The sequence below is a fragment of the Streptomyces sp. ISL-11 genome (assembly GCF_018614525.1).
Taxonomy (GTDB): Bacteria; Actinomycetota; Actinomycetes; order Streptomycetales; family Streptomycetaceae; genus Streptomyces.
This window is the reverse complement of record NZ_JAGGOL010000041.1, coordinates 1-41,067: the sequence shown is the minus strand read 5'-3', so window position 1 is coordinate 41,067 and position 41,067 is coordinate 1. Positions and strand designations below refer to the sequence as shown.

Sequence of the window (41,067 nt, the reverse complement as noted above, 5' to 3'; positions counted from 1 at the left end):
CAATGCCGGTGACTTAGGCGGTTGTGCTTCGTTGTCGTCGGTGTGGCGAGGGTGGGGCAGGTCAGGGCGCCTGCGGGTGAGCGGTTGTCGGACCGGATCGCGATCGGGGTGCTGACGCAGGCGTTTCCGCCGGAACTGATCGATGAGGTGGTCACGGAGACCGGGCGGGGCGAGCAGCGCAGCCGTCTGCTGCCGGCCCGGGTGGTCGTGTACTTCGTGCTGGCGATGTGTCTGTTCTTCGGGCATCCGTATGAGGAGGTCGCGCGGCTGCTGGGCGATGGGCTGGGGAGCCGGGGGCGGTCGTGGCGGGTGCCGACGACTGCCGCGATCGGGCGGGCGCGTCGGCGCCTGGGCTCTGAGCCGTTGAGGATGCTGTTCGCGCGGGTGTGCCGTCCGGTGGCGGTGCCGGAGACGACGGGTGCCTGGTATCAGCGGTGGCGTCTGGTGGGGGTGGACGGCACGACTTTGGACCTGGCGGACACAGCGGAGAACGACAGCTTCTTCAGCCGCCCGGGGTCCGGGCGGGGGACGGGCGCATTCCCGCAGGCCAGGGTCGTGGCACTGGTGGAGTGCGGGACGCACGCGGTGTTCGGTGCGGCGGTCGGGCCGCTATCGGTAAGTGAGCCGGTGCTGTCCCGGCAGCTGTTCACCCGCCTGCGGGCTGGGATGCTGCTGCTGGCCGACCGGGGCTTTTACGGGTTCGAGTTGTGGCAGGCCGCCCGGGCAACTGGCGCGGACCTGCTGTGGCGGATGCGTAAGACCGCGGCTCTGCCCGTGGCGCAGGTTCTGGCCGACGGCTCCTACCTCAGCACGGTCCATGCCGAGCCGGACCGCAAGAGCCGCCGCAACCCGGTGGTGGTCCGCGTGATCGAGTACACCCTTGCCCGCACCGGCGATGCCACCGTCTACCGTCTGCTGACCACCCTGCTCGATCCTGAGCAGGCGCCGGCGAAGGAGCTGGCCGCGCTCTACGCCCAGCGGTGGGAGATCGAGACCACGCTGGACGAGATCAAGACCCACCAGCGCGGCCCGAGGCTCGTCCTGCGCTCGAGATACCCGTGGGGCGTGGAGCAGGAGATCTACGGCTTCCTCTTGGTGCACCACGCCATCCGGCGGCTGATGCACCAGGCCGCCACCGGCCAGGGCCTTGATCCCAACCGGCTCTCCTTCACCCGGTCCCTGCGGATCGTGCGCCGCCAGGTCCCGGCCCAGGCGGCGTTTTCCCCCCGGCCGACTCACCCGGGCACTGACCCGCACCCTGGCTGAGATCACCGAACGCCTGCTGCCCCCACGCCGCCGCCGAACCTGCCCCCGAGTGATCAAACGCAAGATGTCCAACTGGCCACTCAAACGGGCCGAGCACCGCAACTGGACACCACCCGCACCGGACACCGTGACCATCACCCGGCAAGGCACAACCTAAGTCACCGGCATTGGGCCTAGGCCGGGTCCGGGGGATCACGTGAGCGGGCGGCTGCGGGGCCGTATCGTCCGCACCACCGCTGCGCGGTGGTGTCCTCAATCTCCCCCAGCTACCGCTGGGGGTGCCCCCAACGGGCTGAAAGCGGTTGAGCCCAGCCGAATCAAGCCCGTCTGGGGGCACCTCCCAGCGGTAGCTGGGGGAGCTTGAGGACGCGCCCGCAGGGCGCCCGCCGCCGTAGGCGGCAAAGACGGCCCGCAGCCGAACGACCCGCCGGACGCGGCGCCTAGGAATCGTCCGGCGAGTCATGAGGTACAGCGATCTGTCGCAGCCCGTCGGCCGGCGACAGCGAGCCCGCCGCGGCCAATGGACCGTGGGTGAGGAGGAGAGTGGTCGTGGGGACGCCGGATGACGGAACGTATGGCCGATGGCGGGAGGACGTCGAGGCCGGTCACCCGGCGGCTGCCCGGCCTGCCGAAGGGCCTGCCTCAGGCGTCCTCTCCCCTCCGTACCGCGACCAGCAGACCCCAGGACGCATTCACGCTCCGGACCCCGAGTCTGATCCAGCTCCCGGGAAGTCCGGCGGAGGCCGCGCCTCCAGCCTCTTGAGGTCCAGCGCCGTGATGGCGGCGGGCACACTGGTCTCCCGGCTCACCGGTTTCGTACGCAGCCTCGTGATCACCGCGGCGCTGGGCACCGCGATACTCGGTGATGCCTACACCGTGGCCTACACCCTCCCGACGATGATGTACATCCTCACCGTCGGCGGCGGCCTCAACTCCGTTTTCGTACCGCAGCTCGTGCGAGCCATGAAGAGCGACGAGGACGGTGGCGAGGCGTATGCCAACCGCCTGCTCACCCTCGTGATGGTGACGCTCGGCGTCATTGTCGCCATCGCGGTGCTCGCGGCACCTTTGCTGGTGCGGCTGATGTCGGGCACCATCGCCGGTGACGAGCCGGCCAACAGCGTCGCCGTCGCCTTCGCCCGCTATTGCCTGCCCACCATCTTCTTCATGGGCCTGCATGTCGTGCTGGGCCAGATCCTCAACGCCCGCGGCAAGTTCGGCGCGATGATGTGGACCCCGGTCCTCAACAACATCGTCATGATCGCTACGTTCGGATCGTTCGTCTGGGTCTACGGCACCGCCGGCGAGTCCCGCATGCGAGTGGAAACCATCCCGCCGGAGGGCATGAGGCTGCTCGGTATCGGTACCCTGCTCGGCCTCGTGGTGCAGGCCCTGGCGATGATCCCGTACCTGCGCGAGACCGGCTTCCGATTCCGCCCCCGCTTCGACTGGAAGGGCCACGGTCTCGGTAGAACGGTCAAACTCGCCAAATGGACCGTGCTGTTCGTCCTCGCCAACCAAGCCGGCGCTGTCGTCGTCACCCAGCTGGCCACCGCCGCCGGCAAGGCATCCGGCAGGGAAGGCACCGGCTTCACCGCCTACAGCAACGCCCAACTGATCTGGGGCATGCCGCAGGCCATCATCACCGTGTCGGTCATGGCCGCCGTGCTGCCCCGTATCTCCCGCTCCGCCCAGGACAACGACCCGGGCGCGGTACGCGACGAGATCTCCCGAGGGCTGCGCACATCGGCCGTCGCGATCGTCCCCGTGGCGTTCGCGTTCCTCGCGCTCGGCCTTCCGATATCGACCCTGCTCTTCGCCGGCGCCGACGTCGACGCCGCCCGTGGCATGGGCTTCATCCTCATGGCGTTCGGCCTCGGGCTCATTCCCTACTCGGTGCAGTACGTCGTGCTGCGCGGCTTCCACGCGTACGAGGACACCCGGACGCCCTTCTGCAACACGGTCGTCGTCGCCGCTGTCAACGGCGCCGCGTCCGCCCTCTGCTACTACCTGCTCCCCTCCCACTGGGCGGTCGTCGGCATGGCGGCCTCCTACGGTCTCGCCTACGCCGTCGGCCTGGGCTTCGCGTGGAGCCGGCTGCGCGACCGACTCGGCGGCGACCTCGACGGCCCCCGCGTCCTGCGTACGTACGCCCGGCTCTGCCTCGCGTCGGCGCCGGCGGCGATCGCCGCCGGCGCGGCGGCCTATGCCCTCACCCAAAGCCTGGGCGACAGCGCCCTCGGCTCACTCAGGGCGCTGGCCGGCGGCGGTGCCGTACTGCTCGGTGTCTTCACCGTCGCGGCGAAGTGCCTTCGCGTCGAGGAACTGAACGCCATGGTCGCCGTGGTCAAAGGCCGCCTCGGCTGAACGCCCACCGTCGCCGTACAGGGGTGTTTCCCCACGCCGGGGAACGATCACCGCCAGGTGGGGGAGCGATCGCGAAGCCGACCCTCGTGCTATTCAGGAACGGTGACCCCTTCGCCGAGGCGCCGTTCCAGGCGATGAAGTAGTCGTTTCCATGCTTCGCCGCATCGAGGCCGCAGTCGAGCTGGGGATGACCGGCGTGCATTACCGGGAGCCTGCGGATCTCCAGAAGGTGTTGGGCTTCCTGCTCGACGGCTGAGAGCGCACGCGCGCAGCAGCGCGGTGAGCATAGCTCGGTCATCGCTCCCCAGGCCCCTGGCCCGCCCCCAGCCCCGCCACCGTCTCCCAGGCCTGGTTCATGACGCGTTGCACCAGTTCCGCGCACGTCGGCAGGTCGTCGATGAGGCCGGTCACCTGGCCCGCGGCCATCACGCCGCCGTCCGTCCGGCCGTCCACCATCGCCGCCTTCAGGAGCATCGGGGTGTTCGCGGCGAGCAGTACCTGGCTCCACGACAGGTCGCGCCCGTGCCGCATGGCCAGGCCGTCGCGGAGCAGGGACGTCCAGCCGAGGCCGGAAAGGGTGCGGAAGGCCGCGGCGTGCCGCAGGGCCCGTACGAGGGTGGCGGTGCGGCCGGAGTGCTCCAGGGCGGTGACGAACGGGGTGCGCAGCATGCGGTGCGGCAGGCCGTCGACCTTCGTGGTGACGGTGACGTCCGTGACCGTCGCGGCCAGATAGGCGGCCTTCACCGCCGCCGGGACCGTGCTGTCGGCGGTCAGCAGGAACCGGGTGCCCATCGCCACCCCGGCGGCCCCGAACGCGAGGGCTGCCACCAGGCCCCGGCCGTCGTGGAAGCCGCCCGCTGCGACGACCGGGATGTCCACCGCGTCCACGACCTGCGGCAGCAGCACCGACGTCGCCACCCCGCCCGTGTGCCCGCCGCCCTCGCCGCCCTGCACCACGACCGCGTCCGCGCCCCACGCCGCGACCTTCTCCGCGTGCCGCCGCGCGCCGACGGAGGGAATGACGACGACACCCGCGTCCTTCAGCCGGGCGATCAGGTCCCGGGAGGGTGCCAGCGCGAAGGAGGCGACCCGTACGCCCTCCTCGACGATGATGCCCACGCGCACGGCCACGTCACCGGCGTCGGCGCGCAGGTTGACGCCGAACGGCCGGTCCGTGCGCGACCGCACCTCGCGGACGGCCGACCGGAGCTGACCGGGCGTCATGGTCGCGGCGCCCAGTACGCCGAGCGCGCCCGCGTTCGCCACCGCCGAGACCAGGCGGGGGCCGGCCACCCAGCCCATGCCGGTCTGTACGAGCGGGTACCGGACGCCGGTCAGCTCGGTGAGGGGCGTCCTCACGCCCGTACCTCCCTCGCGCGCAGCCCGTCCGGATCGATCACCTCGCGGATCAGCCGCAGTTCCCCGGCCGTCGGCATGCGGGTGCGCGGCACGTCGGCGGGCACGTCGAGCGGGAAGCCCGTCGCGGCCCGTACCTCCTCGGCGGTGACGCCGGGGTGCAGCGAGCGGACCCGCATCGTGCGGTCGGGCCTCTCGAAGTCCAGGACCGCCAGGTCGGTGACCACGCACCGGATGCCGTGGAAGCGTGTCGCGGACGGTCCGGCGGCCGCCGCCCGGTCGTAGCCGACGCCGCAGACCATGTCGACCCGCTCGACCAGCACGCGCGGCGTGTGCCGGGGTATCCAGTAACTGGTCGGGTGGTTGAGGGTGTTGACCGTCGCCCCGCGCACGCCCAGCAGCTGCCGGGCGGGCCGCTCCGGGCCGCCGATGCGGGAGATGTTCTGGTTGCCGTGCCGGTCGAGCTGGCTCGCGCCCATCATCACGTGCCGCTTGCCGCCGGCGGCCAGCGCGAGGTGGCGGCGGAACGGCAGCCAGCCCTCGGCCACCCGCGCGGGCGCGCCCAGCGCCGGCACATCGGCGACGAGCGTCGCCTCGCCGTCCGTCAGCAGCAGCTCCGGCGAGAAGGTCAGCTTCGCCAGCCGCGCCCCGGCCGTCGGCACCAGCCCCATCGGGCTCGCCAGGATCTCCCCGTCGCCCCGCCACGCCTCCGCGCAGGCCACGACGCACACCTCGGCCCTGCCCGCCCCGCTCACGCGGCCTCCCCGGTGAAGTCCGCGACGGCGGCGCGGTACGCCCCCTCGTCCCCCGACAGGAACCGGCCGGTGAACTCCCGCCACGCGGCCGGGTCGGCGGCCGCCTCGGCGTACGCGGCCTGGAACGCCTCGTCCCGCCCGTAGTCCGGCACACAGGACGTGAAGTGCGCCCCGCCATGCGCCTCGACGACACCGCTGACGCAGTGCCGCCGCACCAGCAGCGTCTGCGGCCCGCCGGCCGGGGCGAACTCGGCGGTCGCGACGACGCGTTCGCACGAGACGTACGCCTCCCGCGCGGCCTCGCAGAACAGGTCGTCGAAGTAGGGGTCCGGGCCCAGGTACTGGGCGTTGCCCCGCGCGTCCGCCCGGTTGAGGTGCACCAGCGCGACGTCGAGCGTGAGCGCGGGCACGGCGGCGAACTCCTCGCCGTCCTCGTACGGCGAGGTGACCGTGCGCAGGCCGCCGGCCGTCATCAGATCGGAGCCCAGGCCCGCACGGACGGGCAGGAACGGCAGCCGGTGCGCGGCGGCCGTCAGGCCCCACAGGATCATCGCCTCGTCCAGCTCCATGAGTTCGAGCTCGCCGCGTTGCCGGGCGGCCCGGAAGTGCGGTTCGAGCGGGATGGAGTCGAGCGTGGTGAAGGCCGCGACGAGCTTGCGTATGCGCCCGGCGGCCGCCAGCAGACCCACGTCCGGGCCGCCGCAGGAGACGACGGTCAGGTCGCGGACGTCCGAGCGCAGCAGGGCCCGGACGAGTGCCATCGGCTTGCGGCGCGAGCCCCAGCCGCCGATGCCGACGGTCATGCCGCTCTCCAGGCGGGACACGGCCTCGTCGGCGGTCATGGTCTTGTCGGTGCTCACGGCCGCTCCTTCCCGGCGCCGAACGCCGCACGGAGGTGGTCGGCGACACCGCTGAGGTTCGCCTCGAAGGTGAAGCCCTGCTCGTAGCGGTAGCCGCGGTGGACATCGACGGGGTCGATGCCGTTGAGCGCGGCCTTGGCCAGCCGCAGCAGCGAACCGTCCTTGGCGGCGATCTCACGGGCCAGTTCCAGTGCGGCGGCGGGGAGTTCCGGGGCCGGCACGACCCGCCACACCGACCCGTGCCGGTGCAGCTCGCGCGCGCTCACCGTCCGCGAGGTGTAGTAGAGGGTGCGCATCAGGTGCTGCGGTACGAGCCGGGACAGGTGCGTGGCGGCGCCGAGCGCGCCCCGGTCCAGCTCGGGCAGGCCGAAGACGGCGTCGTCGGAGGCGACGACGGCGTCGGCGTTGCCGGCGAGGCCGACGCCTCCGCCCAGGCAGAAGCCGTGCACGGCGGCGACGAGGGGCACCTGGCAGTCGTAGACCGCCGAAAAGGCCGCCGCACAACCGTGGTTGGCGCCGAGCAGGGCCTGGTGTCCGGGTGAGCGCCGGATCTCCTTCAGGTCGACCCCGGCGTTGAAGCCGCGCCCGGCGGCGGCCAGGACCACGCAGCGGACGGCCGGGTCGGCGCCGGCCGCGCGCACGGCGTCGGCGAGCTCGTACCACCCGCGCACGGGAAGCGCGTTGACGGGCGGGAAGTCCACGGTGACGACGGCGACGCCCGGTTCGGGGCGGGAGGTGGAGACACCCATCAGTGGATCAGCTACCTTTCCACCAAACGTTTGTTAGGTCCGACGGTAGCAGCGGATTCACCACCCCGGGAGGTGGCCGGATGGACAGCGCGCAGGACCCGTACGGCCGGGTCGCCGTCGTCACCGGTGGTACGCGCGGCGTCGGCGCGGGCATCGCCCGGGCCTTCCTGCGCACCGGCGCGCACGTCGTGATCTGCGCCCGCAGACCCCCGGAGCGGCCGGTCGCGGCCGGCGGCCTGACCGCCCGCTTCCTGCCCGTGGAACTGCGGGACGCGGACGCCGTACGGGCCTTCCTCGCCCGCGTCGTGGGCGAGTACGGGCGCGTGGACGTGCTGGTCAACAACGCCGGCGGTACGCCGTTCCGGCCGCTCGGCACGGCGGACGCGGCCGGTCACGCCCGGATCATGGACCTGAACCTCACCGCGCCGCTGACCGCCTCCCTCGCCGCCTACCGCCACATGCGCGAACAGCCCTCCGGCGGCTGCGTCCTGATGGTCGGCAGCGTGAGCGGCTCGCGCCCCTCGCCCGGCACCGCCGCCTACGGCGCGGCCAAGGCGGGGCTGGAACACCTCGCCCGCACCATGGCCGTCGAATGGGCCCCCGCGATCCGCGTCAACACCCTCGTCCTCGGCATGGTGCGCACCGAGTCGGCCCGCCTCCACTACGGCGACGCGGACGGCGTCGCCGCCGTCGCCCGCACGGTGCCCGCCGGCCGGCTCGCCGAACCAGACGAGATCGGCGCCGCCGCCGTCTTCCTCGCCTCCGAACGGGCCGCCTACATCACCGGCGCCAGCCTGCTCGTCCACGGCGGCGGGGAGCGCCCGGCCTTCCTCGACGCAGCCTCCGTCAACCACCAGGAGTGAACGGATGACCGGAACCCGCACCGGACGCGTCGCCGTCGTCACCGGCGCCGGCCGCGGCCTCGGCCGGGCCCACGCGCTCGCCCTCGCCGCGGCGGGGGTACGCGTCGTCGTCAACGACCTCGGCACCGGCCCCGGCGGCGAGGGAGGCTCCGCGGACCCGGCCCGGAGCGTGGCCGACGAGATCACCGGGCTGGGCGGCGAGGCCGTCGCCCACCGCGGCGACATCGCCACCACCGGGGGCGCGGCCTCCCTCGTCGCCACCGCGCTGGACGCCTACGGGCGTCTCGACGCCCTCGTCAACAACGCCGGCTTCCTGCGCGACCGGATGCTCGTCAACCTCGACGAGGACGACTGGGACGCCGTCGTCCACGTCCACCTCAAGGGCCACTTCCTGCCCCTGCGGCACGCCGCCGCGCACTGGCGCGCCGAGACGAAGGCGGGCCGTACGCCGGAGGCCCGCGTCGTCAACACCACGTCGGGCGCGGGCCTCCTGGGCAGCGTGGGCCAGGCCAACTACGCCGCTGCCAAGGCCGGCGTCGTCGCCCTGACCCTCGTGGCGGCCGCCGAACTCGCCCGCTACGGCGTCCGGGCGAACGCCGTCGCCCCGGCCGCCCGCACCCGCATGACCGAGCGGACGTTCGCCGCGACGATGACGGCACCGGAGAGCGGCTTCGACGCGATGGCGCCCGAGAACGTCTCCCCGCTGGTGGTATGGCTCGCGTCGGCGGACTCGGCCGGCGTCACGGGCCGCGTCTTCGAGGCGGAGGGCGGCCGCATCACCGTCATGGAGGGCTGGCGGCGCGGACCCACGACGGAGAAGGCGGAGCGCTGGGCACCGGAGGAGGTGGGGGAGGAGGTGCGCGGACTGCTGAGGCGGGCACGGGAGGCGGAACCGGTGTACGGCGCTCCGCGGCCCTCGTGACGCTCCGGCGTCCGGGGGCACGGTGTACGGCGCTCCGCGGCCCTCGTGATGCTGCGGGGGTCACGGTGTAAGGCGCTCCCCGGATCTCGTGACGCTCCGGCGTCCGGGCGCCCGTCACCACCCGCTCAGCCGGCCGTCTCTCCGGTGATCTCGCGGGTGACCCGGTCCGCGGAGTGCGGGGCGCCCTCGATGTAACCGCACCAGCGGGTGGCCGTCTCCGTCCCCGCCCAGTGGATACGGTCCACCGGCCGCCGCAGGGCGGGTCCCAGGCCGGTCCAGGCGCCGGGAGGGAAGAGCGCGGCGTATCCGCCGCGGGTCCACTCCTCGGCCGTCCAGTCCTTCTCCGCGTAGTGCCGCGGCGCGGCGGCGCGGGCGCCGAAGAGACGGGCGGCCTGGGTGGTCACCGCGGCACGGCGGGCGGTGGCGGAGAGGCGGGCGTGGGCCCGGGCGGCGGGTCCCTCGACGAAGCCGGCCAGCACACCGCAGGAGCCGTCCGCGGGACTGCTGTCGAAGACCACCGACATCGGCCCGCGCAGGCTCGTGACCTGCCCGCTTTCCCCCTGTACTTCCTGCGCTCCCTCGCCTACGCGGCCATCCCCGCCGTGCTCGACGTCGGCGTCGCGGCCGTCACCGTCCTGCCGGCCGCTCTGCTGGCCGCGGGCACGCGGCTGGACGCGGGGAACATCACCCCACTGCTGCGCCGGCTCGGCCACCGGCCGTCCGAGGGGCCCGACCGGTCGTGGTGGTCGCGCGTGGCGGCGCGCGTCGCCCGCCGTCCGCTGGCCGTCGCCGCGCCCGTCGCCGTGCTGCTGGTGTTCCTCAGGGCGCTGCTGGACCTCCACCCGCGCTACACGCGGGAACCGGAGGCCGGTCTGCCGTCGCCGCCCGTCGGGGTGCCGCTGCCCGGAGGGGGCGAGGCCGTCGCGGGCGACGCCATGGCGGCCGTCGCGCTGAGCGAGCACCTCGGGCGGAAGGTCAGCCTGTGGCCCCGCTTGCCGGCCGGTGAGCGGACGCACTACCTGCGCGCCTATCCCGAGGACGTCGAGCAGTACCTCAAGGACCTCTTCGGGGTGCCGGACCTGGGTGAGGTGCCCGACCTCTCCACACTGCCACCGGAGGTCGCGGAGTTCCGACCATTCCCGGCACGTACTTCGACGCCTTTCCCGTCCACCTGGTCACCACCGGAGCCCTGGCCGCCCTGGCGGGGGCCGCGGGGACCACGGCCGACACCAGGAGGTTCCGGCCCAACCTCGTGGTGGAGGGCCCCGCCGACCCCGACTGGCTCGGGCGTACGGTGCGCGTCGGCGGAGCCGTCCTGCGGGTGGAGGCGGCCTGCCCGCACTGCGTGATGATCTCGCTGCCCCAGCAGGGCCTGCCCGCCGACCGCGGGCTGCTGCGCACCGTCCACCGCGACTTCGGGCACGCCGTCGGCTTCTACGCGTCGGTGGAGCAGCCGGGCCGGGTGGGCTGTGGTGACCGGGTGGAGCCCTTGGCCGGCTGACGGCGGGTGGCCAGCACCAGGGCGAGGACAGCCGCCGCGCCACCGGCGAGAAGGGTGGCGGCCGCCACGCTCATGGCACTGGTCATCGCTCCCGCGGCGAGCGGCGCCAGCGCGAGTCCGCCGGTGTAGGCGACGTTGTACAGCGCGTACGCCGCACCGTAGGCGGCCGGACGGGTGTGCTCGGCGAAGACGGCGACCAGGACCAGGGTGGGGGCGAGGACGACCTGGGCGCCGAAGCCGACCACCACCAGCCCGACGACGGACAGGACCGTGGAGTCCCGGCCCGTGAGCAGGAATCCCACCGCGGTGACCAGCGCGCCGCAGGCGGCCATCCGGGGCGCGCCGACCCGGTCGGCGAGTGCGCCCGCGAGAGGCGCGGCGGTGCTGCCGCCCAGGGCCGCGGCGGCGAAGGCCAGGCCGATCCCCGCGCGCCCCAGGCCCAGTTGGTCCAGGTGCAGCGGGAGGATGGGCTCGGGGAGCGCGATCGCGGCGGCGCCCATGGCCGTCAGCGCGATCAGCATGCCGGCACCGGGGCCGCGGAGCACCGTCCGGTAGGGCAGCCGCACATCGGTGGTGACCACCGGCTTCACCAGGAGGATCCGGGCGAGGGCGTCACCCGCGGCGAGGACGGCGACGAGGAGGAAGGGGGCGCGCGGCCCGAAGGCGTCGACGAGCGGGCCGCTGAGCGCCGGGCCGAGGAGGACGCCGACGCCGACGGCGGACAGGGCCAGCCCCATCGAGCGCCCGCGCCGGTCCGGGGCGTGCGTGGCGGCGATGAGCGCGAGCCCGGAGGTCCACGACGCCGACGCGGCGATGCCCTGGGCGGCGCGGGCGATCAGCAGTGCGCTCAGGCCCGCGGCCCCGGTGGTGTTGATGGCACCGGCGAACAGGGCGGTGGCGGCGGCGAGTCCGACCAGACCCGCCAGCATCGGGGCACGGGGGCCGTGCCGGTCCACCCACGCGCCGATGAACGGGGTCGCGCCCAGCAGCGCCACCGCGTACACGGCGAAGAGCACGCCCGCCGTCATGGCGGAGCCGTCGACGGCGGGGAGCCGGGGCAGCAGAGGAACGATGCTGCCGTAGAGGAACATGTCGACGCCCAGCGCGATCGCGGTCACGGCGACAGCGGCGCCGGGGCGGGTTGTCGGAGAGGCGGAAGGGGAGGAGGAAGGGTCGGGGGAGCCGGGTGATTTCACGGCAGAACACCTCTGAGTACGGGGGCGACGCCGGCGACGCCGGCCGGCGGGAGGAGGTCCGGATCGGTGGCGGCCAGCAGTGCGGTGCCGCACAGCCAGGCCAGGAGGTGGGCCGCGGCGCCGTCGGCGCCGGCCGCGCGGCGGGGCCGGTCGCGGCCCAGGGCCCGTTGGAGCCGCCCCTGCCAGTCGGCCAGGCCGAACGCCTTGGCCTGCCAGCCCTCGGCGTCGGCGGACCCTTCGGAGGGAGTGCCGGAGGGGCTCGCGGGGGAGGGGGCCTTGCGGTCGGGGCCGTGCGAGGTGTGGAGCGTCAGGGTCAGCAGCGCCCGGAACCGCTCGTCCTCGCGCAACTGCCGCAGCCAGGTGAGGAGAAAGCCGCGCAGCCGCTCTTCCAGCGTGCCGTCGGAGTCCAGGGCGGCCCACACCGGTGCGGTGACGGATTCCCAGGACTCGGCGATGACCGCCGCGTGGAGGTCGGCCTTGTCGGCGAAGTGGTGGTAGACCGCCCCGCGTGTCAGTCCCGCCCGCTGGGCGACGTCGACGAGTTTCGTCGAGGCGACGCCGCGCTCGGCGAAGAGGAAGAGGGCGGCGGTCAGCAGGGCCGCGCGGGTCTGGGCGGCTTCTTCAGCGGTTCTGCGCAGCTGCTATTCATACATGCATGTACGTATGAATAGCAGGTGGCGGGGGCGATGTGGGGCTGTCGCTCCTGCGGCGGTCTCTCAACGCCGGTCAGGCTGAAATACCGCGCCCGGCCACGGAAATCCAGCCCGTTCGGCGATTGAGGACAAGCGGCGCAGCCGCTTCCGGGGCCAGGGGCGGAGCCCCGAAACAGAGGGTGCGACGGAGGGGGCCCGCCCCTCACGCCGCAAGGATGCCGACGACACCTGCCGCACAGGAACGAGACCCTCCTCCACGGGCTCGACATCGCGCGCGGCGCCCGGCTGCCGTGGACGGTCGGGCCGGACGAGGCGCGCCTGGTGATCGGGCAGGTGATGCCGACGATGATGCCGCTGGCCCTGGACACCGCCCGGGCACGGGACGTCGGCATCGCCTTCGACCTCGCCGTCCGGGGAGGTCCACGGCTGGCGGTCGTCATCGAGGACGGGACGGCGACCGTGACCCGCGACGTACCGCCGCGCGCCTACGACTGCCGGATCACGGCCGCGCCGACCGCGTTCCTGCTCGTCTCGTTCCGCCGCACCCCGCTCTGGAAAGCGGTCGCGCGCGGCGGGATACCGGCCGGCGGCCGCAGACCGTGGCTGGCCCCGCGGCTCAGCCGTCTCATCGCCACCCCTTAGGGGTGGTCCGCCGGTCCCGGTGCCACGCCGGGCGGGCCGTGACGGCCGTCCCCTCCGGCCGGCCGGCGACCCGTGCCGGCTAGGACACCACGTCCTTCCCCCGGAAATGCCGGAACGCCAGCGCGACCAGCACCACCCCGTACGCCACGGAAACCGCCGCGCCCTTGACCATCCCGCCCCACTCCGGGTGCGGCTGGAGCACATCCGCCCACGCGTACTGCCAGTGCGCCGGCAGCACGTCCCGCCAGTCCCCGAGCGCCGTCACCGCGTCCAGCACGTTCCCGACGATCGTCAGCCCCACCGCACCGCCGACCGCCCCCAGCGGCGCGTCCGTGACCGTCGAGAGCCAGAACGCCAGCCCCGCCGTCACCAACTGCCCCACGAAGATGTAGCCGACGACGACCGCGAGCCGCCATGTGGCCGTACCGGCCGGCAGCGCACCGCCCGTGGGGATCTGGAGCGGGCCCCAGCCGTACGCGGCCGTGCCCGCCGCCAGCGCGACCAGCGGCAGCAGCACCATCGCGGCCGCGCTGAAGCCCAGCGCCACCGTCAGTTTGCTCAGCAGCAGCCGGGCGCGCGGCACCGGAGCCGCCAGCAGATAACGCAGCGAGGACCAGCTCGCCTCGGACGCCACCGTGTCGCCGCAGAACAGCGCCACCGGCACCACCAGCAGGAAGCCCGCCGAGACGAACAGGCACGTCGCCGCGAAGTTGGCGCCGGAGGCGGTCGCGGTGTCCATCAGGGTGATGCGGCCGTCGCGGCCGCTCGGCTCCCCGCCGATCGCGAAGGCCGCGATCAGCACGAACGGCAGCACCGCCAGCACCGCCGCCACCACCAGCGTGCGGCGCCGCCGCAGCTGCCGCATGGCCTCCACCCGCAACGGCAGTGTGTGCCGCGGGCGGTAGCCCGGCGCGGCGGCGGGCACGGTCTTCTGCGCCGAGCTCATGACGAGCCTCCGATCAGGGTCAGGAACGCGTCCTCCAGGCGGCGGTGCGGACCCACGCGCGCCACCGGGACCTCCAGCCTGACCAGCTCCACCAGCAGTTCCGGCGCCCTCATGCCGTCGAGCCGCACCAGCAGCCCCTCGTCACCGGGGACGGCGGAGGCGATGCCCGGCAGCGCGGCCACCTTCTCCACGAGCGGCTCCGTCAGTTCGCCCTCCACACCCACCAGCAGCGTGTCGCCCGAGCCCACGATGTCCGCGACCGGCCCGGCGGTCACCAGCCGGCCGCGGTCCATCACCACCAGATGCGTACAGGACTGTTCGACCTCGGCGAGGAGATGACTGGAGACGATCACGGTCCGGCCGGCTGCCGCGTAGCGGATCATCACCTCGCGCATCTCGCGGATCTGCGGCGGGTCCAGACCGTTGGTCGGCTCGTCCAGGATCAGCAGATCCGGCAGGCCCAGCATCGCCTGCGCGATCGCCAGCCGCTGCCGCATGCCCTGGGAGTACGTGCGCACCGCGCGCTCCAGCGCGGAGCCCAGCCCGGCGATCTCCAGGGCCTCCTCGACGTGCGCGTCCTCGGCCGGCCGGCCGGTCGCCCGCCAGTACAGGTCGAGGTTGGCCCGCCCGGACAGGTGCGGCAGGAACCCCGCCCCCTCCACGAACGCCCCGACGCGTGAGAGCACCGGCGCGCCCGGCCGGACGGCGTGCCCGAAGACCCGCACCTCCCCGCCGTCGGGCCGGATGAGGCCCATGAGCATGCGCAGCGTGGTCGTCTTGCCCGCGCCGTTCGGCCCGAGCAGCCCCAGCACCTGTCCCCGCTCGACCCGGAACGACAACTCCCGCACGGCGTACCGGTCGGCGGACCTGGCGTACCGCTTGCTCAGCTCCGTGATCTGCAACGGCACGTCCGCGAGCGCCGGATCGGGCGCGGGCGCGGCGGTCCGCCGGCGCCCGGTCAGCAGTACGGCCGCCGCGACGGCCGCGCCGCCCAGCGGCAGGCCCCACGTCCACCAGGGCAGCGCCGCCGACGCCGTCCGCACCCCTGGCGCGGTCGGCACGCTCAGGCCCTCACCGGCCAGGGCGACGGTGTACGTGGCCGGCCGGACCGGCGAGGCGTAGCCGAGGTCGGTGGCGGCGAGCACGAGCCGCATCCGGTGCCCCGACTCGAAGGTGTGGTCGATGGCGGGCAGCCGCACCTCGACCGTCCTGCCGTCCCGGGCGTCGTCGACACGCACCGGGGTGACGAGCTGTCCGGGCAGCACCTGCTGCCCGTCGGGCCCGACGTCGTAGACCTTGGCGAAGAGGACCGCCTCCCCGCTGTCCGAGGCGACCTTCACCTTGACGGTGGGGGAGCCGGTGACGCGGACGCCCTCGGTGAGCCGCGCCGAGTCGAAACGGGCGTACTGGCCGGGGAAGTCCAGGGAGACGCCCACGCCCAGCCCCGACAGCCGGGCGAGGCCGCCCATGCCGGGCACCGCCGAGATCGCCGGGGGCGTCGCGCCCGCAGGGCTGCCGAAGGTCTGCGGGCGGCCGGCCAGGGCGACCGGCCGGGTGTCGTCGCGCAGCCCCGGATAGCGGTCGCCGCTCGCGCCGCGCAACCGCGCCTTGCCGTCGGTGGTGTCGATGCCCCCGGTCCGGCTGACCCGGAACGCCGGGCCGGTGTCCGCGCCGGCGTCGTCCTTGAGGTAATGGTCGAACCACGCGCGCGTGCGCCGCTCCACGCGGCCGTCCTCGCCGATGCCGCCGCTGTCGTGACCGCCGGCGACCCAGTCGACGGCGACGGGCGCGCCGTTGCGGCCGATGGCCCGGGCGGCGGCGTCGGACTGGCCGAGGGGGAAGAGCGAGTCGCTCTGGCCCTGGACGAGGAGCGTGGGCACCTTGATCCGGTCGGCGACCGCCGAGGGGCTGCGGCGCTCCAGCAGCTCACGCGCCGCCGCGTCCGGCTTCCCGGCCACCGCCACCCGCTCGTACATGGCGCACAGCGTCGTCTCGAACCGCCCGCAGCCGCCCTGCCCCGGCGGCGGGACGGGCGCGGCCTTGCCACCGGTGCCCGCGAGCGCGCCGACGCCGGAACCGCCGGTGAAGAAGATCCCGGACCAGAGCTTCTTGAACACACCGTCCGGGAAGAGCGAATCGGCCAGGTTCCAGTACGTGATCTGCGGGGCGATGGCGTCGACGCGCTTGTCGTGACCGGCCGCCAGCAGCGCGACCGCACCACCGTACGAGGCGCCCGCGACGCCCACCCGGGGGTCGCCCGCCGCGTCGAGCCGCACCTCCGGACGCGCGGCCAGCCAGTCGATCAGCCGGCTCACGTCGGCGACCTCGCGGCCGGGGTCGTTCAGACCGATCCGGCCGGAGGACTGCCCGAAGCCCCGCGCGGACCACGTCAGCACGGCGTAGCCGTCCCGCGCCAGCCCCTCCGCCTGCCGGCGCAGATCGTCCTTGCTGCCCCCGAAGCCGTGCGCCAGCAGGACCGCCGGCCTGCGGCCCGTACCGCCGGAGGTGAAGAACGAGGTGTCGACGCGCACCGTGTCCCGGCCGGCCGGTGCCTCGGGCATCGTCAGGAACCGGTCCTCGCGGTGCACGGCCGGCTCGCCCGGACCGGTGGCCGACGCCACGGTCCAGGTGCCCGCCCCGGCGAGCACGGCACCGGCGGCGACGGCCGTGAGCAGCCGCCCGCGCCGTCGGGGGAAACGGAGTTTCATGTCCGCATGCTAAGCGGAGCCGCCGTACACCTGTCCGGGCGGTCAGTCCTCCGCCATCGCGGCGAGCTTGGTGACCGTGTTCCAGTTGCGCGCCGTGCCCACCCTGCCCAGCCGCCGTTCCGTCAGCGTCTTCGCCAGCCTGGAGTCCCGGATGCCGTTCGCGCAGTGGAGGTAGACCTCCCGCTCACCGAGGGCGAACTCCTCGGGCGCGTACGCCGCCGGATCCAGTCCGGAGACGGCCGCCGGGTCGGCGGGCGCGTCCAGGAACGTCACCAGGAAGCGCGCGGGATCGACTTCCCGTCCGGCGAACGGATTGCCGTCAACCACCCGGCGTATGTCACCCGCGCTGCGCACCAGGCAGCGCACGGACAGCCCAAGCTCCCGCGAGATCGCCCGCTCCAGTCCGGCGGCCAGCGACTCCTCGTCGGCGTCCGGGTGCGTGAACACGGCGTTGCCGCTGTTGAGATGGGTACGGACCGCCTCGCAGCCCAGACCCGTCAGCATCTCCCGCAGGGTCTGCATGGGAACCCGCTGCTTACCGCCCACATTGATGCCGCGCAACAGCGCCACGTACGTCGTCACACCCTCACCGTAATATGCGCCGCATCACCGATGTGGAGGGGGTTCGCATGGTGCACAAGGCGTGGTGGGGAAGACGCGGTGGCGGGACGCGGGCCGGGTGGGCCCTGGCCGTCCTCGCGCTGCTGCTGCCGGTGGCGGGGACGCAGCGGGTCGAGGCCGCCGCCCCCGCCGGCAACCCGGCCCACGTGGTCCGGGAAGTGCGGGTCGATGACCGGATGCTCGATCTCGCGGTCGCCTCGCCCGAGATCGACGCCCCGTCGAAATGGGTGCGGCTGCTGCTGCCCCGGGGCTGGTCCAGGGACGCCGAACGGACCTGGCCCACGCTGTGGATGCTCCACGGCAGCGGAGGCGACCACCGTGACTGGACGGACCACACCCACATCGAGGAGCTCGCCGCCCGCCGCGACGTCATCGTCGTCATGCCGGAGACCAGCGGATGCAGCTCGTACAGCGACTGGTACAACGACGGCCGGTGGGGCGCCCCGGCGTGGGAGACCTACCTCCTGGACGAACTGCGGCCCCTGCTGGAGCGCGACTACCGGGCCGGCACCCGGCGGGCCGCCGTCGCGGGCCTGTCGATGGGCGGCCACGGCGCCCTGAAGCTCGCCGCCGCACGACCGGGCGCCTTCAAGGCCGCGGCCTCCTACAGCGGCGCCGTCAGCCCGCTCCACCAGGCGACCGACGGCGGACCCAGCGGCCCCGACGCCGTCAAGCTCGGCGGCCTCATCTGCCTGACGGACTGGAAGCGGGTATGGGGCGAACCCGGTTACCCCTTCGACACCACCGACCCCCGGGACCTGCGCCAGCAGTGGCTGTGGAAGCGGAACAGCCCGGTCGAGCGGGCGGCCTCGCTCGCCGGCACGGCGCTGTACCTCTCCTACGGCAACGGCACCGACGAGGGCCCGCGCTGGAAGTGGGGCGACCCGCCACCGCCCGCCTCCCGCTGCACCGACCCGGCCACACCCGGCATGGAACTGATCGAACGCCTCATCCACGGCGAGAACCGGCAACTGCGCGCGGCACTGACCCGGCACGGCATCCCGGCCACGGTCTGCGCCCACACCGGCGTCCACACCTGGCCGTACTGGGAACGCGAGCTGTCGGCGTCGTTCCCGATGCTGATGGGGGCGATCGGGGGATAGCGCCCTGGAGCGCCGGGCGGGCTTCGTCCTCGGAAGCCATGTCATCGGGAGCCCGCCCCTGGACTGGCTTCGGGGGCGGGGCCATAGTCGAGGCGTGGGGGATGCGGACGGGGTGGCTCGTTGCCTGGAGGCGGCGGTAGGCGAACGTTTCGTACGGGACGAACTGGCCGCGCTGGTTTCCGAGGCTGTCCACCCGTGGGTCGCGCACGACGGGTTGCGTCTGTTCGGGATGAATCCCGTCACCGGCGCCGTCTCGTTCGGTTTCCTGCACGATTTCAGCCCCGATCTCGTACAGGCGCAGTTGTTCGATGCCTATCTGGGTGAGGACCCTTTCAGCCCCGCCGACATCACCCGGCAGCCGAAGCCGGTGGGACTGTTCGACGGCAACCATCGTTCCACTCCAGGACACCGGAGTGTGCTGAGCACTCTGGCTGCATCCGGAGCCGGGTGCGAGGCGCGGCTGCTGCTGCGCAACGGCCAGGGGCTGTGGGGCCTGCTGGCCTTGATACGAGAATCGGGCAGCAGACCCTTCGACCAGGACGACGCCGCCCGGCTGGCCCGGCTCTCCCCGCTGCTGATCGCCCTCCTGCGCGGGTACGCCGCCGCGGGGTCACCTCCGCGTGGCGCACATCTCCCGGCGGGAGTCGCCATCGTCGGTGCCGACCACCGGATACGTTCCCTCACTCCCGAAGCACGCGCATGGATGGGGGAGATCAGTCCGGCACGCGGCCTGGCGCCGGAGTGGATGCCTCATGTGTCGATGCTGGAGATATCCCTGGCCGCGCGGCGTCACCTCATCGACCCGGGCGCACCGCGCCCGGTCGCCTGTAGTCCCACGGCGTTTCTCGGACGGCGGGTCGCCGTTCACGCCCAGCCCCTCGACGAGGACGGCAAGGGCGATGTCGCCGTGGTCTTCCAGGAAGCCACCGGTGCCCTGCTCCTGCCCACGTTCGCGGCCTGGCACGGCCTGACCGCCCGCGAGAGCCTGGTCCTCCAGCACCTGTACTCCGGGTCGGCTCCCAAGCAGATCGCCCGCGGTATCCAGGTCTCCCTGCACACCGTCAACACCCACGTGAAAGCGGTGTTCCGGAAGACCGGTGTCAGCGGCCGCGATGAACTGCTCGCCGCGCTCGACTCCTGATCGCTGCTTTCGCCGGCCGGATCACGCCAGGGCCGTCACTCCGGCCTCCCCAATTCTGGGGATGCCGGAACGACTTCGACCGGGGTCATAGTCGTGCTGACCGAGCACCGAGCAGTCAACGGGAGGGGAACGATCATGGCGCACGCGATGCGCAAGAGGACGGCGGGCACGGTGATGATATTGGGCCTGATGGTGTCCGGCATCGGCGTGGGGACGGCCCAGGCGGCCGGGACGCCCCATGCCGTGCGGACGGCTCAGGCACAGACGCGGGCCGAGGCGACGCTGACGGCGGTCGAGGTGACCTTCTACACCACCTACGACAACAAGGACCACGACACGAAGGTCTTCACGTCGGTGACGGACAACACCAACAAGACCATCGGGACCCTCGGCGAGCACTTCGGCGACGACGAGTTCTCGGACGGGGACGCCGACGGCCCGTACGCCCTGAGTCTGACAGAGCCCGCCACGTGGTCGGCCATGCGCGACGGACGGCTGCGCATCAGAATCGAGCCCGTCGGCAGGGACACCTGGAAGCTCAACGTCCGGTCGACCCTGTTCTTCTCCGACGGTACCCGGCGCCATGCCGACCAGGACAACCTGGCTCCGAGCCAGCGCAACCGCCAGGTCGACGTCCCCATCGCCTGACCGGCGTTGACATGACGGGCGCACTCCTGCCCGCTTCGTGATCGCCGGGCAGGCTCGATCGAGCCTGCCCGGCGAGCGATGGAGGGCGGGCCGTCACGCCCGACGGAGACGCAGCGTGACGATCTCGAACGGCCGGAACGCCAGCGGAACGCCCCCGTCGGACAGTTCCGCCGAGCCCACCGCCCGCTCCAGCAGATCGCACACACTCACCGCCGCCACATCGAAGCCCGCCGCGAGGCGAACCCGCGCCCGCCCGCCCAGCGACTCGTACAGCCGCACCACCACGTCCCCGCTGCCGTCGTCCGCGAGTTTGACGGCCGACACCACGACGGCGTCGCCCGTCACCGACACCAGCGGCTCCACGCCCGTGGACCCCGCCACGCTCCGCTCGGGCAGATTGATCCGGTACCCCTCCCGCACCGCGTCCCCCACGGACGCGCCCGGCACCAGCGCGTACCGGAAGCGGTGCGTGCCCTGGTCGGTGCGCGGGTCCGGGAAGCGCGGGGCCCGCAGCAGGGAGAGCCGGACCGTCGTCGTGGTCCCGGTATTCGCCTCGCGCACGGTGCGCGTCACGTCGTAGCCGTACGTCGAGTCGTTGACCACCGCCACCCCCCAGCCCGGCTCCTCCAGGTGGACGAACCGGTGCGCGCACGCCTCGAACTTCGCCGCCTCCCAGCTGGTGTTGGTGTGCGTGGCGCGGTAGAGGTGGCCGAACTGGGTCTCGGCCGCCGCCCGGTCGGCGTGCAGGTCCAGGGGGAACGCGGCCTTGAGGAATTTCTCCGTCTCGTGCCAGTCGACCCGCGTCTCGACGTCCAGCCGCCCCACACCGGCCGGCAGCGACAGCCACTGCTCCACCCGCGAGGACCCGAAGGCCCGCACCACGCGCACGGCACCCTCGCCGGTCGGCTCCAGCGTCTCGACGTCCGTCAGGTCGGTCACCGCGTTGCGGTAGAAGTGGTCGACGTCCCAGGCGTCCCACATGTTGGGGAAGTCCTGGTGGAGCTGGAGCAGATTGGCGGCCGCCCCGGGGGCGACCGTCTCCCGGTCCGCCCGCCGGTCGTACACGGAGACCACGAGCCCCCGGCCGTCGATCTCCACCCGCAGCAGGCCGTTGTCGAGAACGAAGCCGCCGCCCTCGCGCGGCCCGGCCTGTGCGGGGGCCGGACCGTCGGCGCCCGCCACGGCGGCGCCGTGCGCCTGCGTGCCGCCGCGCGCGTGCGGTGCCGCGTTGAAGACGACCGTGCCACCGTCCGCGCCGGCACCGGCCAGCGCCGCCAGCGCGCCCCCGATGATCTCCTCCAGCTCCGCCGCCACCGCCGCGTACGTCGCCGCCGCCTCCCGGTGCACCCACGCGATCGAGGTGCCGGGCAGGATGTCGTGGAACTGGTGCAGCAGCACCGTCTTCCACAGCCGGTCCAGCGCCTCGTACGGATAGGGCAGTCCCGCCCGTACGGCCGCCGTCGCCGCCCACAGCTCGGCCTCGTGCAGCAGGTGCTCGGAGCGGCGGTTGCCCCGCTTGGTCCGGGCCTGGCTGGTCAGCGTCGCGCGGTGCAGCTCCAGATACAGCTCGCCGACCCACACCGGGGCGTGCCCGTACTCGGCGTGCGCCTTCTCGAAGAACGCCGAGGGTTTCTCGAAGACGACCCGCGCCGACCCCTCCAGGTCCGCCAGCCGCCTCGCCCGTGCCAGCATCTCGCGCGTCGTGCCCCCGCCGCCGTCGCCCCACCCGGTCGGCGCGAGCGACCGCGTCGCGCCGCCCTTCTCCCGGAAGTTGCGGACCGCGTGCGCGACCTCCCGGCCCGACAGCCGGGAGTTGTAGGTGTCGATCGGCGGGAAGTGCGCGAAGACCCGGGTGCCGTCCAGGCCCTCCCACCAGAAGGTGTGGTGCGGGAACTTGTTGGTCCGGCTCCACGAGATCTTCTGCGTCAGGAACCACTTCGAGCCCGACAATTTCACCAGTTGGGGCAGCGCGGCGGAGTAGCCGAACGAGTCCGGCAGCCAGACCTCCTCCGTCTCGATCCCGAACTCCTCCAGGAAGAACCGCTTGCCGTGCACGAACTGCCGCGCCAGCGCCTCCGACCCCGGCATGTTCGTGTCCGACTCCACCCACATGCCGCCGACGGGTACGAACCGCCCGTCGGCGACCGCCTTCTTCACCCGCGCGTACACCTCGGGCCGGTGCTCCTTGATCCAGGCGAACTGCTGTGCCTGCGACATCGCGTAGACGAAGCCCGGTTCGTCCTCCAGCAGGGCGGTCATGTTGGCGGTCGTACGGGCCACCTTGCGCACCGTCTCGCGCAGCGGCCACAGCCAGGCCGAGTCGATGTGCGCGTGGCCCACCGCGCTGATCCGGTGGGCGGAGGCGTGCGCGGGGGCGGACAGCACGTCCGCGAGCCGCTCGCGGGCCCGTGCCGCCGTGCCACCGACGTCCTGGAGATCGACGGCGTCCAGCGCCCGCTCCACGGCCCGCAGGATCTCCCAGCGGCGCGGCGCGTCCACCGACAGCTCGGCCATCAGCTCGCCCAGCACCTCCAGGTCCTGCACCAGCTCCCACACCGTCCGGTCCAGGACGGCCAGGTCCATGCGGGCCAGCCGGTAGCGCGGCGCGGCGTCCGCCGTCTCCCGGTCGCCCAGCTCGGTCGGCCGGAACGGCCGGTAGTCCAGGATCACGGGATTCGACGACGCCTCGATGTGCAGCAGCACCTCCTCGCCGCCCGCCGCCCTCTCGACGATCCGCACCCACTGGTTGCGCGGGTTGAGGCCCTTCACCGGCGAGCCGTCCGGGCGGTAGACGAGGCCCTCGCACTGGAACCCCGGCATGTTCTCGTCGAAGCCCAGGTCGAGCAGCGCCTCCACCGTCCGGCCCGCCCACTCCCGCGGCACCCGCCCGGCCACGGTGAACCAGCTCGTACCCCACGGCGGCCCCCACTCGGCCCCCACCTCGATGGGCGTGCGCCGCGCCGCCAGCCCCTCGGCGACGGGCACGGGCTCGCCCGGCGCGTGCCACACGGAGACGGTCAGCGGCACCGACTCCGGGTACACGGCGGGCCGGATCCGCTCCTCCAGCACGCGCTGCAGTCGGGCTTCGGTGATCGCGCGGTCGTTGTGCATGAATCGGTGTCCTCACGCAGAAGGGCTGTCGACGAAGGGCTACCAGCGGACGCTGACGGACGCGGGTGCCGAGGAGGCGTACAGCTCGTCCACGGCGCGCACCTCGACGCGGGTGGTCGCCTCGCCGGCCGCGCGGCGCAGGGCCGCGACGTAGTAGGCATGCCCACAGGTGCCACCGAGGAAGCGGCGCCCCCCGCCGGGCAGGACCTGGCACAGCTCGTAATGGCGTAAGGGCCCGGGCGACGCGGGCCACGCGAGCCGCAGGGCCGCGGTGCCGTCGGGGTTCGGCCGGGACGCCTTGACGACCAGACCGCCCGGCCGGGCGGGCGCGGCCGGCGCCGCGTCCCGTACGGCGAGACCACCCAGCCGCCACCGCACGACCCCGCCGCCCGGTGAGGTGAGCCGGACCCCCAGCGCGTGGACCGTCCGCCCGGCGCCGGTGCGCGACAGCGCGCCGACCCGCAGCGTCGCCGTCGTCCAGCCCCGCCCGCCCGCCGGAAGCTCTCCGGCGGGCACGTACACGAAGCCGTCACCCTCCTCCGGCGCCACCGCCAGCTCCACGCGCACAGCCGCCGAGCCGGGGTCGGAGCGGTGCGCGAGCTCCACGACCGTCGCGGCCGACAGCGGCAGCCGCGTCCGGTACAGCTCCACCGTGGCCGGTTCGGTGAGCCGGCCGTCGGCGAGCAGGCTGCTGCCGCCGCGCCAGGCGTCGGCGAAGTCGAAGCCCACGGCGGGCCGGGCGCCTTGTGTGTGGATCACCCAGCGGCGGCCGGGCAGCCGGTCCTGGAGCCCCAGGTGGTTCCACGCCGTGTCGGAGGTGACCAGGCCCCGCTCGTACCAGGCCGTGCCGTGACCGGTGTTGAAGCTCGTGGCGAAGGGCAGCGCGGTGACCGTCGACCGGTCCGCGACGGACGCGGCCGGCGGGCGCCACGGGCCGGTGTCCGGGGCGGCCGGGTCGAGGGAGTGCCCGGACCAGAACCGGTCGTCGCGCGCGTGGAAGGCGGCGGGGGAGCGTCCGCCGGCCGGGAGGGACCTCCAGGTCCACTCGGGGCGGTAGAAGCCGTACGAGGTGCGGTGCGGCCCGCCCGCCGGGACGACCGCGTCCCAGTCGACCCGGGTGTCCCAGCCGTTCGCCTCGACGTCGATGCCGGCCCACAGCTCGTACCGGTCCCGTCCGAGGCGCTCCGCGAGCTCCGCCGAGGAGAGCAGACCGGATCGGTCCCAGCCGAAGTTGAGGAACATGGTGCCGGCGGCCCGGAAGAAGGGGGAGTTGTGCTCATTGAGCCGGTTCTGCCAGGCGATGTCGCCGGAGACGGCCATCGCGTCGTACCAGGTGACCCGCAGGCCCTCGCCGCGTTCCCGCAGCCGGGCGACGAAGTCCCGCATGTCCGCGGCCAGCGCGGCGTCGCCGCCACCGGTCTCGGCGTTGACGAACCACCCGTCGAAGCCGTACGCCCGTGCCACCCGCACCAGCTGGTCGGCCAGCGGGAAGCCGCCGTCGGCGCCCCTGCGCAGCAGCTCGCGCGTCCAGCGCAGCTGCCCGCCGTACGCGGCCGGCGGCAGGAACACCGTGCCGAGGACGGGCACGCCGTTGCGGTGCGCGGCGTCGACGACGGGCGCGTTCGGCGCCAGGATCAGCCCCTCGTCCGACGAACCGCCCCAGAAGACCAGTTCGTCGAGGTAGGCCCAGTGCGTCAGCGCGTAGTGGTCGGCGGTGGCGGAACCCTGCGAGGGATTGGCGGAGGTGGTGGCGAAGGCGGCCAGCGCACAGATCCGGGCCTGCCCGGCCCGCGCGCTCGCGTTGGCGGGCGGGGGAGTGAACCGGCCGGCGAGCGGAACGGCGGACCGGTTGAACGCCAGGTCGGAATCGCTCTCGGGCGCCCACTCCCGCAGACTCCGCCACACCACCCCGGGCCGCGGCACCCCGGAGGGCGGGCTGTCGGGAAACCAGTAGGAGGCGTACGGCTGAAGGGAACCGGCGGCGACGACGCGCCCGGGAGCCGCCGACGCGAGGGCGACTCCACCGGCGAGGACGACCGTGCGACGGGTGGGACCGGAGGGCGTGCTCATGAGGCTCCATTCCGTGCGATCAAGTCACGTCGTTGTGGCACCTGAGGCCGTGGGCCCGGTCATCGACTTCGACCGGCGTTCGAGAACCGAGGGCCACCCCATCAAGCCCGTCCGGCGTTTGAGGACACCGTTACCGCGGGGCGGATCGCCATGACGGTCCCCCAGCCCGTCCGGCGCTTGAGGACCGGGCCCGGGGCCGCGCCCCGGTTGAGGGAAGGGGCGGGGCGGGGAAAACCCAACGCACCAACCACCCCGCCTACCCCACATCCCCCACCGCCACCACCTCCCCAATCCCCCGAGCCCGCAAATGCCCCCCATCCCCCGCCAACGAAGCCAGCACCACCGCCGGCCTCCCCCCACCGGAGGCAACCCGCATCCACGCCGAGAAGAACGCACCCCCCGGCCCGCACACCCCCCGCCCGGGCGCCCCCTCTCCGTCCCCCACGTCCAGCACCACCCCCGTCCGCCGCACCGCCGCCGCCCGGTCCTTCTCCCGCCACTCCCGCGCGACGCGGGCGAACGCCTCACCCGCCGGCTTGACCCGCCGGTCATGGGTGAGCAGCCCCAGCCCGTACTCCAGCTCGGGAAAATCCGCGAGCGCGCGGTCCACGTCGTGCGAGCACCACCACGTGACCCCCCACAGGCCGGGGCAGTCCAGCGCGTGGGCGAGCGTCGCCCGCGTGAAGGCCGCCGCCCGCTCGGGCGGTACGTGCGGGGCGGGCGCCCCGACCTCCTGGAGCCACACCGGGCGCCCGGGATCCTCGGCCCACGCCTTGGAGAGCTCCACCAGATACGCGGCATGCCGCTCCGTCGCCGCCCCGTCGCCACCATGCCGCTGTGCGGTGCCGTTGAAGACCCAGGAGTGGACGGCGGTCATGGCGCCGAGCCGCGCGGAGTGCGCGGGCGTGAAGGGATGCGTGCCGTCGTACCAGGCGGCGTCGTACGAGGCGAGCAGGTGCGCGCGGCCGGGGGCGCCCTCCTCGCACGCGTCGAGCATCCGCCGCAGCCACCGCTCCGCCTGGTCGGGCCGGATCCGGTCGGGGTCGGGGTGGGGGTCGCCGGAGAACTGGTTGAACTCGTTGCCGACGGTCACGCCGAGGAAGTGCGGCCGGTCGGCGAGGGCGCCGGCGAGGGCGGACAGGTAGGACGCCTGGGCCTCGACGACATCCGGGTCGGTGAAGAGGTTCCGGCGGTGCCAGGTGGTGGTCCAGGAAGGGACGAAGTCGAAGCTGGAGAGGTGGCCCTGGAGGCCGTCGACGCCGACGTCGAGGCCGCGTTCGCCGGCCGCGTCCACGAGCCGGCCGAGCTGGTCGAGGGCGCGCGGCCTGATCAGGGTGCGGTTGGGCTGGAAGAGCGGCCACAGGGGGAAGACCCGGATGTGGTCCAGGCCGAGTACGGCGAGGGAGTCGAGGTCGGCGCGGATGTCGTCGAGGTCGAAGTCGAGCCAGTGGTGGAACCAGCCGCGGGTGGGCGTGTAGTTGACGCCGAAGCGCATACGGGTCCGTCCCTTCGGGCGGTCGGGGTGGTCAGCCCTTGACGGCGCCTTCGCCGACGCCGCGGAAGAAGTACCGCTGGAGGCAGGCGAACATCACGATCAGCGGTGCGACGGCGATGACGGTGCCGGCGGCGACCAGGCGGGGGTCCTGCTGGAAGGTGCCGTGCAGGAAGTTCAGGCCGACGGTCAGGGTGAAGCGGTCGGCGTCGGAGAGGACGATCAGCGGCCACAGGAAGTCGTCCCACGCGCCCATGAACGCGAAGATCGCGACGACGGCGAGGGTGCCGCGCACCGACGGCAGCGCGATCCGGGTGAACCGCTGCCACACGTTCGCGCCGTCGATGACGGCCGCCTCCTCGACCTCCTGGGGAAGCCCGGCGAAGGCGTTGCGCATCAGCAGCACGTTCAGCGCGCCGACGGCGCCGGGCAGGACGACGGCGATGAGGGTGTTGTTGAGGTGGAGGTCGCGCATCATGGTGAACTGCGCGATGAGGATGGACTCCAGGGGTACCAGCAGGGCCGCCACGAAGGCGAGTCCGGCGATCCTCCGGCCGCGGAAGCGCAGCCGGGCGAGCGCGTATCCGGCCAGGGAGGCGCCGACGAGATTGGTGACCACGCTGGCCGCGGCGACCCGGAGCGAGTTCAGGGCGTAGTCCCAGACGGGGATGATGTCGGCGACGCCGGAGTAGTTCGCGAGGGTGGGGTGCTCGGGGAGGAAGCCGGGCGGATAGGTGTAGATGTCCTCGGTGGTGCTCTTGAGCGAGGTCGACAGCTGCCAGAGGAACGGGCCGACGGTGAGGGCCAGCACGGCGAGCAGCAGCGCGTACCGCAGGGCCCTTTGCCGGCCGGACGTCCCGTTCACGCGTCGGCGTCCTTCCGGCCGGCCCGCAGGACCAGGAGCATCAGCAGCAGGGTGACGGCGAAGACGACCAGCGAGAGGGCGCTGGCGTAGCCGACGCGCCCGTTGAGGCCGGTGCCGGTGCGCTGGACGAGCATGACCAGGGTGGTGTCCTGTCCGGCCGGCCCGCCGGTGGGTCCGGCCAGCAGGTAGACCTCGGAGAACACCTTGAACGCGGCCACCGACGACAGCGCGCCGACCAGGACCATGGTGGAGCGCACGGCGGGCACCGTGACGCTCACGAAGCGGCGTACGGTGCCCGCCCCGTCGACGGCGGCCGCCTCGTACAGCTCGCGGGGGACGTTCGCGAGCGCCGCCAGGTAAATGATCATGTAGTAGCCGAGGCCCTTCCACACCGTCAGCGCCATCGCGCTGAACAGCAGCAGCCACTGGTCGCCGAGGAAGGCCACCGGGCCGGCCCCCAGGACGCGCAGGATGCCGTTGACCAGGCCGCGGTCGTCCAGCATCCACCCCCAGATCAGCGACACCACGACGACGGAGGCCACCACCGGGGTGTAGAACGCCGCCCGGAAGAAGGCGACGCCGGGAAGCCGCTTCCCGACCAGCAGCGCCAGCAGCAGGGGCAGCAGTACGGTGCAGGGCACGACCAGCACGACGTACAGGCCGCTGTTGCGCAGGGCCACCCAGAACTGTTCGTCCTCCAGCATGTCCTGGAAGTTCCGCGGCCCCACCCAGCCGCCCGGGGTGAGCGTGCGCGCGTCGGTGAACGCCTGATGGACGGTGGTGAGGAAGGGGTAGAGGCTGAAGGCGGCGACGACCGCGAGACCGGGCAGCAGGAACAGCCAGGGGCTGGCCGCCCGGTGCGCGCGGACGCCGTGTGCGGGCTGTCCGGCCACCGTCAGCTCCGCCGCAGGAGCTTGTCGCTCTGTGCGGCGGCGTCGTCGAGTGCCTGCCGGGGGGACTTCTTGCCCTGGAGCGCCTTGGCCACCTCGTTCTTGAGGACGACCTTCATCTCCTCGCTCAGCACGACGGGTGTGTAGTTGACCGCGCCCTTGAGCATCTTCGCCGCCGCGACCCGCACCCGGCCCTCGTCGGTGCCGTCGTCCCGGGTCCAGTAGGGGTCGCCGAGCGACCCGGCGGTGCTGGGGAAGACGGCGACCTCGTGGGCGAACGCCTCCTGGTTCCTCCGGTCCGTGACGAAGTGCGCGAAGGCGATGGCGGCGGCCTTGTGCTTGCTCCGCCGACCGACGGCCAGGCCCATCACGTACATGTTCGGCTTGCCGGTGTTGTTCGGGGCGTCGGTGATGCCCAGTTCGCGGTAGAGGCCGGGCGCGCTCTTCTTGAACGTCTCCAGGTCGTGGGCGCTGCCCGGATTCATGGCGACCTTCTGTTCCAGGAATTTCTGGCCGGACTTCTCGGGCGTATTGGTGAGTGCCTGCCCGTCGAGGCCGCCGCGGTCGTAGAGCTCCTTGTACTTGGTCAGCAGCTCGACACCCTTGGGTTCGTTGTAGGTGAAACGGGTGGCGTCGGCGTTCATCAGCCGAACCCCGTACCGGCCGAAGTCCTCGATGGCCGGGGTGCCCGCGAGCGTCGCGATTTTTCCGCCGGACTTCTCCGCCATCGTGGCCGCGGCGGCGAACAGCTCGTCGTAACTCCTCGGCGGCTTCTCGGGATCGAGACCGGCCCGCCGGAAGAGGGCCTTGTTGTAGAAGAGCGGACCGGTGTTGAGATACCAGGGGAAGGCGTACGAACCGTCCAGGCCCGGCAGCGTGTTGCCCTGCCACGCCTCCGGTGTGTACTCGCCCTTGAACCGGGCGGCGGCCCGCTCCTTGTCCAGGTTCATCAACATCCCGGCCTTGGCCAGGGGGTACGACAGATCGGGCGAGACGTTGACGACGTCGGGCAGGGTGCCGGCCGCGGCGTCCGCGCTCAGCTTGTCGGCGTAGTTCTCGGCGGGCTGGTCCCGCCAGGTGACCTCGACGCCGGGGTTCTGTTTCTCGAATTCCCCGATCAGGCCGTCGAAGTAGTCCTTGAACCTGCCGCGCAGATTCCAGGTCTGGAAGGTGATGCCGCCCTCGGCCCGGCCGTCCGCGTTCCCGACTCCGCCGTCCCCGCCGGAACCGCAGGCGGTGAGCAACAGCGCGGAAGCCAGGAGCGGTGCGGTGACGGCGAGAACTCCACGGGACGGTGGCATGGCCGGCGAACTCCTTCGGTCGGACCGGGGGAGACGAGCGAACGGGGAGGCGCGCAACAAAAACTGCACCCGGGCCGCAGTGAAGTCAATACTGCCGCCGCACACTAAAGCGCTTTAGTCTGCGGGGAGTTGGGCAGTGGGTCAGTAGGGCAGTAGGACCGGCGGTCGCCGGGAAGCCGCCGTCGCCTCCGGCACTTCGGCACGGCCCGCCGAGGGGGGGAAGCAGGGGGAGAAGCATGCGCCGCACGCCGGCCCGCCGCCCGACGATGAAGGACATCGCGCGCCGCGCGGGCGTCTCCGAGAGCGCGGTGTCCTTCGCGCTCAACGGCCGCCCGGGGGTCTCCGAGGCGACCCGCGAACGGGTGCGCCGCGTGGCCGAACAGCTCGGCTGGCAGCCCAGCACCGCCGCTCGCGCCCTGTCCGGCGAGGGCGCGGCCACGGTCGGGCTCGTCCTCGCCCGGCCCGCCCGCACCCTGGGCGTCGAGTCGTTCTTCCTGCGGCTGGTCTCCGGCATCCAGGAGGCGCTCGCGGTCCGCCGCCTCGGGTTGCTCCTCCAGGTGGTGGAGGACCTCGACGCCGAGTGCGCGGTCTACCGCCGCTGGTGGGCCGAGCGCCGCGTCGACGGCCTCCTCGTCGTCGACCCCCGCGCGGGGGACCCGCGCCCCGCCCTGCTCGACGAACTCGGCCTGCCCGCCGTGCTCATCGGCGCACCCGACGACGGGGAGGCCGTCCACGGCGCGATCTCCACCCTGTGGGCCGACGACACCGGGGCGATGGCCTCCGTCGTCGGCCACCTCCACGCCCTCGGGCACCGCCGCGTCACCCACATCGCCGGTCTGCCCGAACTCGCCCACACCCGCCGCCGCATGGCCTGCCTGCGGGCCGAGGCCGCCCGGCGCGGACTGTCGGACGTCACCTCGGTGACCACCGACTACTCCGACGCGCAGGGGGCCGAGGCCACCCGCCGGGTGCTGGCGGCCGGGCGCCCGCCCACGGCGATCGTCTACGACAACGACGTCATGGCGGTGGCGGGCCTCGCCGTCGCCGCCGAGCTCGGCGTGCCCGTACCGGACGGCCTGTCCATCATCGCGTGGGACGACTCGGTGCTCTGCCGCAGCACCCACCCGGCGCTGACGGCCCTGTCCCGCGACACCGCCGCCTTCGGCCGGCACGCGGCCGAACGCCTGCTGTCCCTCCTGGACGGCGGTCCGCCGGAACGCGTCCAGGACGCCACCCCCCGCCTCGTGCGCCGCGAATCGACCATGCGGGCCCGCGAGGACGGAGGCCGGTGAGCACGGAGGCCGGTGAGCGCGGTGCCGTCCCCGTCCGTGCCGCCCGGACGACCGTGCGCGCGGCATGCTGGGAACCGAGGACCCTGGGCGTGTGACGGCACCCGGGGCCCTCACGCGCGCGGTGCGCCCTTCCCGGACCGACCCCTGTCGCTGAGCTTAGCGACCGCTTAGTATGCGACCGGAAACGCCGCCCCTTCCCACCGTGGAGGCCCCATGAAGGCATGGCGAGTGCATGAGACCGGCGAGCCCGGCACCGTGATGCGCCTGAGCGACATCCCGGACCCCGAACCCGGCCCCGGCCAACTCCTCCTGCGCGTCCTGGCCGCCGCCGTCAACTTCCCCGACGCCCTGCTCTGCCGCGGCCAGTACCAGGTCCGCCCCCCGCTGCCCTTCACGCCCGGCGTGGAGATCTGCGGCGAGATCCTCGCCCTCGGCGAAGGCGCCCGGGGCACCGTCGGCGCCCGCGTGCTCGCCCAGCCGCCCCTGCCCGCCGGCGGCTTCGCCGAGCGCACGGTCGTCGACGCCCGCACCGTCCTGCCCGCCCCCGAGCCGCTGGACGACGCCCAGGCCGCCGCCCTGCACATCGGCTACCAGACAGGGTGGTTCGGCCTGCACCGCCGCGCCCGCCTCCAGCCCGGCGAGACCCTGCTCGTCCACGCCGCCGCGGGCGGCGTCGGCAGCGCGGCCGTCCAGCTCGGCAAGGCCGCCGGCGCCACGGTCATCGGTGTCACCGGCGGCCCCGAGAAGGCCCGCGCGGCCCGCGCACTCGGCTGCGACCTGGTGCTCGACCGCCACGGCGACGACATCGTCGCGGCCGTCAAGGAAGCCACCGGCGGACGCGGCGCGGACGTCGTCTACGACCCCGTGGGCGGTGACGCCTACACCTGGTCCACCAAGTGCGTGGCCTTCGAAGGCCGCATCGTGGTCGTCGGCTTCGCGAGCGGCACCATCCCCGCCGCCGCCCTCAACCACGCCCTGGTGAAGAACTACTCGATCCTGGGCCTGCACTGGGGCCTGTACAACACCAAGGACCCGGCCGCCGTCCGCGCCTGCCACGACGAGCTGACGAAACTCGCCGCTCAGGGCGCGGTCCGGCCGCTCGTCAGCGAGCGCGTACCGCTGACGGGCGCCGCCGACGCCGTCCAGCGCGTCGCCGACGGCCGGACCACCGGCCGCGTCGTCGTCATCCCCGGCGAGGAGACCACCCGATGAACGCCACCGGTTCCGACGAGCCCACCCGAGCCGCCGAGCTCCGCGACCGCGTCGCCGCGCTCCTCGCCGCCCACGACCCCGCCACCACCGACCGCCTCGACTTCCTGCGGGCCCGCTTCGACGACGGCCTCGCCTGGGTCCACTTCCCCGAAGGACTCGGCGGACTCGGCGCGCCCCGCTCCCTCCAGCCGGTCGTCACCGCCGCCCTGGAAGCGGCCGGCGCACCCGACAACGACCCCCGCCGCATCGGCATCGGCCTCGGCATGGCCGCGCCCACCATCCTCCAGTTCGGCACCGAGGAGCAGAAGCGACGCTTCCTGCGCCCGCTGTGGACCGGTGAGGAGGTGTGGTGCCAGCTCTTCAGCGAACCCGGGGCCGGCTCCGACCTCGCCGCGCTCGCCACCCGCGCGGTCCGCGACGGCGACGGCTGGACCGTCGACGGCCAGAAGGTGTGGACCTCCAGCGCCCACCTCGCCCGCTGGGCGATCCTCCTGGCCCGTACGGACCCCGCGGTGCCCAAACACCGGGGCCTGACCTACTTCCTCTGCGACATGACCGCCCCGGGCGTGGAGGTGCGGCCGCTGCGCCAGATCACCGGCGAGGCCGAGTTCAACGAGGTGTTCCTGACCGGCGTACGGATCCCCGACGCGCACCGCCTGGGCGAGGTCGGCGACGGCTGGCGGGTCGCGCAGACCACCCTGATGAACGAGCGGGTCGCCATCGGCGGCACCGCCGTACCCCGCGAGGGCGGCATGATCGGCGTCGTCGCCGACACCTGGCGCCACCGCCCGGAGCTGCGCACCCACGACCTCCACCAGAGGCTGCTGAGGCTCTGGGTGGACGCGGAGGTCGCCCGGCTCACCGGCGAACGCCTGCGCCAGCAGCTCCGGCTGGGCCGGCCCGGCCCGGAGGGCTCGGGCATGAAGCTGTCCTTCGCCCGCCTCAACCAGGAACTCAGCGGCCTGGAGGTCGAATTGCTGGCCGAGGACGGCCTCACCTACGGCGACTGGACCATGACCCGGCCCGAACTCGTCGACTTCACCGGCCGCGACGCCGGCTACCGCTATCTGCGCGCCAAGGGCAACTCCATCGAGGGCGGCACCTCGGAGGTCCTGCTCAACATCATCGCCGAGCGCGTCCTCGGCCTGCCGCCCGAGCCCCGCACCGACAAGGACCTGCCCTGGAAGGACCTGCCCCGATGACGCCGGACCTGCTGCACTCCGAGGCCGAGGAAGACCTGCGCGCGGCCGTCCGCTCGCTGCTCACCGACCACGCCGCCCCCTCGTCCGTACTCGCCGCCGCCGAGAGCGGCCACCCCTGCGACCCCGGGCTCTGGCAGTCCCTGGCCACCGGCATCGGGGCGGCCGGGCTGCTCGTGCCCGACAAGCTCGGCGGCCAGGGCGGCAGCGCCCGCGAGGCCGCCGTCGTCCTGGAGGAACTGGGCCGCTCCGTCGCCCCCGTGCCCTACCTCACCAGCGCCGTCCTGGCCGTCACCGCCCTGCTGGGCTGCGACACCGCCGCCGCCGAGGTGGCGGCGCCGCTCACCGCGCTCGCCGAGGGCCGCCGCACCGGCGCGCTCGCCGTCCCCCTGCCCACCGCCCCCGGCGCCCACCGGCCCGTGACCGTACGGGCCGAGGCCACCGGCCGGGGCCGGGCCCTGCTCACCGGCCAGGTCACCGCCGTCGCCGGCGCGGCCGGCGCCGACGTGCTGCTCGTCCCCACCGACCACGGCCTCCACGCCGTGGACACCGGCGCGGAGGGCGTCGAGGTCACGCCCCTGACCTCCCTCGACCTCACCCGGCCGGTCGCCCGGCTCACCCTCGCCGGGGCACCCGCCACCCTGCTCGCGGAGCCCGCCCGGGCCCGTACCGCCGTCGACACCGCGCTGCTCACCGGCGCCGGACTGCTCGCCTCGGAGCAACTGGGCATCGCGGACTGGTGCCTGACGGAAACCGTGCGCTATACGGGCGAGCGCCGGCAGTTCGCCCGCCCCGTCGGCTCGTTCCAGGCGCTCAAGCACCGGCTGGCCGCCCTGTGGCTGGACATCGCCTCGGCCAGGGCCGCCGCCCGCAACGCCGCCGACGCGCTCGCCACCGGCGCCCCCGACGCCCCCGACGCCCCCGACACGGAGATCGCGGTCGCCGTCGCGCAGGCGTACTGCTCTGAGGTCGCCGTACGCGCGGCCCACGAGTGCGTCCAGCTGCACGGCGGCATCGGCATGACGTGGGAGCACCCCGCCCACCTCTACCTCAAACGCGCCAAGACCGACGAGATCGCCCTCGGCACCCCCGGCCGCCACCGCGAGACCCTGGCCCGCCTGGTGGATCTGCCCGGCCCGCCCGGCTGACCACCGGTTCCGTAGGCGATCCGGTGCCAACCGCCCCCGGTCGAAGGGTAGGTTGGGCCGGTTGTCGAACGGCGTGGGCCGAGGGTGGGGGAGACGGGAATGAGCGCGGTGGACACGGAGAAGGTGGAGATCCTCCGGGCGGGCGAGACACACCTGGCGGACGTCGTGGCGCTCGCCGGGTCCCGCCGCCTGGACGCGTCCGACCCCGCCGCGGCCGGCCGCGACGGCTTCCTCGTCTCGGACTACACCCTGGACGACTACCGGGGCCGGCTCACCACCGCCGAACACTTCTGGGTCGCGGTCAAGGGCGGCGAGGTGCTCGGCTTCCTCCTCGCCTACAGCGACGAGCGCCTGGAGCCGGAGGAATGGCTCAACCACCGCATCAAGACCACCCTGGGTTCCTTCCTGGTGATCAAGCAGGTCTGTGTCGCGCGGGGCGCCGCCCGCAAGGGCGTCGCCTCCCGGCTCTACCACCACGTCCTGGAGCAGTGGCCGGCCAGTCCGGTGATCGCCGCGGTGGTGAGCGAGCCGTACAACGAGGCGTCCTCGCGGTTCCACCGCAAACTCGGTTTCGAGGAGCTCACCCACCTGACACCGCCCGACGGGCGCCGGCGCACCGTGTGGGTCCGGCGCAAGCCGCGCGAGACCATGCTGACGCGGTCATGGAACTGGAGGAGTACGTGGCCTGGCACGGCGGCCAGCGCATAGTGGGCAGACAGCGGGGCACGGCGGGCAAGGGCTGGCTGCAGTCCTCGCCGACCGGCCTGATCATGGTGGTACTGCCGCTGCTCGTGGCCGTCTGCTGGGTGGCGCTCGCCGGAGTGATCACCTCCATGTGACGGTGCCGCCCGCCCGGCGCGCCCGTCGGTCCCGCGGTTGCGGGCGGGTCCCGGTAGCCCGTACAACCGTTCAATGCCATTGAACTGGAAGCTGGTCGTCGACAGTCAGGACGCGCCCGTACTGGCGGATTTCTGGGCCGCCGCGCTGGAGTACGAGGTGGAGGACCCCGGCGTGCTCATCGGCCGGCTGCTGGCCGCCGGCCACATCGGCGAGGACGCGGTCACCGAGCACCGCGGCCGCCGGACCTTCCGCGGTTACGCGGCGATCCGGCACCCGGAGGACCCGTTCGACGAGATCAGCGGCATCGGCCGCGGCCGCAGGCTGCTCTTCCAGAACGTGCCCGAGGCCAAGACGGCCAAGAACCGCCTGCACATCGACGTCCACAGCGAACCCGGCGGACTGGCGGAGCTGGTGGCCCGGCTGGAGACCCTGGGTGCCACCCGCGTCCACGAGGTGGACCGGGGCCCGGCCGGGCACTGGTGGGTCATGCGGGATCCCGAAGGCAACGAATTCTGCGCCGCATAGGCCGTGTCCGGCGGATCATGTGAGCGGACGGCTGCGGGCCGGTCGTGCGCACCACCGCTGCGCGGTGGTGTCCGCAAGCGCCGGACGGGCTGCTGTGGTGTGTCCGCAAGCGCCGGACAGGCTGCTGTGGTGTGTCCTCAAGCGCCGGACAGGCTGAAGCGGCTGAGCCCAGCCGAATCAAGCCCGTCCGGCGATTGAGGACGCGCCCGCAGGGCGCCCGCCGCCGCAGGCGGCAAAGACGACCGCCCCGCCGCAGGCGGCCAGGCGGCAAAGACGGCCCGCAGCCGAAGATCCGCCGGACGCGGCCCAGGCCCGTTCCCGGACCGGCCGGCCCTACCGGCTGCCCGCACCCGCCGGCACCCGCCCGGCCGATACGGCCGATACGGCCGCCACCCGCTCCGGCGCCGCGGCCCGCCTCCGTACGGACGCGACCCCCACCCCGCCCAGCACCAGCAGCCCGCCCAGCACCGCGGTCGGCGCCGGGACGTTGCCCAGCAGCACCGCGTCCAGCACCAGCGCGGCGACCGGCACCGCGTACAGCACGAGCGACGCCGTGGACGCGGTCGTCGCGCGCAGCGTCCGCGACCAGGTCCAGAAGGCCGTCGCCGTGCAGCCCAGCCCCAGCCAGAGCACCGCCGCCGTCCGGTGCCCGTCGGCCGCCGCCACCTGCCCCACCGCGCCGGGCGCCGCGGCCAGCAGGGGTACGAGCCCGAAGAGGCTGCCGTAGAAGACGCACTCGGCGCCCGAATACCGCTTCAGCAGCGGCTTCTGCAACGCGAAGGAGATGGCCTGCGTGGCCGCGGCGGCCAGCACCGTCAGCGCGCCCGCCGCCGAACCGCTTCCGCCGCCCGAGGTCACGGCGACCAGCAGGGCGCCACCGAGCGCGAGCCCGAGCCCGGTCAGCCCCCGCCCGCCGGGCCGGTCGCCGAGGAACGCCATGCCCAGGACCGTGGTGAAGACCGGCGACGCGGCGATGAGCATGGCCGCGGTCCCCGCGTCGACGCTCCGCTCGCCCGTGCACAGCAGCACCTGATAGGCGGTCATGCCGGTGAGCCCGAAGGCCGCCATCCGCAGGGCGTCGCCCCGCCGCAGCCGGCCGATGCGGCCCAGGGCCAGGCACGGCAGGAGCAGGAGAACGGTGATGGCGATCCGCAGCAGGGCGATCGCGGCCGGGGAGTAGTCCGGCAGCGCGACCTGGATCGCGGTGAACGCCGATCCCCACAGAACCGCTGTCGCGGCCATCGGAAGCCACGGGGTCGCCGTACGCTGTGCCGCCGTCATGAAGAAACACCACCAGCTCGGTCAGGGACTGAGCCGTCAAATTAACAATCACCGATCTATAAGGCAAATAATGAATTCTATCCATTCCTCAAAGGGAAGCTTTTAGGGACCGGTATTCAGCGCCTTCGCACCAGCGGGAACGGCAGCGTCTCGCGGATCGACAGCCCGGTCAGGAACATCACCAGCCGGTCCACCCCGATCCCCAGCCCGCCCGTCGGCGGCATCGCGTACTCCAGGGCCCGCAGGAAGTCCTCGTCCAGCTCCATCGCCTCCGGGTCACCGCCGGCCGCCAGCAGCGACTGCGCCGTCAGCCGGCGGCGCTGCTCGACCGGGTCGATCAGCTCGGAGTACGCGGTGCCCAGCTCCGTGCCGAAGGCGACCAGGTCCCAGCGCTCGGCCAGCCGCGGATCGGCCCGGTGCGGGCGGGTGAGCGGCGAGACGTCGGTGGGAAAGTCCTTGTAGAACACCGGGGTCCCGGTCCGCTCCTCGACCAGCCGCTCGTACATCTCCAGCACGATGTCCCCGCGCCCCTGCTCCGGCCGGTGCGGCACGCCCGCCGCGTCGCACAGCCGGCGCAGCGCCGCGCTGGGCGTATCGGCGTCGACCTCCTCGCCCAGCGCCTCCGAGAGGGCGCCGTGCACGGTTCTGACCGGCCACGGCCCCGAGATGTCGTGCTCGACGAACCGCCCCTCGCGATCCGCCCGCAGTGCGACCGGCGCACCGTGGGCGGCGACGGCCGCGCCCTGGATCAGTTCGCGGGTCAGGTCCAGCATCACGTCGTAATCCGCGAATGCCTGATAGGCCTCCAGCATCGTGAATTCGGGATTGTGCTTGTACGAGACACCCTCGTTGCGGAAGGTCCGGCCCATTTCGAAGACCTTTTCCATGCCGCCCACGCACAGCCGTTTCAGATACAGCTCGGGTGCGATCCGCAAATACAGATCGAGGTCGTAGGCGTTGATGTGGGTGGTGAACGGCCGGGCGTTCGCACCGCCGTGGATCTGCTGGAGCATCGGCGTCTCGACCTCCAGGTACCCGCGCTCCAGCAGCCCCTGCCGCAGCGCCTGCACGGCCGCGCTGCGCGCCCGTACGGTCTGCCGCGCCTCCGGCGAGACCGCGAGGTCGACATAGCGCATCCGCACCCGCGCCTCCGGGTCGCTCAGACCGTGGCGCTTGTCGGGCAACGGCCGCAGACACTTGGCGGTCATCCGGCTGGCGGTGACGAAGACGGTCGGCTCGCCGTGGTCGGTGGTGCCCACCTCGCCCGTCGCCTCGATGTGGTCGCCGAGGTCGACCTGGGTGGCGAAGCGCCGCAGGCACGCGTCGCCCGAGTCCTGCCGGGTGAAGGTCAGCTGGAGATCGCCGGACCAGTCCCGGAGCACCGCGAAGGCCACCCCGCCGTGGTGGCGGACCAGCAGCACCCGGCCGGCGACGGTCACCCGCTCACCGGTGCGGGACCCGGGTGGCAGGTCCGGGTGCGCGGCCCGCACGGCGGCGAGGGTGTGGGTGCGGCGCGCGTCGACGGGGTAGGGGTCGACGCCCGCCGCCCGCAGCCGCTCCAGCTTCCGCCGCCGCACCCGCACCTGCTCCGGCAGGCCCGCGAGCTCGTCCCGCCCGGCCTCCTCCGCGGCGGCGCCGAGGCCCAGTTCCGAGAGTGGGGGCAGCCCCGCCGTCGACGCCGGGCTCGCGATGCCCTGCGGCCGCCCCCGGCGCCACAGCTGTCCCAGGCTCGGCACCGCGACGAAGCCCTCCGCGATGCCGGCGGCCAGCCCGATCCGGGCGAGCGCACCGGCGTCGGCGTAGCAAAGGAACCGCGGGTGCCACTCGGGGTTGTACTTCACGTTCGAGCGGTAGAGCGCCTCCAGCTGCCACCACTTGGAGAGGAACAGCAGCAGCCGGCGCCACAGCCGCAGCACCGGCCCCGCGCCGATCCTCGCCCCCTCCTCGAACGCCGAGCGGAAGACGGCGAAGTTCAGCGAGATCCGCTTGACGCCGAACCGGCCCGCCTGCGCGCACAGCTGGGCCACCATGAACTCCATGACGCCGTTGGGCGCGGCCCGGTCGCGGCGCATCACGTCCAGCGACACCCCGTCGCGCCCCCAGGGCACGAACGACAGCAGCGCGATCATCCGGCCCTCGCTGTCGAACGCCTCGACCAGCAGGCAGTCGCCGTCGGCGGGGTCGCCCAGCCGCCCCAGCGCCATCGAGAAGCCCCGCTCGGTCTCCGTGTCCCGCCAGGCGTCCGCGCGGTGGATGACCTCGCCCATCTCCTCGTCGGAGAGCGCCGAGTGGCGCCGGATCCGGGTGGTCGCGCCCGTACGCTCCACCCGGTTGACCGCCTGCCGGGTCACCCGCATCTCGCGGCCGTCGAGATCGAAGGCCGCGACCTGGAGGATCGCCTCGTCGCCCAGTTGCAGCGCGCCCAGGCCGGAACGGGCGTACGCCGTGGCGCCCGCCTCGCTGGCGCCCATGACGGCGGGCTGCCAGCCGTAGCGGCCCGCGACCTCCAGCCAGGCGTCGATCGCGGGCGTCCAGGCCTCGGGATCCCCGAGCGGATCGCCCGAGGCCAGGCAGACACCGGCCTCGACGCGGTAGGTGACGGCCGCCTTGCCGCTGGGGGAGAAGACGACGGCCTTGTCGCGGCGGGTCGCGAAGTAGCCGAGCGAGTCCTGCCCGCCGTACCGGCCGAGGAGGGCCCGCAGGCGCGGCTCCTCGTCGTCGTGCAGGGCCGCTTCCAGGCGCTGCGAGCGGAAGAGCGTCATGGCCGCGTTGAGCAGCGCCAGCGCCCCGAACAGGCCGAGCAGGAAGTACACCCAGTCCGGCGGGTGCCCGGTGAAGTGCCGGCCGCTGACGAGACCGCCGCAGACCTTGTTGGCGACGAACAGCAGCCGGTAGCCGCCGCCGCGCTCCAGGCTGCCGGGGAACAGCGACACCAGGCCCCAGCCCAGCAGGATGGCCACGGTCAGCCCGGCCACCAGCACCCCCAGCGCCCGCAGGAACGCCCCGCGCCGGGACGCCGCGTAGAACTCCCGCCGCGCCAGGACCAGCAGCGTCATCGCGGCCACGCACAGCACCAGCGAGGGGATCGCGTCCCAGTAGCCCACGGCCAGCAGCAGGGCGTCCGCGACGAGCAGCAGGGCGAGGTAGCCGAGGACGAACCAGAGGGTGACCCGTTTGCGCGCGGCCATCGCCGCGGCGAGGAGGAGCAGGAAGACGGCGTAGGCGAGGTTCGGCGCCGTCGGGACCGTCAGCGTGTCCAGCGCGTGGGTCAGCGGCTCCACCGCGCGCCGCAGCGGCATGATCAGTGCGGTGACCGCGCAGAACACGCCCAGCAGGGCGAAGAAGATCGCGAACCCGTTGGGCACCCGGTGCAACAGGCGGCGCCAGGCCGCGCTCGGACCGCTCCCGCCCTCCGGGTCCTCGCGGCCCTCCCGCGGCCGCGGCGCGAGTGCGGGCCGGCCCGTGGGGCGCTGCGGGTCCGGGGCGGTGCGGCTCATTCCGCCAGCGTAGGCACGCCACGCACGGCCTGCCCGCCGAGCGGGCG

The 41,067-nt window shown here is 73.5% G+C and carries 33 protein-coding genes and 2 pseudogenes; 16 read left to right on the top strand and 19 right to left on the bottom strand.

Features of this window, described 5'->3' with window-relative positions; genetic code table 11:
• The first annotated feature begins 42 nt into the window (after window positions 1–42).
• Together J7E86_RS11225 and murJ are read left to right on the top strand one after the other, a co-directional pair.
• Window positions 43–1,266 (top strand): IS4 family transposase, encoded by a 1,224-nt coding sequence (locus J7E86_RS11225; RefSeq protein ID WP_215081438.1) that lies wholly within the window; start codon window positions 43–45, stop codon window positions 1,264–1,266.
• A gap of 663 nt (window positions 1,267–1,929) precedes the next feature.
• Window positions 1,930–3,633: pseudogene (gene murJ / locus J7E86_RS11220) on the top strand (murein biosynthesis integral membrane protein MurJ); the annotation flags it as partial.
• Window positions 3,634–3,927: 294 nt separating this feature from the next.
• Here murJ and J7E86_RS11210 read toward each other — a convergent pair.
• From J7E86_RS11210 to J7E86_RS11195, 4 genes are read right to left on the bottom strand one after another with little or no spacing between them, the layout of a single operon-like run.
• Window positions 3,928–4,992, bottom strand: coding sequence for a nitronate monooxygenase family protein (locus J7E86_RS11210; protein WP_215081432.1), 1,065 nt, complete (start codon window positions 4,990–4,992; stop codon window positions 3,928–3,930).
• Window positions 4,989–5,744 (bottom strand): CoA-transferase subunit beta, encoded by a 756-nt coding sequence (locus J7E86_RS11205; protein WP_215081431.1) that lies wholly within the window; start codon window positions 5,742–5,744, stop codon window positions 4,989–4,991. The genes J7E86_RS11210 and J7E86_RS11205 overlap by 4 nt, the downstream gene beginning before the upstream one ends.
• Entirely contained in the window at window positions 5,741–6,586 is an 846-nt protein-coding gene (locus tag J7E86_RS11200) for a CoA transferase subunit A (RefSeq protein ID WP_215081437.1), read from the bottom strand. Before J7E86_RS11200 ends, J7E86_RS11205 begins: the two co-directional genes overlap by 4 nt.
• Before the next feature lie 14 nt (window positions 6,587–6,600).
• On the bottom strand, window positions 6,601–7,353 hold the full coding sequence (locus tag J7E86_RS11195; protein ID WP_215081430.1) for an enoyl-CoA hydratase family protein: 753 nt from the start codon (window positions 7,351–7,353) through the stop codon (window positions 6,601–6,603).
• An 80-nt stretch (window positions 7,354–7,433) separates the two neighbouring features.
• Between J7E86_RS11195 and J7E86_RS11190 the strand changes: the two genes are divergently transcribed.
• Together J7E86_RS11190 and J7E86_RS11185 are read left to right on the top strand one after the other, a co-directional pair.
• Window positions 7,434–8,216 (top strand): SDR family oxidoreductase, encoded by a 783-nt coding sequence (locus tag J7E86_RS11190; protein WP_215081429.1) that lies wholly within the window; start codon window positions 7,434–7,436, stop codon window positions 8,214–8,216.
• A 4-nt stretch (window positions 8,217–8,220) separates the two neighbouring features.
• On the top strand, window positions 8,221–9,138 hold the full coding sequence (locus J7E86_RS11185) for an SDR family oxidoreductase (RefSeq protein ID WP_215081428.1): 918 nt from the start codon (window positions 8,221–8,223) through the stop codon (window positions 9,136–9,138).
• A gap of 125 nt (window positions 9,139–9,263) precedes the next feature.
• On the opposite strand, the gene J7E86_RS31850 is transcribed toward J7E86_RS11185, so the two are convergent.
• Window positions 9,264–9,851, bottom strand: a complete 588-nt coding sequence (locus tag J7E86_RS31850; RefSeq protein ID WP_308312555.1) for an FAD-dependent oxidoreductase — start codon at window positions 9,849–9,851, stop codon at window positions 9,264–9,266.
• A 422-nt stretch (window positions 9,852–10,273) separates the two neighbouring features.
• On the opposite strand from J7E86_RS31850, the gene J7E86_RS31840 reads away from it, so the two are divergent.
• On the top strand, window positions 10,274–10,639 hold the full coding sequence (locus J7E86_RS31840) for an MOSC domain-containing protein (RefSeq protein WP_215081436.1): 366 nt from the start codon (window positions 10,274–10,276) through the stop codon (window positions 10,637–10,639).
• Here J7E86_RS31840 and J7E86_RS11170 read toward each other — a convergent pair.
• The 3 genes and pseudogenes from J7E86_RS11170 to J7E86_RS31835 all read right to left on the bottom strand — a co-directional run.
• Window positions 10,573–11,757: an MFS transporter gene (locus tag J7E86_RS11170; RefSeq protein WP_215081426.1), complete on the bottom strand. Its 1,185-nt coding sequence runs from the start codon at window positions 11,755–11,757 to the stop codon at window positions 10,573–10,575. The two genes, J7E86_RS31840 and J7E86_RS11170, sit on opposite strands and share 67 nt — an antisense overlap.
• Before the next feature lie 74 nt (window positions 11,758–11,831).
• A complete protein-coding gene (locus J7E86_RS11165) occupies window positions 11,832–12,257 on the bottom strand; it encodes a hypothetical protein (RefSeq protein ID WP_215081425.1) in 426 nt (141 codons plus the stop codon).
• A gap of 45 nt (window positions 12,258–12,302) precedes the next feature.
• Window positions 12,303–12,428, bottom strand: a pseudogene (locus J7E86_RS31835) (TetR family transcriptional regulator); the annotation flags it as partial.
• A 381-nt stretch (window positions 12,429–12,809) separates the two neighbouring features.
• Between J7E86_RS31835 and J7E86_RS11155 the strand changes: the two are divergent.
• Entirely contained in the window at window positions 12,810–13,130 is a 321-nt protein-coding gene (locus J7E86_RS11155) for a hypothetical protein (RefSeq protein ID WP_251018966.1), read from the top strand.
• 79 nt (window positions 13,131–13,209) lie between these two features.
• Here J7E86_RS11155 and J7E86_RS11150 read toward each other — a convergent pair whose 3' ends face one another.
• Genes J7E86_RS11150 through J7E86_RS11140 form a run of 3 tightly spaced genes read right to left on the bottom strand, consistent with a single transcriptional unit; the run spans window position 13,210 to window position 17,366 of the window.
• Window positions 13,210–14,076, bottom strand: coding sequence for an ABC transporter permease (locus tag J7E86_RS11150; RefSeq protein ID WP_215081424.1), 867 nt, complete (start codon window positions 14,074–14,076; stop codon window positions 13,210–13,212).
• Window positions 14,073–16,784: an alpha/beta fold hydrolase gene (locus J7E86_RS11145; protein ID WP_215081423.1), complete on the bottom strand. Its 2,712-nt coding sequence runs from the start codon at window positions 16,782–16,784 to the stop codon at window positions 14,073–14,075. The genes J7E86_RS11150 and J7E86_RS11145 overlap by 4 nt, the downstream gene beginning before the upstream one ends.
• A gap of 42 nt (window positions 16,785–16,826) precedes the next feature.
• Window positions 16,827–17,366: a DUF1697 domain-containing protein gene (locus tag J7E86_RS11140; RefSeq protein ID WP_215081422.1), complete on the bottom strand. Its 540-nt coding sequence runs from the start codon at window positions 17,364–17,366 to the stop codon at window positions 16,827–16,829.
• A 47-nt stretch (window positions 17,367–17,413) separates the two neighbouring features.
• On the opposite strand from J7E86_RS11140, the gene J7E86_RS11135 reads away from it, so the two are divergent.
• From J7E86_RS11135 to J7E86_RS11125, 3 genes are all read left to right on the top strand, one after another.
• Window positions 17,414–18,508: an alpha/beta hydrolase family protein gene (locus J7E86_RS11135; RefSeq protein ID WP_215081421.1), complete on the top strand. Its 1,095-nt coding sequence runs from the start codon at window positions 17,414–17,416 to the stop codon at window positions 18,506–18,508.
• Window positions 18,509–18,602: 94 nt separating this feature from the next.
• Window positions 18,603–19,649 carry a helix-turn-helix transcriptional regulator gene (locus tag J7E86_RS31830; RefSeq protein ID WP_308312553.1) on the top strand — a complete coding sequence of 349 codons (1,047 nt, stop codon included), beginning with the start codon at window positions 18,603–18,605 and terminating at the stop codon, window positions 19,647–19,649.
• 135 nt (window positions 19,650–19,784) lie between these two features.
• Window positions 19,785–20,297: a hypothetical protein gene (locus J7E86_RS11125; RefSeq protein ID WP_215081420.1), complete on the top strand. Its 513-nt coding sequence runs from the start codon at window positions 19,785–19,787 to the stop codon at window positions 20,295–20,297.
• 93 nt (window positions 20,298–20,390) lie between these two features.
• Here J7E86_RS11125 and J7E86_RS11120 read toward each other — a convergent pair whose 3' ends face one another.
• From J7E86_RS11120 to J7E86_RS11095, 6 genes are all read right to left on the bottom strand, one after another.
• Entirely contained in the window at window positions 20,391–23,408 is a 3,018-nt protein-coding gene (locus tag J7E86_RS11120) for a glycoside hydrolase family 38 C-terminal domain-containing protein (RefSeq protein ID WP_215081419.1), read from the bottom strand.
• Between the two features lie 39 nt (window positions 23,409–23,447).
• A complete protein-coding gene (locus J7E86_RS11115) occupies window positions 23,448–25,478 on the bottom strand; it encodes an endo-beta-N-acetylglucosaminidase (RefSeq protein ID WP_215081418.1) in 2,031 nt (676 codons plus the stop codon).
• Between the two features lie 256 nt (window positions 25,479–25,734).
• A complete protein-coding gene (locus J7E86_RS11110) occupies window positions 25,735–26,973 on the bottom strand; it encodes a glycosyl hydrolase (protein WP_215081417.1) in 1,239 nt (412 codons plus the stop codon).
• Window positions 26,974–27,004: 31 nt separating this feature from the next.
• Window positions 27,005–27,835 carry a carbohydrate ABC transporter permease gene (locus tag J7E86_RS11105; protein ID WP_215081416.1) on the bottom strand — a complete coding sequence of 277 codons (831 nt, stop codon included), beginning with the start codon at window positions 27,833–27,835 and terminating at the stop codon, window positions 27,005–27,007.
• Complete coding sequence (locus J7E86_RS11100) at window positions 27,832–28,728, bottom strand: sugar ABC transporter permease (RefSeq protein ID WP_308312552.1); 897 nt, start codon at window positions 28,726–28,728, stop codon at window positions 27,832–27,834. Before J7E86_RS11100 ends, J7E86_RS11105 begins: the two co-directional genes overlap by 4 nt.
• Before the next feature lie 2 nt (window positions 28,729–28,730).
• On the bottom strand, window positions 28,731–30,026 hold the full coding sequence (locus tag J7E86_RS11095) for a sugar ABC transporter substrate-binding protein (RefSeq protein WP_215081415.1): 1,296 nt from the start codon (window positions 30,024–30,026) through the stop codon (window positions 28,731–28,733).
• 236 nt (window positions 30,027–30,262) lie between these two features.
• On the opposite strand from J7E86_RS11095, the gene J7E86_RS11090 reads away from it, so the two are divergent.
• From J7E86_RS11090 to J7E86_RS11065, 7 genes are all read left to right on the top strand, one after another.
• Window positions 30,263–31,318 carry a LacI family DNA-binding transcriptional regulator gene (locus tag J7E86_RS11090; RefSeq protein ID WP_215081414.1) on the top strand — a complete coding sequence of 352 codons (1,056 nt, stop codon included), beginning with the start codon at window positions 30,263–30,265 and terminating at the stop codon, window positions 31,316–31,318.
• Between the two features lie 213 nt (window positions 31,319–31,531).
• On the top strand, window positions 31,532–32,530 hold the full coding sequence (locus J7E86_RS11085) for an NADPH:quinone oxidoreductase family protein (protein WP_215081413.1): 999 nt from the start codon (window positions 31,532–31,534) through the stop codon (window positions 32,528–32,530).
• On the top strand, window positions 32,527–33,732 hold the full coding sequence (locus J7E86_RS11080; protein ID WP_215081412.1) for an acyl-CoA dehydrogenase family protein: 1,206 nt from the start codon (window positions 32,527–32,529) through the stop codon (window positions 33,730–33,732). The genes J7E86_RS11085 and J7E86_RS11080 overlap by 4 nt, the downstream gene beginning before the upstream one ends.
• A complete protein-coding gene (locus J7E86_RS11075) occupies window positions 33,729–34,877 on the top strand; it encodes an acyl-CoA dehydrogenase family protein (RefSeq protein ID WP_215081411.1) in 1,149 nt (382 codons plus the stop codon). The genes J7E86_RS11080 and J7E86_RS11075 overlap by 4 nt, the downstream gene beginning before the upstream one ends.
• 99 nt (window positions 34,878–34,976) lie before the next feature.
• Window positions 34,977–35,585 carry a GNAT family N-acetyltransferase gene (locus tag J7E86_RS11070; RefSeq protein WP_251018965.1) on the top strand — a complete coding sequence of 203 codons (609 nt, stop codon included), beginning with the start codon at window positions 34,977–34,979 and terminating at the stop codon, window positions 35,583–35,585.
• Complete coding sequence (locus J7E86_RS30940; RefSeq protein ID WP_251018964.1) at window positions 35,540–35,716, top strand: hypothetical protein; 177 nt, start codon at window positions 35,540–35,542, stop codon at window positions 35,714–35,716. Before J7E86_RS11070 ends, J7E86_RS30940 begins: the two co-directional genes overlap by 46 nt.
• Window positions 35,717–35,789: 73 nt before the next feature.
• On the top strand, window positions 35,790–36,242 hold the full coding sequence (locus J7E86_RS11065; RefSeq protein ID WP_215081410.1) for a VOC family protein: 453 nt from the start codon (window positions 35,790–35,792) through the stop codon (window positions 36,240–36,242).
• Between the two features lie 333 nt (window positions 36,243–36,575).
• Here the strand turns inward: J7E86_RS11065 and J7E86_RS11060 are convergent, their stop codons facing one another.
• Window positions 36,576–37,523: a DMT family transporter gene (locus J7E86_RS11060; RefSeq protein WP_285439677.1), complete on the bottom strand. Its 948-nt coding sequence runs from the start codon at window positions 37,521–37,523 to the stop codon at window positions 36,576–36,578.
• Window positions 37,524–37,639: 116 nt separating this feature from the next.
• Window positions 37,640–41,020 carry a bifunctional lysylphosphatidylglycerol synthetase/lysine--tRNA ligase LysX gene (gene lysX / locus J7E86_RS11055; RefSeq protein ID WP_215081409.1) on the bottom strand — a complete coding sequence of 1,127 codons (3,381 nt, stop codon included), beginning with the start codon at window positions 41,018–41,020 and terminating at the stop codon, window positions 37,640–37,642.
• Window positions 41,021–41,067: the final 47 nt, after the last annotated feature.

What these genes read in the sequence shown, in the direction of transcription:
- J7E86_RS11200 (WP_215081437.1), bottom strand. Translation starts at nt 6,586, where the DNA reads ATGACCGCCGACGAGGCCGTGTCCCGCCTGGAGAGCGGCATGACCGTC.
- J7E86_RS11195 (WP_215081430.1), bottom strand. Translation starts at nt 7,353, where the DNA reads ATGGGTGTCTCCACCTCCCGCCCCGAACCGGGCGTCGCCGTCGTCACC.
- J7E86_RS11190 (WP_215081429.1), top strand. Translation starts at nt 7,434, where the DNA reads ATGGACAGCGCGCAGGACCCGTACGGCCGGGTCGCCGTCGTCACCGGT.
- J7E86_RS11185 (WP_215081428.1), top strand. Translation starts at nt 8,221, where the DNA reads ATGACCGGAACCCGCACCGGACGCGTCGCCGTCGTCACCGGCGCCGGC.
- J7E86_RS11150 (WP_215081424.1), bottom strand. Translation starts at nt 14,076, where the DNA reads ATGAGCTCGGCGCAGAAGACCGTGCCCGCCGCCGCGCCGGGCTACCGC.
- J7E86_RS11145 (WP_215081423.1), bottom strand. Translation starts at nt 16,784, where the DNA reads ATGAAACTCCGTTTCCCCCGACGGCGCGGGCGGCTGCTCACGGCCGTC.
- J7E86_RS11135 (WP_215081421.1), top strand. Translation starts at nt 17,414, where the DNA reads ATGGTGCACAAGGCGTGGTGGGGAAGACGCGGTGGCGGGACGCGGGCC.
- J7E86_RS11125 (WP_215081420.1), top strand. Translation starts at nt 19,785, where the DNA reads ATGGCGCACGCGATGCGCAAGAGGACGGCGGGCACGGTGATGATATTG.
- J7E86_RS11120 (WP_215081419.1), bottom strand. Translation starts at nt 23,408, where the DNA reads ATGCACAACGACCGCGCGATCACCGAAGCCCGACTGCAGCGCGTGCTG.
- J7E86_RS11115 (WP_215081418.1), bottom strand. Translation starts at nt 25,478, where the DNA reads ATGAGCACGCCCTCCGGTCCCACCCGTCGCACGGTCGTCCTCGCCGGT.
- J7E86_RS11110 (WP_215081417.1), bottom strand. Translation starts at nt 26,973, where the DNA reads ATGCGCTTCGGCGTCAACTACACGCCCACCCGCGGCTGGTTCCACCAC.
- J7E86_RS11095 (WP_215081415.1), bottom strand. Translation starts at nt 30,026, where the DNA reads ATGCCACCGTCCCGTGGAGTTCTCGCCGTCACCGCACCGCTCCTGGCT.
- J7E86_RS11090 (WP_215081414.1), top strand. Translation starts at nt 30,263, where the DNA reads ATGCGCCGCACGCCGGCCCGCCGCCCGACGATGAAGGACATCGCGCGC.
- J7E86_RS11085 (WP_215081413.1), top strand. Translation starts at nt 31,532, where the DNA reads ATGAAGGCATGGCGAGTGCATGAGACCGGCGAGCCCGGCACCGTGATG.
- J7E86_RS11080 (WP_215081412.1), top strand. Translation starts at nt 32,527, where the DNA reads ATGAACGCCACCGGTTCCGACGAGCCCACCCGAGCCGCCGAGCTCCGC.
- J7E86_RS11075 (WP_215081411.1), top strand. Translation starts at nt 33,729, where the DNA reads ATGACGCCGGACCTGCTGCACTCCGAGGCCGAGGAAGACCTGCGCGCG.
- J7E86_RS11070 (WP_251018965.1), top strand. Translation starts at nt 34,977, where the DNA reads ATGAGCGCGGTGGACACGGAGAAGGTGGAGATCCTCCGGGCGGGCGAG.
- J7E86_RS30940 (WP_251018964.1), top strand. Translation starts at nt 35,540, where the DNA reads ATGGAACTGGAGGAGTACGTGGCCTGGCACGGCGGCCAGCGCATAGTG.
- J7E86_RS11065 (WP_215081410.1), top strand. Translation starts at nt 35,790, where the DNA reads ATGCCATTGAACTGGAAGCTGGTCGTCGACAGTCAGGACGCGCCCGTA.
- J7E86_RS11060 (WP_285439677.1), bottom strand. Translation starts at nt 37,523, where the DNA reads ATGACGGCGGCACAGCGTACGGCGACCCCGTGGCTTCCGATGGCCGCG.
- lysX (WP_215081409.1), bottom strand. Translation starts at nt 41,020, where the DNA reads ATGAGCCGCACCGCCCCGGACCCGCAGCGCCCCACGGGCCGGCCCGCA.